This is a genomic window from Pseudomonas sp. LBUM1670, from assembly GCF_059695695.1.
Window position 1 is genome coordinate 2,447,093 of sequence record NZ_CP166783.1, and the last position, 57,671, is coordinate 2,504,763.

Annotated in this window: 45 protein-coding genes and 3 pseudogenes (2 of these 48 running past the window's edge); 27 read left to right on the forward strand and 21 right to left on the reverse strand. The window is 59.4% G+C overall.

Translation table 11 applies throughout. From position 1 onward, the window contains the following. The 6 genes and pseudogenes from dapF to ACA073_RS11190 form a co-directional block, all read left to right on the forward strand. A protein-coding gene (gene dapF / locus ACA073_RS11165) for a diaminopimelate epimerase (RefSeq protein WP_497403417.1) crosses the window boundary here: on the forward strand, positions 1–758 show its 3' portion. Its footprint begins 49 nt before the window's first position; the window shows 758 of its 807 coding nt (coding positions 50–807); its start codon lies off the left edge, out of view; the stop codon is at positions 756–758. Positions 759–839: 81 nt separating this feature from the next. Further along, positions 840–1,066, forward strand: a pseudogene (locus ACA073_RS11170) (IS66 family transposase); the annotation flags it as partial. 100 nt (positions 1,067–1,166) lie between these two features. Then, positions 1,167–2,843, forward strand: a complete 1,677-nt coding sequence (locus ACA073_RS11175) for a methyl-accepting chemotaxis protein (protein ID WP_497403418.1) — start codon at positions 1,167–1,169, stop codon at positions 2,841–2,843. Between the two features lie 215 nt (positions 2,844–3,058). Next, positions 3,059–4,186 (forward strand): GGDEF domain-containing protein, encoded by a 1,128-nt coding sequence (locus ACA073_RS11180; RefSeq protein WP_497404055.1) that lies wholly within the window; start codon positions 3,059–3,061, stop codon positions 4,184–4,186. Between the two features lie 127 nt (positions 4,187–4,313). Next, entirely contained in the window at positions 4,314–6,380 is a 2,067-nt protein-coding gene (gene treS, locus ACA073_RS11185) for a maltose alpha-D-glucosyltransferase (protein WP_497403420.1), read from the forward strand. A 29-nt stretch (positions 6,381–6,409) separates the two neighbouring features. Beyond that, a complete protein-coding gene (locus tag ACA073_RS11190; RefSeq protein WP_497403422.1) occupies positions 6,410–7,582 on the forward strand; it encodes a carboxylate-amine ligase in 1,173 nt (390 codons plus the stop codon). A gap of 283 nt (positions 7,583–7,865) precedes the next feature. On the opposite strand, the gene katG is transcribed toward ACA073_RS11190, so the two are convergent. Further along, complete coding sequence (katG, locus tag ACA073_RS11195; protein WP_497403424.1) at positions 7,866–10,121, reverse strand: catalase/peroxidase HPI; 2,256 nt, start codon at positions 10,119–10,121, stop codon at positions 7,866–7,868. A 480-nt stretch (positions 10,122–10,601) separates the two neighbouring features. Between katG and mdeB the strand changes: the two genes are divergently transcribed. The 7 genes and pseudogenes from mdeB to ACA073_RS11230 all read left to right on the forward strand — a co-directional run bounded on the left by mdeB (position 10,602) and on the right by ACA073_RS11230 (position 20,647). Next, entirely contained in the window at positions 10,602–13,301 is a 2,700-nt protein-coding gene (mdeB, locus tag ACA073_RS11200; protein WP_497403425.1) for an alpha-ketoglutarate dehydrogenase, read from the forward strand. A gap of 316 nt (positions 13,302–13,617) precedes the next feature. Then, the gene (locus ACA073_RS11205) at positions 13,618–14,838 is read left to right on the forward strand and encodes a helix-turn-helix domain-containing protein (protein ID WP_497403427.1); all 1,221 of its coding nucleotides are present in this window, start codon (positions 13,618–13,620) and stop codon (positions 14,836–14,838) included. Positions 14,839–14,873: 35 nt separating this feature from the next. Next, positions 14,874–15,506 carry a Vgb family protein gene (locus ACA073_RS11210; protein ID WP_497403429.1) on the forward strand — a complete coding sequence of 211 codons (633 nt, stop codon included), beginning with the start codon at positions 14,874–14,876 and terminating at the stop codon, positions 15,504–15,506. A gap of 124 nt (positions 15,507–15,630) precedes the next feature. Beyond that, complete coding sequence (locus ACA073_RS11215; protein ID WP_497403430.1) at positions 15,631–18,522, forward strand: endonuclease/exonuclease/phosphatase family protein; 2,892 nt, start codon at positions 15,631–15,633, stop codon at positions 18,520–18,522. 24 nt (positions 18,523–18,546) lie between these two features. Further along, a pseudogene (locus tag ACA073_RS11220) lies at positions 18,547–18,998 on the forward strand (substrate-binding domain-containing protein); the annotation flags it as partial. A gap of 122 nt (positions 18,999–19,120) precedes the next feature. Next, positions 19,121–20,161, forward strand: coding sequence for a GGDEF domain-containing protein (locus tag ACA073_RS11225; RefSeq protein ID WP_497403432.1), 1,041 nt, complete (start codon positions 19,121–19,123; stop codon positions 20,159–20,161). A gap of 156 nt (positions 20,162–20,317) precedes the next feature. Further along, a complete protein-coding gene (locus ACA073_RS11230; RefSeq protein WP_497403434.1) occupies positions 20,318–20,647 on the forward strand; it encodes a hypothetical protein in 330 nt (109 codons plus the stop codon). Positions 20,648–20,656: 9 nt separating this feature from the next. On the opposite strand, the gene ACA073_RS11235 is transcribed toward ACA073_RS11230, so the two are convergent. Then, a complete protein-coding gene (locus tag ACA073_RS11235) occupies positions 20,657–21,445 on the reverse strand; it encodes an alpha/beta hydrolase (RefSeq protein WP_497403436.1) in 789 nt (262 codons plus the stop codon). 746 nt (positions 21,446–22,191) lie between these two features. On the opposite strand from ACA073_RS11235, the gene ACA073_RS11240 reads away from it, so the two are divergent. Then, on the forward strand, positions 22,192–23,136 hold the full coding sequence (locus tag ACA073_RS11240; RefSeq protein ID WP_497403438.1) for an aldo/keto reductase: 945 nt from the start codon (positions 22,192–22,194) through the stop codon (positions 23,134–23,136). An 11-nt stretch (positions 23,137–23,147) separates the two neighbouring features. Here ACA073_RS11240 and ACA073_RS11245 read toward each other — a convergent pair whose 3' ends face one another. The 3 genes from ACA073_RS11245 to yghX form a co-directional block, all read right to left on the reverse strand. Then, on the reverse strand, positions 23,148–23,951 hold the full coding sequence (locus ACA073_RS11245; RefSeq protein ID WP_497403440.1) for a 2OG-Fe(II) oxygenase: 804 nt from the start codon (positions 23,949–23,951) through the stop codon (positions 23,148–23,150). Between the two features lie 60 nt (positions 23,952–24,011). Beyond that, complete coding sequence (locus ACA073_RS11250) at positions 24,012–24,839, reverse strand: glycosyltransferase (protein WP_497403442.1); 828 nt, start codon at positions 24,837–24,839, stop codon at positions 24,012–24,014. Between the two features lie 64 nt (positions 24,840–24,903). Next, positions 24,904–25,791: a YghX family hydrolase gene (yghX, locus tag ACA073_RS11255; protein WP_497403443.1), complete on the reverse strand. Its 888-nt coding sequence runs from the start codon at positions 25,789–25,791 to the stop codon at positions 24,904–24,906. A 186-nt stretch (positions 25,792–25,977) separates the two neighbouring features. Between yghX and ACA073_RS11260 the strand changes: the two genes are divergently transcribed. The 4 genes and pseudogenes from ACA073_RS11260 (at position 25,978) to ACA073_RS11275 (ending at position 30,572) form a co-directional block, all read left to right on the forward strand. Next, a complete protein-coding gene (locus ACA073_RS11260; RefSeq protein WP_497403445.1) occupies positions 25,978–28,530 on the forward strand; it encodes a pyocin-S2/colicin E7-DNase domain-containing protein in 2,553 nt (850 codons plus the stop codon). Continuing rightward, the gene (locus ACA073_RS11265) at positions 28,530–29,006 is read left to right on the forward strand and encodes a DUF6392 family protein (RefSeq protein ID WP_497403447.1); all 477 of its coding nucleotides are present in this window, start codon (positions 28,530–28,532) and stop codon (positions 29,004–29,006) included. Before ACA073_RS11260 ends, ACA073_RS11265 begins: the two co-directional genes overlap by 1 nt. Before the next feature lie 81 nt (positions 29,007–29,087). Continuing rightward, positions 29,088–29,255, forward strand: a pseudogene (locus ACA073_RS11270) (bacteriocin immunity protein); the annotation flags it as partial. Positions 29,256–29,789: 534 nt separating this feature from the next. After that, positions 29,790–30,572 carry an S-type pyocin domain-containing protein gene (locus ACA073_RS11275; RefSeq protein WP_497404056.1) on the forward strand — a complete coding sequence of 261 codons (783 nt, stop codon included), beginning with the start codon at positions 29,790–29,792 and terminating at the stop codon, positions 30,570–30,572. A 43-nt stretch (positions 30,573–30,615) separates the two neighbouring features. Here ACA073_RS11275 and ACA073_RS11280 read toward each other — a convergent pair whose 3' ends face one another. The 5 genes from ACA073_RS11280 to ACA073_RS11300 form a co-directional block, all read right to left on the reverse strand. Continuing rightward, a complete protein-coding gene (locus tag ACA073_RS11280) occupies positions 30,616–31,017 on the reverse strand; it encodes a heme-binding protein (RefSeq protein WP_497403449.1) in 402 nt (133 codons plus the stop codon). Beyond that, a complete protein-coding gene (gene glcF / locus ACA073_RS11285; RefSeq protein WP_497403450.1) occupies positions 31,014–32,255 on the reverse strand; it encodes a glycolate oxidase subunit GlcF in 1,242 nt (413 codons plus the stop codon). Before glcF ends, ACA073_RS11280 begins: the two co-directional genes overlap by 4 nt. A 3-nt stretch (positions 32,256–32,258) precedes the next feature. Beyond that, on the reverse strand, positions 32,259–33,323 hold the full coding sequence (gene glcE / locus ACA073_RS11290; protein WP_497403452.1) for a glycolate oxidase subunit GlcE: 1,065 nt from the start codon (positions 33,321–33,323) through the stop codon (positions 32,259–32,261). After that, positions 33,323–34,822: a glycolate oxidase subunit GlcD gene (gene glcD, locus ACA073_RS11295; RefSeq protein ID WP_497403454.1), complete on the reverse strand. Its 1,500-nt coding sequence runs from the start codon at positions 34,820–34,822 to the stop codon at positions 33,323–33,325. Before glcD ends, glcE begins: the two co-directional genes overlap by 1 nt. Before the next feature lie 843 nt (positions 34,823–35,665). Beyond that, positions 35,666–37,429, reverse strand: a complete 1,764-nt coding sequence (locus ACA073_RS11300; RefSeq protein WP_497403455.1) for an L-lactate permease — start codon at positions 37,427–37,429, stop codon at positions 35,666–35,668. Positions 37,430–37,610: 181 nt separating this feature from the next. Between ACA073_RS11300 and ACA073_RS11305 the strand changes: the two genes are divergently transcribed. Continuing rightward, complete coding sequence (locus ACA073_RS11305) at positions 37,611–37,847, forward strand: hypothetical protein (protein WP_214384270.1); 237 nt, start codon at positions 37,611–37,613, stop codon at positions 37,845–37,847. A gap of 183 nt (positions 37,848–38,030) precedes the next feature. Here the strand turns inward: ACA073_RS11305 and ACA073_RS11310 are convergent, their stop codons facing one another. After that, positions 38,031–38,459, reverse strand: a complete 429-nt coding sequence (locus ACA073_RS11310; protein WP_497403457.1) for a nuclear transport factor 2 family protein — start codon at positions 38,457–38,459, stop codon at positions 38,031–38,033. A gap of 1,504 nt (positions 38,460–39,963) precedes the next feature. Here ACA073_RS11310 and ACA073_RS11315 point away from each other — a divergent pair. After that, entirely contained in the window at positions 39,964–41,064 is a 1,101-nt protein-coding gene (locus ACA073_RS11315) for a polyamine ABC transporter substrate-binding protein (RefSeq protein WP_497403458.1), read from the forward strand. A gap of 120 nt (positions 41,065–41,184) precedes the next feature. Here the strand turns inward: ACA073_RS11315 and ACA073_RS11320 are convergent, their stop codons facing one another. Then, positions 41,185–42,363 carry a cystathionine gamma-synthase gene (locus tag ACA073_RS11320; RefSeq protein ID WP_497403460.1) on the reverse strand — a complete coding sequence of 393 codons (1,179 nt, stop codon included), beginning with the start codon at positions 42,361–42,363 and terminating at the stop codon, positions 41,185–41,187. Next, positions 42,360–43,736 (reverse strand): pyridoxal-phosphate dependent enzyme, encoded by a 1,377-nt coding sequence (locus ACA073_RS11325; protein ID WP_497403462.1) that lies wholly within the window; start codon positions 43,734–43,736, stop codon positions 42,360–42,362. The genes ACA073_RS11320 and ACA073_RS11325 overlap by 4 nt, the downstream gene beginning before the upstream one ends. Positions 43,737–43,942: 206 nt before the next feature. Here ACA073_RS11325 and ACA073_RS11330 point away from each other — a divergent pair, with 206 nt between their 5' ends. Both ACA073_RS11330 and ACA073_RS11335 read left to right on the forward strand, forming a co-directional pair. Then, positions 43,943–44,332, forward strand: coding sequence for a DUF1801 domain-containing protein (locus ACA073_RS11330; protein ID WP_497403464.1), 390 nt, complete (start codon positions 43,943–43,945; stop codon positions 44,330–44,332). A gap of 336 nt (positions 44,333–44,668) precedes the next feature. After that, positions 44,669–45,118 (forward strand): cupin domain-containing protein, encoded by a 450-nt coding sequence (locus tag ACA073_RS11335; protein ID WP_497403465.1) that lies wholly within the window; start codon positions 44,669–44,671, stop codon positions 45,116–45,118. Between the two features lie 133 nt (positions 45,119–45,251). On the opposite strand, the gene ACA073_RS11340 is transcribed toward ACA073_RS11335, so the two are convergent. Next, positions 45,252–46,697: an MFS transporter gene (locus ACA073_RS11340; protein ID WP_497403467.1), complete on the reverse strand. Its 1,446-nt coding sequence runs from the start codon at positions 46,695–46,697 to the stop codon at positions 45,252–45,254. A 137-nt stretch (positions 46,698–46,834) separates the two neighbouring features. Here ACA073_RS11340 and ACA073_RS11345 point away from each other — a divergent pair, with 137 nt between their 5' ends. Beyond that, positions 46,835–47,737, forward strand: coding sequence for a LysR family transcriptional regulator (locus ACA073_RS11345; protein ID WP_497403469.1), 903 nt, complete (start codon positions 46,835–46,837; stop codon positions 47,735–47,737). Here the strand turns inward: ACA073_RS11345 and ACA073_RS11350 are convergent. Continuing rightward, the gene (locus ACA073_RS11350; RefSeq protein ID WP_497403471.1) at positions 47,734–47,994 is read right to left on the reverse strand and encodes a hypothetical protein; all 261 of its coding nucleotides are present in this window, start codon (positions 47,992–47,994) and stop codon (positions 47,734–47,736) included. The genes ACA073_RS11345 and ACA073_RS11350 overlap by 4 nt on opposite strands. A gap of 412 nt (positions 47,995–48,406) precedes the next feature. On the opposite strand from ACA073_RS11350, the gene ACA073_RS11355 reads away from it, so the two are divergent. Together ACA073_RS11355 and ACA073_RS11360 are read left to right on the forward strand one after the other, a co-directional pair. Then, positions 48,407–49,492, forward strand: coding sequence for a hypothetical protein (locus ACA073_RS11355; RefSeq protein ID WP_497403472.1), 1,086 nt, complete (start codon positions 48,407–48,409; stop codon positions 49,490–49,492). A gap of 2 nt (positions 49,493–49,494) precedes the next feature. Then, positions 49,495–49,848: a DUF1428 domain-containing protein gene (locus ACA073_RS11360; protein WP_497403474.1), complete on the forward strand. Its 354-nt coding sequence runs from the start codon at positions 49,495–49,497 to the stop codon at positions 49,846–49,848. Between the two features lie 13 nt (positions 49,849–49,861). Here the strand turns inward: ACA073_RS11360 and ACA073_RS11365 are convergent, their stop codons facing one another. Next, positions 49,862–50,056: a hypothetical protein gene (locus ACA073_RS11365; RefSeq protein ID WP_497403476.1), complete on the reverse strand. Its 195-nt coding sequence runs from the start codon at positions 50,054–50,056 to the stop codon at positions 49,862–49,864. A 60-nt stretch (positions 50,057–50,116) separates the two neighbouring features. Between ACA073_RS11365 and thpR the strand changes: the two genes are divergently transcribed. Then, complete coding sequence (thpR, locus tag ACA073_RS11370) at positions 50,117–50,656, forward strand: RNA 2',3'-cyclic phosphodiesterase (protein WP_497403477.1); 540 nt, start codon at positions 50,117–50,119, stop codon at positions 50,654–50,656. Between the two features lie 246 nt (positions 50,657–50,902). On the opposite strand, the gene ACA073_RS11375 is transcribed toward thpR, so the two are convergent. From ACA073_RS11375 to ACA073_RS11395, 5 genes are all read right to left on the reverse strand, one after another. Beyond that, positions 50,903–52,000: a polyamine ABC transporter substrate-binding protein gene (locus ACA073_RS11375; protein ID WP_497403479.1), complete on the reverse strand. Its 1,098-nt coding sequence runs from the start codon at positions 51,998–52,000 to the stop codon at positions 50,903–50,905. Positions 52,001–52,181: 181 nt separating this feature from the next. After that, positions 52,182–53,066: an ABC transporter permease subunit gene (locus tag ACA073_RS11380; protein ID WP_497403481.1), complete on the reverse strand. Its 885-nt coding sequence runs from the start codon at positions 53,064–53,066 to the stop codon at positions 52,182–52,184. Then, the gene (locus tag ACA073_RS11385) at positions 53,063–53,944 is read right to left on the reverse strand and encodes an ABC transporter permease subunit (protein WP_497404057.1); all 882 of its coding nucleotides are present in this window, start codon (positions 53,942–53,944) and stop codon (positions 53,063–53,065) included. The genes ACA073_RS11380 and ACA073_RS11385 overlap by 4 nt, the downstream gene beginning before the upstream one ends. Before the next feature lie 29 nt (positions 53,945–53,973). Next, entirely contained in the window at positions 53,974–55,116 is a 1,143-nt protein-coding gene (locus ACA073_RS11390; protein ID WP_497403483.1) for an ABC transporter ATP-binding protein, read from the reverse strand. A 348-nt stretch (positions 55,117–55,464) separates the two neighbouring features. Then, entirely contained in the window at positions 55,465–56,226 is a 762-nt protein-coding gene (locus ACA073_RS11395; RefSeq protein WP_497403485.1) for a gamma-glutamyl-gamma-aminobutyrate hydrolase family protein, read from the reverse strand. 279 nt (positions 56,227–56,505) lie between these two features. On the opposite strand from ACA073_RS11395, the gene ACA073_RS11400 reads away from it, so the two are divergent. Then, on the forward strand, positions 56,506–57,671 hold the 5' portion of the coding sequence (locus tag ACA073_RS11400; RefSeq protein WP_497403486.1) for a glutamine synthetase family protein. The gene runs 211 nt beyond the window's last position; the window shows 1,166 of its 1,377 coding nt (coding positions 1–1,166); its start codon is at positions 56,506–56,508; its stop codon lies beyond the right edge, outside the window.

A 57,671-nucleotide genomic window follows, 5' to 3' on the forward strand; every position in this document is an offset into this window, starting at 1 on the left:
TCGTGGACGCGAGAAACACCGTCAATCCAGTGACCAGTGCCATCGCTCGGCGAATGGGTGATCGCAACCGTGGCGTCGGATTCAATCAACTCGCGGTGCTGCTCGATTGCGATGACGCAGCAGCGCGCTTGATGTTCTGGAACGCTGATGGCTCCCCGCTGGACGCTTGTGGGAGCGCAACACGCGGTGCGGCGGACAGGCTGATGCGCGAATCAAACACGACTTCTGTCGCACTACGGACCAACCGTGGTCTGCTGACGTGCGAACGAACTTCCACCGGTACCATCTCGGTCAGCATGGGAGCGCCGCTTTTCGGCTGGTCGGATATTCCTCTGGCACAGGAACTGGATACGGCTGTCCTGCCTCTGGACGGCGGGCCAGCAGCGTGCAGCATGGGCAATCCGCACTGCACCTATTTTGTGGATGACCTGACGGCGATTGATATCGCGACAATCGGTCAAACCATTGAAACCAACCCCTTGTTTCCCCTCAAAACGAACGTCCATTTCGTCCAGATCATTGACCGCAAGCATATTCGGTTGCGCATTTGGGAGCGTGGGGGCGGTATTCCGCTGGGTTCGGGTTCCTGCTCTTGTGGCGCTGCTGTTAACGGGATTCGTCGTGGTTTGTTGGACGATACCGTTGAGGTTGAATGTGATGGCGGGACCGTAACCGTTCAATGGGATGGTGTGGGGCCGGTGTTTCTCATTGGGCCGGTAGAGGCGAGTTTTTCGGGACAATTGCGGATAGCTTATTAAAAGTTTGATTGTAACCGGACGGCGGACACACCTTCCGCCCTGGGCAATAAGGACGATTGTGGCCACGTATTTTTAAGCGGACCCATTCTCGAAGCACTGCATTTCCGGATGCTGGCCCAACAAGACCTGTGCCCGAAGGATCGGCTATCACCAAAGCTCTCGATTCCAGCCTCAAGCGCTGGATGCCATTGACTCGATTTCTCGAGGACGGTGCTGTACCCATAGATGATAAGGCGGTCGAAAACCAGATCCGGTCGTGGGCGCTTGAACGCTCGAACGGGTTGTTTGCAGGCTCGTTACGCAGCGGCGGTTGCCTTGTCGAATAGCCTCAAAGTAGGACTAAACAATCGTCTGACGGTGCCGATAAATGTAAGCAAATATATCTGCAGTTCTTGATCAGAGATTTTTATGAAATGGAAGATTCGCAACAAGGTTCTGATGTTATCGGTTGCTCCGGCGCTTGTACTCGCATTAATCATTCAGTTGCTGGCCTTATCTGAGCAGCAGTCCCTTGGAGAAAGAAGCCTGGAAGAAACCCGACAGGCTTTGATCAAGACCCGTAAGGACGAGCTGGTTCACTACCTTGATATAGCCTATAGCACCATCCAGCCGTTGTACGAAGGCTCTGACGCGATGAACCCGGCAACACAGGAGGAAGCCAGGCTCAGGCTGCGCAATTTGCGTTATGGACAAGACGGTTATTTCTTTGGCTACGGCGACACCGGCGATCGGATATTCCTTGCTGGCAAGGACGAAGGGAAAAACTTCTGGGACCTCAAAGACAGCAACGGTACTTACCTCGTTCGTGAGCTGACCGCCGCCGCCAGGCGTGGCGGTGATTTTGTGACGTACTACTTTCCCAAGCCGGGCGCAGATACCAAGCCTTACCCGAAGCTTTCATACAATCGCTACCTGGATAAGTGGCACTGGACTATCGGCACCGGTTTTTATATTGATGGCCTCGATGCACTTATTACCGAGCAAACCCGCAGTCAGCAGCAGACTATGGACGCACTGCGGTGGAAGCAGTGGGGAATTATGGTTGCTTTGTTGTTGCTGCTAAGTCTCATCGTCGCCTATGTCACGCGTAGCATAGTCAGACCTCTGAACCTTCTGACGGGTAACTTGAAGGCCTTGGCCTCCGGAGACGGGGACCTGACTATCCAACTACCAGTGGACGGAAACGAGGAAACTGCGCAACTGGCCATCGCCTTCAATCGGTTTGTCAGCAATATCCGTGACATGGTGCTCGACCTTGCACGCTGCGCTCGATTGCTGCAGGAACGCAACGAACAGCTCAAGCAAAGTGCCCAGCATGCTGCTGACGCCCTTGACCAGCAGACCCAGGATGCAGATCAGGTCGCTCATGCCATGGAGCAGATGGCCCTGGCTACGGAAAACGTGGCGCAGTCGGCACAAAGCGCAGCTCAGGTAACACGCGATACAGACAACCAGGCTCAAGCCATGCACAACAATGTGGACGACACAATGAGTGCAATCGGTGGCCTGGCAAACGACATCGGCAAGGCCGCGGAGGATATCCAGATATTGGGCAGAGATGTTGAGTCCATAGGTTCGATTCTCGATGTGATCCGGGGCATTGCCGACCAAACCAATCTACTGGCCCTCAACGCCGCTATAGAAGCTGCACGTGCTGGCGAGCAGGGGCGCGGGTTCGCCGTGGTGGCCGATGAAGTACGCTCGCTAGCGCAGCGAACTCAGAAAAGTACCGCTGAAATACAGGACAAGATCAGCCAACTGCAACAAGGTGCGCGTGCCGCAGTGAGCACCATGCAGGACAGTCTTAGTGGTAGCGAGCGTGCAGTTAACAAAATTAATAGCACCGGTCAGATCCTTGTCGAGGTCAGCAATGCTGTGTCGGAGATCAACGGGATGAACAACCAGATCGCTACGGCAGCTGAAGAGCAGTCCAGCATCGGTGCCGAGGTGAACCAGAGCCTGTCAAAGATAAGCCGTCATATCAGCGAGACCCAAGCTATCACCACCCGCAACAACGAAATGTGTGTCGACCTGGATCAGCTATCCAGAGAACTTACCTTGCTGGTTAATCGCTTCCGGGTCTAAATCGATCGTAAGTATAAAGATTGGTATTTCGTCCACCGACGCGGTAGCCGTTCGGTAATCTCACTCGCCCGCTGTGTCGGCAGGCGCGTGAGAACTCTTTCAGGTACGCATACGGCCGTTGCTCGAACAATCGGGCAGCAAGGATTGAAGTGCGAATGCCCATAAGCAATGTGCCACAATCGCCATCGTCACAGCATGATGATCAGGCGGATGAAATGGATGGCGTTGGATTGCGGTACGAAACGGAAGAGTTGATCGTCAGGCAGGTGCACACAGACCGATTGCACCAGCTGTTCCGCCAGTCGGTTTCAGCGGTATTCGGCAGCTTTCTCGCGGTGTTGATGCTGTGCTGGCTGTGCTGGGAACGTTTTGATCATACGGTCATTGCGTGGTGGATAGCGCTGCTGGCGGCGGCGTCGTTGTTGCGGATTTCGATGTTCATCGCCTATTTCCGCAGTCCCGTCAGTGAGCGTACCCCTCAGCGCTGGGAGCGCACGTATTGGGCCACGCTCGTGTTGTCCGCCGGTATCTGGGGCGGCGGCGCGCTGGCGGTCATGCCGGCCGATGACCTGTTGGCCCAGGCCCTGGTCATGCTCTTTTGCGTCGGAATGTCTGTCAGTGCGGTGTCCTGTTACTCGGCCTATCGCTACATGACGGTCGTGTCCATTTCCCTGGTGCTGTTGCCTTGTACGATCTGGCTGATGCTTCAATCCACATCCCTGCAGGTCGGCATGGGGGTGGCGGTTCTGGTGTTCGCCTCCTTTGTGTTCAGCGCGACGCGCAACCTGTCCGACGCACTGGAAACCGCCTTTCGTCTAACCCGTGAAATGGAGCAGGCGCACAGTGTTTCCACCCGTGCCGCCCAGACGGATGAGCTCACAGGCCTGATGAACCGCCGGGCTTTTTTCGAACACGCCCAGCAACTGTATGGCCACTGCAAGGACAACCACTTGCCGCTGTGTGCCGTGATGCTGGACATGGATCATTTCAAGCACATCAATGACACCTACGGGCATCAGGTCGGGGATCAGGTGCTGCGGCAAATGGGCTCGGTCATCAGCTGTTCGTTTCGCGAAACCGACGTTTACGGCCGGTTGGGCGGGGAGGAGTTTGCTGTTTTGCTGCCGGACACATCGATTGAGGTCGCGCAGAACATTGCCGAGGAACTCATCCAGTCGATCGCCGGACTGATGACCGGGCCGGTCCATCGCATCTCGGCCAGCGGCGGTGTCGCGTCAATGAATGCCGAGGATAACGATCTGCACAGTTTGATGAACAACGCGGACAAGGCGCTGTATCGAGCCAAGGCGCGCGGGCGTAATCAAGTCGCGGTTTCCGAGTAGCCTGCAAGACCGTCATAAAACAGCACGATGCAACGAATGCCACGTCAGGGCCTCATATAAAAACGAGCGGCGCCTTTAGTGCAGAAGGGCGGATGCCATTTTTTCATGACGAGAGGTGATTGTTTCCATGACGGCGGCTGAGAAAAACCATGTGGACTGGCTGGTCGAACAATCGATGCTGCATGCCGCAAGACAACGGGCCAGGCTCTACTCGGGGCAAGGCCGTTTGTGGCAACAGCCCTACGCGCATACCCGGCCCCGTGACGCCTCGGCCCTGGCTTCCGTGTGGTTCACCGCGTACCCGGCGTCCATAGTCACCCGTGAAAATGGCACCGTGCTCGAAGCCCTGGGGGACGAAACCTTATGGCACGCCTTGTCGAGAATCGGTATCCAGGGGATTCACAACGGCCCGCTGAAAAGGTCTGGCGGCCTGTCGGGCAGCAAGCACACGCCCACCATTGACGGCAACTTCGACCGCATCAGTTTCGACATCGATCCGCAGTTGGGCACCGAGGCCCAGCTTCAGGCGCTGACGCGCATGGCCGCCGCGCACAATGCGGTCATAATCGACGATGTCATCCCGTCGCATACCGGCAAAGGCGCGGATTTTCGCTTGGCCGAGATGGCTTATGAAGACTATCCGGGGCTCTACCACATGGTGGAAATCCGCGAGGAGGACTGGCCGCTGCTGCCCGATGTCATCGAGGGCCGTGACGCGCAGAATCTCAGTCCGCAGCAGGTCGATGTGCTGCGCGACAAGCATTACATCGTTGGCCAGTTGCAACGGGTGATCTTCTTCGAGCCCGGGGTCAAGGAAACCGACTGGAGTGCGACTCCGATTGTGATCGGGGTCGACGGCAAGCCGCGACGCTGGGTTTACCTGCATTATTTCAAGGAAGGGCAACCGTCGCTGAACTGGCTGGACCCGACCTTCGCCGCACAGCAAATGATCATCGGCGACGCGCTGCACGCCATCGACGTCATGGGCGCGAAAATCCTGCGGCTGGACGCCAACGGTTTTCTCGGCGTTGAACGCAAGCTCGATGGCACCGCCTGGTCGGAAAGCCATCCCTTGTCGATCACCGGTAACCAGTTACTGGCCGGGGCGATTCGCAAGGCTGGCGGTTTCAGTTTTCAGGAACTGAACCTGACCGTTGACGATATCGCCGCCATGTCCCACGGCGGCGCCGATCTTTCATATGACTTCATCACCCGACCCGCTTACCAGCACGCGTTGCTGATGGGCGATACCGAATTCCTGCGCTTGATGCTGCGTCAGATGCATACCCTCGGCATCGATCCGGGCTCGCTGATCCATGCGTTGCAGAACCATGACGAACTGACCCTCGAACTGGTGCATTTCTGGACCCTGCACGCCCATGACACCTTTCTCTATCAAGGGCAGACGTTCCCCGGCAACATTTTGCGTGAGCACATTCGCGAGCAGATGTACGAACGCCTGGCCGGCGAGCACGCGCCGTATAACCTGAAATTCGTCACCAACGGCGTGTCCTGTACCACCGCCAGCATCATCACGGCAGCACTGGGGATTCGCGACCTCGACACCATTACCCCGACGGATATTCAGCAGATACGCCAGATTCATGTGCTGCTGGTGATGTACAACGCAATGCAGCCGGGCGTGTTCGCGTTGTCGGGTTGGGATCTTGTCGGCGCACTGCCGCTGCCGGCAGAGCAGGTCGCGCATCTGATGCTCGATGGCGATACCCGCTGGATTCATCGCGGCGCCTACGACCTGGTTGACCTCAATCCGGAAGCGGAGCTGTCGGACGGGCAGATGCCGCGCCCAAAAACGCTGTATGGCAGCCTGACCAGTCAATTGAAAGACCATGACTCGTTTGCCTCGCAGCTGAAGCGGATCCTGGCGGCGCGCCGTTCCTACGATATCGCCGCCAGTCGCCAGATTCTGGTCCCGGATGTCGAACATCCTGGGTTGCTGATCATGGTCCACGAACTTCCGGCCGGCAAAGGCACCCAAATCACCGCGCTGAACTTCGGCTCGACAGCGATCACCGAAACCCTGCACCTGCCCAATATTGCCCCGGGGCCGGTGGTCGACATCATCAATGAACGGGTCGAAGGCGATCTCACGCCTGAGGGCGAATTCACTATCACGCTGGATGCCTATGAGGGACTGGCACTGCGTGTGGTCAGTAGTTCGCCGATGATCTAGCCCGTTTTGCGGACGCCGGGAGGGCTTCGATGAATTCAGATCTGACGTTCGGCATTGAAGAGGAATACTTCATCACTGACCTGCGCACTCGGCGCATGTCGGAGGGGCCGCCCGGCGCAGCCATTGAAGCCTGCAAGACTGAATTGGGCCCGTGCTTTGCCTATGAAATGTTTAAAGGGCAGGTCGAGGTCGCTTCTCCCGTTTTTACCGACGTTGCGCATGCTGCGAAGTATCTGGGCACAGTTCGCAAAAACTTGCGACAAACGCTTGATCCTTATGGCCTGGGACTGCTCAGTGTCGGCAGCCATCCGCTGGCGGACTGGCGTCTGCAACAGGCCACAGAGCAGGACCATTTTCTTCAACTGTTCGAAGACTACCAGCGCGTAGCCCGCCGTAGCCTGCTGTCCGGTCTGCATGTGCATGTTGAAATTCCGGGTCACCTGGACCGTATCCACGTGATGAACGAGGTCTTGCCGTGGACGCCGTTTTTGCTGGCCTTGAGCAGCTCTTCACCGTTTTGGGAGGGCGCCGACAGCGGTTTTGCGAGCTACCGGCAAACGGCCTGTGATGAATGGCCGCGGATGGGCATTCCGGAGTTTCTTGAAGATCAATCCGCCTATGACGCTTACGTTGCACTGCTGATCCGTACCGGGACTGTTCGGCAGGCTGGCGATATCTGGTGGGGTTTGCGGCCTGCGGCGAAATATCCAACCCTGGAATTGCGCATGACGGATGCCTGTCCACGCCTGGATGATGCCTTGTGCATTGCCGCTTTTTTTCGTCTGGTAGTGGCGTATGCCATCGACCAACCGCGTCCCGGATCTGCCTATTCACAAACATCCCAATGGATTCTCAAGGAAAACCGCTGGCGGGCGAAACGCTACGGAACTCAGGCGTCGTTCATTATTGAAGGTTACGACCGGCCGTTCTCAATGGAGCAGTGGCTTTTCATGGTTGAACAGATATTGAGCGATACGGCGCGAACACTGAGCGCAGAGTCCGTTTTTGCTCACATCCGGCAAATGCTCCGTGAAGGCACCAGTGCGCAACGACAACTTGGCGTCTACCGGCGAGCCTTGCGCAGTGGGGAAGATGTTCACGCTGCACTTTCGCAAGTGGTGGATCAGTTGCTGATGGAAACGTCGCAAGCGCCGTGGTTTCAAACCTTATCCCCGACAGCGGCAATCCCGGCAGGGCGTTGACAGGACAGGTGCTCTGATCCGTATTTTTCTGCGAGATCTGCATCTGTTACGCATCGGGGCTGCGCCTCACAATGACAGCACGGTCCGCATTCGCTGTAGCGCTTGCACCGCACTCTCATTCCGTAGGAGGCTCCATGGCCAAGATGTCCCTTTTCCTGGGTGGTTTTCTGGTGTTAACCCTTTTGATCGGTGCCTTGGCGACGATCTCTCCCGTTTAGTCCGTTTCTCCAGTCCGCAAAAAGCACAACGCCTCCACTTGGGAGGCGTTGCAGTTTTTACGATGTCACTTCAAATCAAACCGATCCAGATTCATCACCTTGGTCCACGCCGCCACGAAGTCATTCACAAACTTCTCCTTCGAATCGCTGCAGGCATAGACCTCAGCCAGCGCGCGCAATTGCGCATGCGAGCCAAAGACCAGATCCACCCGCGTGCCGGTCCATTTCACCTCGCCGGTTTTGCGATCGCGCCCTTCGAACTCCTCGTTAGCCTCCGAGACCGGTTTCCATTCCACGCCCATGTCGAGCAGGTTCTTGAAAAAGTCGTTGGTCAACGCCTCCTTCTGCTGGGTGAAAACGCCATGCTTCGTTTGTCCGACATTGGTGTTCAATACACGCAGGCCGCCAATCAGCGCGGTCAACTCTGGCGCACTGAGGGTCAGTTGTTGTGCCTTGTCGATCAACAGATGCTCGGCGGGTACGCTGTAGCGGGATTTGGTGTAGTTGCGGAAGCCATCGGCGATGGGCTCAAGGAAACCGAAGGATTCCACGTCGGTCTGTTCCTGCGAGGCATCCGCCCGCCCCGGTGTGAATGGCACCGTTACGCTGTGACCCGCATTTTTTGCGGCTTGTTCGACACCGGCACCGCCGGCCAGCACGATCAGGTCCGCCAGCGAGATTTTCTTGCCGCTGTTGTTGAACTCGCTCTGAATGCTTTCGAGTTTCGCCAGCACGTTGGCCAGTTGCTCAGGCTGGTTGGCCTGCCAGAATTTCTGTGGCGCCAGACGCAGGCGACCGCCGTTGGCGCCGCCACGTTTGTCGGAGCCACGGAAGGTCGAAGCCGCCGCCCAGGCCGTTGATACCAGCTGCGAGACACTCAGGCCCGAGGCGAGGATTTTGCTCTTGAGCGCTGCCACGTCGCTGTCGTTAACCAGTTCGTGGTCGACCTCCGGAATCGGGTCTTGCCATAACAGTTCTTCGCTGGGCATTTCCGGGCCGAGGTAGCGGGAGAGGGGACCCATGTCGCGGTGGATCAGCTTGAACCAGGCGCGGGCGAAGGCATCGGCCAACTGGTCTGGATTGGCCAGGAAGCGTCGTGAAATCGGTTCATAGATCGGATCGAAGCGCAGGGCCAGGTCCGAGGTCAACATCGTTGGGTTGCGCCGCTTGGACGGATCGTGTGCATCCGGAATGGTCCCGGCACCAGCGCCGTTTTTGGCGATCCACTGGTTTGCACCGGCCGGGCTTTTGCTCAGTTCCCACTCGAAACCGAACAGGTTTTCCAGATAGTTATTGCTCCACCGGGTGGGCGTGGTGGTCCAGGTCACCTCCAGGCCGCTGGTGATGGTGTCCGGGCCTTTGCCACTACCGAAACTGTTTTTCCAACCAAACCCCTGGGCTTCGAGGCCGGCCGCTTCAGGCTCGGCGCCGACGTTGTCGGCAGGCCCGGCGCCGTGGGTTTTACCGAAGGCATGGCCGCCGGCGATCAGGGCCACGGTTTCTTCATCGTTCATCGCCATGCGGCCGAAGGTTTCGCGGATATCCTTGGCTGATGCGACCGGATCCGGGTTGCCTTCAGGGCCTTCCGGATTGACGTAAATCAGGCCCATCTGCACCGCGGCGAGAGGGTTTTCCAGGTTGCGTCCCTGGTCGGTACGGCTGTCCTCATTTCTTCCGGGCTCGGCCACGAGTGGAACATCACCGGGTGCTTGCACGGGTTTTTGCGCTTTGTCATAGCGGGTGTCGCCCCCCAGCCATTTGTTTTCCGAACCCCAGTAAACGTCCTCATCCGGTTCCCAGACGTCGGCACGGCCACCGGAAAAGCCAAAGGTCTTGAAGCCCATGGATTCCAGCGCGACGTTGCCGGTCAGGACGATCAGGTCAGCCCAGGAAATGTTGCGGCCATACTTTTGCTTGATCGGCCACAGCAGTCGGCGCGCCTTGTCGAGGCTGACGTTGTCCGGCCAGCTGTTGAGCGGGGCGAAGCGCTGTTGACCGGAACCGGCACCGCCACGCCCGTCGCCGGTGCGGTACGTGCCGGCGGCGTGCCAGGCCATGCGAATGAACAGCGGCCCGTAGTGACCGAAGTCTGCCGGCCACCAGTCTTGCGAGTCGGTCATCAGTGCAGTCAGGTCTTGCTTGACCGCCGCAAAGTCGAGTGTTTTGAATGCTTCGGCATAGTTGAAGCCCTCGTCCATGGGGTCAGACAGGGACGAATGCTGGTGCAGGATCTTCAGATTCAGTTGGTTCGGCCACCAGTCGCGGTTGGTCGTACCTCCGCCAGCGGCGTGATTGAACGGGCATTTCGATTCATTTGCCATGTGCGAGCTACCTTTGGTCGTGTTCATCCGGCTATCGGGCCCGGAGCGGGCGTTAAATAGCGACGAGCGAGATCAAGACACAGGCTGCAGGGCCAGCAGTTGGATCAACTGATCGTGGTAACCACACGGGAGTTCTGAACAGAGGCAATCAGGTTGCCTGCGCGGTGGTCCACGGGGGCCTAGTCAAGCTTCGGGCTCATTCCTGTCTCCTTTCCAGCGCTAATCCGGCCGGCTTGTGACGCCAGCGCAGACTAAGGTTAGACCCGAGTCGGGAAGTCAGCTAATAGGTGGAGTGTTGCGCCTCGATAGGCAGAATCTTTCAGCGAAACCCTTGAGATGAAGTGCTTTTCGCGTCGAGCTTCGATGTGGCGGCAATGGTGTCAACTATAAAGACCTGCCAGATATTGAGGACGTCAGCCTCGCCCGAGTGAGCCATTCGCACCACCTTGAAGTGTTACCCGACACCTGCAGGAGTTGCCCATGAACCCGTCCGATATTCACGCCCAATTGCCGGGCCAGACAGCTGAAGAAGCACAGGAAATCGCTGAATGGCGTGATGCCTTGCTCTCGGTCATCGCCCATGGCGGTGCCGGGCAGGCCGGGCAGATCATGGACATGCTGGTGACGCTGGCCAGCACCTGCGGGTTGGGCTGGCGGCCGCACCACGGCACGCCTTACATCAATACCATCAGCGTTGAGCAGCAGCCGGTGTTTCCGGGTGATCTGGCGATGGAAGAACGCCTGGCCTCGATCATGCGCTGGAATGCGCTGGTCATGGTCGCCCGAGCCAATCAGGCCTATGGGGAGCTGGGCGGCCACATCGCCAGTTATGCGAGCGCTGCCGATTTGTTTGAAGTGGGCTTCAACCACTTCTTCAAGGCGCGCACCGAAACCAGCGGCGGAGATCTGGTGTTCTATCAGCCGCACTCGGCGCCTGGCATCTATGCACGGGCTTTTCTGGAAGGTCGCCTCAAGGAAAAGGATCTGCAGCACTATCGGCAAGAAATCGGCGCGCGCGCCCAAGGCGCCCGGGGCCTGTCGAGTTATCCGCACCCGTGGTTGATGCCGGACTTCTGGCAGTTCCCGACCGGCTCGATGGGCATCGGCCCGATCAGCTCGATCTACCAGGCGCGCTTCATGCGTTATCTGCAACATCGCGGCCTGCAACACACCGCCGGCCGCACCGTTTGGGGTGTGTTTGGCGACGGTGAAATGGATGAGCCGGAAAGCATGTCCGCCCTGACGCTGGCGGCGCGAGAAGGGCTGGATAATCTGGTGTGGGTGGTCAACTGCAACCTTCAGCGGCTGGACGGACCGGTGCGGGGCAACGGTCGCATCATCGATGAGCTGGAGGCACTGTTCGGTGGTGCTGGCTGGAACGTCATCAAACTGGTCTGGGGCTCCGACTGGGATGGCCTGTTCGCCCAGGATCACGACGGCGCGCTGGTCAAGGCCTTGTCCGCCACGGTCGACGGCCAGTTCCAGACCTTTGCCACAAAAGACGGGCGCTTCAACCGCGATCAGTTCTTCGGCCAGAACGAAGCACTGGCACGTCTGGCGCAGGGCCTGACCGATGAACAGATCGACCGCCTCAAGCGCGGTGGTCACGACGTGGAGAAGATTTTTGCTGCCTATCACAGCGCGATGCGCGAGGGCAGAAAACCCACGGTGATTCTGGCGCAGACCAAAAAAGGCTTCGGCATGGGCGACGCCGGGCAGGGAAAAATGACCGTGCACCAGCAGAAGAAACTCGACAAGGACGCCTTGATCGCCTTCCGCAACCGCTTCAATTTGTCCCTGACCGATGAACAGGCGACCTCGCTGAGCTTCTTCAAACCTGCCGATGACAGCGCCGAAATGCGCTACCTGCATGAACGTCGCCGGGCATTGGGCGGCTACATGCCGTCGCGACCTGCAACCTCGGCGTCACTGGCCGTGCCCGACGTCCACAGCTACGCCGGGTTTGCCATGGCCGCCGAAGGCAAGGAAATGTCCACCACCATGGCGTTCGTGCGGATGCTCAGCGGTTTGCTCCGGGACAAGCAACTGGGCCCGCGCATCGTGCCCATCGTGGCCGATGAAGCACGCACGTTCGGCATGGCCAGCCTGTTCAAACAGATCGGTATCTACTCCAGCGTGGGCCAGCGTTATGAACCGGAGGACATCGGTTCGATCCTGAGTTATCGAGAGGCGCTCGACGGCCAGATTCTCGAAGAGGGCATCAGCGAGGCCGGCGCGATCAGTTCCTGGGTGGCCGCGGCGACCAGCTATTCGGTGCATGGCCTGCCGATGCTGCCGTTCTACATCTACTACTCGATGTTCGGCTTCCAGCGCATCGGCGACCTGATCTGGGCGGCGGCAGACCAGCGGGCGCGCGGGTTCCTGCTCGGCGCCACGGCGGGTCGCACGACGTTGGGCGGCGAAGGTCTGCAGCATCAGGACGGCAACAGCCACCTGATGGCGGCGATGGTGCCGAACTGCCGAGCCTACGATCCGGCGTTCGCTGGTGAGTTTGCGGTGATCCTCGATCACGGCATGCGCCAGATGCTGGAGCGTCAGGTCGACGAGTTTTATTACGTCACGCTGATGAACGAAAGCTACCCGCAGCCCAACCTTCCCGACGGTGTCGAACAGGCCATTATCAAAGGCATGTACCTGTTCGCCCGGCATGAAGTCGAGGACACCCGTGGCCGTGTCCAGTTGCTGGGTTCCGGCACGATCCTGCTTGAAGTAATCGCGGCGGCCGAGATGCTGGCCAGCGACTGGAACATCGACAGCGAGGTGTGGAGCGTGACCAGCTTCACCGAACTGGCCCGCGATGCCCGTGAGGTGGAGCGCTGGAATCGCCTGCATCCCGGACAGCCGGCGCGACGCAGCCACGTACGGGAATCGCTCAACGACTCGGCGCCGATCATTGCCTGCACCGATTACGTCCGCGCCTTGCCCCAGTTAATCGCGAGTTACCTGGCGGCGCGCTACACCGTGCTCGGCACCGACGGTTTCGGCCGAAGTGATACCCGCGGCCGGCTGCGCGCGTTTTTCGAAGTGGACCGCCATCAGATCGTCTTGAGTGCCCTGACGTCTCTGGTTCAGGAGGGGCGCCTCGATGCCGGTGTGTGTGCCGAGGCGATTGCGCGCTACGCCATTGATGTTGATGCCATCGCGCCTTGGGACGCTTGAAGCCGTGCTTCAGGTCGAGTCGAATGTTCAGGAAACGCTTATGAAAAATGTGCATGGAGCCCGCAATCAGGACGAGGGGCTTTATGTCTGGCTGTGCAGCTGCGGGGTTATAGATGAATCGTTGGCGCCCATAGGGCCTAATCGCAGGCAAGCCAGCTCCCACAGGTTTACGCGTTCCCCTGTGGGAGCTGGCTTGCCTGCGAAGGCGTCAGAACAAACGCCCGGTTTCCCGATCAACCCCGGTCCTGGTGGAAAGTCGTGAACTAGACTGACTCCCACATTGAGCGGTGGGAGTGACCAGTGTGGGGCAACTCAGATGGACTCGTTGATCACCGCGGCAGCGCGGGCACTGGCGGCGGGTGATCCGCTGGGCGCGCTGGACCGGATTGCGTTGCGCGACGATGCGCCAGCGCTCGCCTTGCGCGGCATCGCGATGGCGCAGCTCGGCGATCTGGTTCGGGCGAAGGCGCTGATCAAGAGTGCGGCGCGTGGCTTCGGGCCAAAGGAGACGTTGGCGCGGGCGCGGTGCGTGGTCGCCGAGGCGGAAATCGCGCTGGCATCGCGAGACCTGGGCTGGCCGGTGAAGGCGCTCGAGATGGCGCGGGTGACGCTTGAGGCGCACGGTGATCGGGTCAACGCGGCTCATGCGCGGTATCTGCAGATTCGGCGATTGTTGCTGATCGGCCGGCTCGACGAGGCCGACGTTCTGCTGGCCGCGCTTGATCCTGCGCCGATGCCACCGGCACTGCGCGCTGCCCATGAGCTGGTGGTGGCGGGGATTGCCATCCGGCGTCTGCAATCGCAAGCAGCCCGGCATGCCCTGACGAGGGCTGAGCATGCTGCGCACGAGGTCGGTATCCCGGCGCTCACGGCTGAAGTCGAAAACGCCTTGCTTGTCCTGAACACTCCGGCAGCGCGCCTGATTGTCCATGGCGAAGAGCGACCTTTACTGCTGGAAGAAGTGGAAGCCGTGCTCGGTTCAACCTCGCTGGTGGTCGATGCTTGCCGTTATGCCGTGCGCGGCGCCGGCATGTCGGTGTCCCTCGCCACGCGTCCCGTGTTGTTTACCCTCGCTCGCGCGTTGGCCGAAGCCTGGCCGGGCGACGTGTCGAGGGAAACACTTATTCGCCAGGCGTTCCGCCTTAAGCTCTCGGACGAGTCTCACCGAGCACGGTTGCGCGTCGAAGTCGGACGGTTGCGCGCGGCGCTGAAACCCTTGGCCGGCGTCATCGCCACCCGACACGGGTTTGCCCTGGTGGCACTGGTTTCATCCGACGTCGTGGTGCTGGCGCAACCGGTCGAAGAGAAGTACGCGGCGCTGTTTGCCTTCCTTGCCGACGGTGAGTCGTGGTCGAGTTCGGCCCTGGCGCTGGCGCTCGGCACCAGTCAGCGCACCGTGCAACGCATGCTCGACGTGCTGGCGGCGGCCGGCAAAGTGCAGTCATTCGGGCATGGACGCGCACGGCGCTGGATGACTCCGCCGGTGCCGGGTTTCGCGACGACCTTGTTACTCCCGGCGCCCCTGCCGAGTGACTAGGATGAACGCCACGAACCCCTGATGAGGAAATCGAGATGAAACATTCAACCGCAGAAATCCTCCGTGAATACGGCCCGTTCACCGGTGTCGACAGCGTGCATGGCGTGACCTGGGACGGTGAGCGCGTCTGGTTTGCCAGTGGCGAAAAACTCATCGCCCTCGACCCGCAAAGTGGCAAGACCTTGCGTTCAATCGATGTCACCGCGGATGCGGGTACGGCGTTCGATGGCCAGCACCTGTTCCAGATCGCCGCCGACCGTATCCAGAAAATCGACCCGCAGACCGGCAAGGTGCTCAACACCATCCCGGCACCGGGTGGCGGCAATGATTCCGGGCTGACGTGGGCTGAAGGTACGTTGTGGGTCGGTCGGTATCGCGATCGGAAAATTCACCAGATCGATCCTGAAACCGGAGCGATTTTGCGCACGATCGAGTCCAACCGCTTCGTCACCGGAGTGACCTGGGTTGAGGGGCAGCTTTGGCATGGGACGTGGGAAGGGGATGAGAGCGAATTACGTCACGTTGATTCGGAAACCGGGGAAGTGCTGCACAGCGTAAAAATGCCGGCCGGTGTCGGCGTGTCGGGACTTGAATCCGATGGCGGTGATCAGTTCTTTTGCGGCGGCGGTGGCAGCGGGAAGGTGAGGGCGATTCGCCGGCCTTCATGAAGGATCATGCAACGGCTACAGCGAGCTATGCTCTTGGCAAAGATCGGCGTTCCTCGGCGGGTTTGCCGTGAAAAATGCTGGCTTGACGTTTTACGCACTCGATCAATCGGACGAGGGGTGAGCCATGCGCAGCGGGACGTACCTGGGGAAGAGCGAGGATCTTTCTGTCGAGATCCGGCTGGAATCAGAGGATGACGGGATGCCATTGGCGTTGAGCGGCGACGTGTTCGTCGGTGGCAAATTCCTGGCCAGTTTTTTTTGCCATGACCCGATCGTTGACGGAACGCGGGTCTTCGGCCCGATCAGTTTTCGGGGCAATTCGCGATTGTTCACCGGTACAGTCTCGGTCCAGGCGGATGCCCGGGGTTTGGGTTCGTTCCAGATCACGGTCGACCTTGAGGGCGGACACCAGGACCATGTGCTTGGCCGACTGGAGTGGCAAGGGAGTCCGTATCGCAGGATCTCCATCGAAGTCGATGGCGTGGCGGGCCAGCCTTACTTCGATTCTTACCTTTCCCGTCGCGGGGTGCGTATTTCGCTGGAGACGGCGTTTAGCGATGCAGGAATAGACGCCCAGGTGCGGGTGGACTCATTCAGTGGCATGCCACACGACGAGGAGTTGCGCGGCTACACCTATGCCGAGATTCACCGCGCCATGCAGGAGCGTCGCGATGTTCAAATCGACCCGGGCCGGCTGCACACGCATGTCTTCGTCTGTTCATACCTCGCCGAACGGAACGGGCGCAACGTGCTGGGCGTGATGTATGACTTCGGGGCGAACGACATCAACCGCAGAGCCAGAGAAGGCGTGGCAATCTTTGGCCAGCATCCCATGTTTTCCGACCCCCGCGTACCCGACGACGTGCGTCGCCGGGAGTTCGTCTACACCGTCATCCACGAAGTCGGGCATGCGTTGAACCTGACGCACAGTTTCGACAAAGGACGACCCGCAGCGTTGTCCTGGATGAATTATCCGCAGCTCTATCCATTGGGAGGTCAGGCGGGGCCGCACCATGATGGGTCGAACGAATTCTGGCGGGGGTTCTCGGAAGGTTTCGATGAACACGAGTTGCGTCACCTGCGCCACGGAACCTCCCGAGAAGTAGCCGCCGGTGGATTTCCTTTCGGCGTTTACGAAGAGGGGCCCAGCTCGATCTACGAGGGGGGTGTCGCGCAGCCGCGTCGCACCAGCCTAATGTCGAATCCGCTCCGTCAGTCGGTGGGTGTCGAGTTGTCGGCAGCGACCACCAGGCGCAGTTACCAGTTGGGTGAGCTGGTCTTCCTGGAGCTGAGCGTTCGCACGGCCATTGGTACATCGGCGCGCATTCCCGATGCGCTTGATCCGAGTGAGGGGTTTGTGCGTATCGTCATTGAAACGCCGAACGGGCAGCAGACCCGATACGTGCCTCCCCTGCGGTTGTGTGCCCGATCACAGCAGCTGGCATTGGGCAGTGGCGCAGAAAAGCGCTCCCATGCCATTCCACTTTTTCTGGGGGCAAATGGCCCGGTGTTCACGGAACCCGGGGTGTACCGAATCTGGGCGGAACTGGGAGGGATCGACGGTGACAAGGTTGCCTTTGCCGATCCCGTGACGGTACGCATTGCGATGCCTGACCAACAGACCGCCGGGTTTGCCGAAATGCTGTGGGACACACCGGATCTCCTGGTGCCCCTGTACTTGCAGCATCCGCTGAGTAACGAAGGCGCCTGGCAGCAGCTCGAAGATGTTGTCCATCGCAACAAAATGGACACGCGTGCGGACCATGGCGCCTGGTCGTACTTGAACTACATTGGCGCACTGGGCTGGTTGAGGGACTTCAACGTACCCGGTCGCCGCAGCGCACCGATGAACGAGAAAAAAGCGCTGAAGCGCATTGAATCGATCGATCGCCGTTTGCTCCCGCCATCAGCCCAGCGTCGCGTCAGCGCCGTGGCCAACGGCGAGGCCCCGAAAACCCGTCAGAGGTACGCCACCCGACCCTCCGAGCAATTCAGAGTCGAAGTACCGCCTAATGGCCTGTTCGGACAAAGTGGCCTGGATGAACCCGGCAGTCAGAACGAGGTGGTAAATCCCTTCGCGATCGTGGTGCGCTCGCTTGAAGACTCACCTGCCTTTGCGGACATCGTCACTTGGAACATCCAGCACCTGCACGGAAAAAAGAAGGAAGGGCGCATCGAGAAAATTGCGGAGTACATGCTGGCCTTTCGTTGCGACTTCTGGGCGCTCCAGGAAGTGGGTGCCGACGGCGTCGAGGCGCTGGTGAATACCATGAACGTCAATGGCGATCTGGTGTACGCCTATCTCGTCACACAGGGGGCTGATGGTGAGGGTCTTGCCGGACAGCAGAGCGCCTGCATCTATCGCACTGACACTGTCCGCGTCAGGCGCCTGGACCCGACGGGTTATTTCGAGAATGTCATCGAGGTCGCGGATACCAAAGGCGTGAAAAAGACACGCGAGGTTTTTCCGCGTCCACCGCTACTGTGCGATGTTCGGGTGAAGCAAAGTAGCAGCAAGGTGTTCGACTTTTGTTGCGCGATAACCCACTTGAAGTCCACGGACTCGAAGCTCAAGGACACAGGCTCAGGTATGCGCGCCGCCGCCGCTGCGGAACTGACTAGATGGGTCGCCGATCAACGCAACAACGGTGCGGAGCAAGACTTTTTCGTAATGGGTGACTTCAATGCGGAAGAGGCACAGCAAGGGCTCGCTCCGTTTGCCGAGGCGCAGGACCTGCGGCTGCTTTCGATAGGCATGAAGAAAAAATACGGCACTGGCGAGGACGGCGCCATCACGCGGTTCGCGAGTGCCCGGTTGCTCGATCACATCGTCGTCACACAGGACACCTTGGCACTCATGCCCAAGGATGACCTGAAAGAGCAGATCATCATTCGATCAGACATTGAAGTCAGTGGCTTCACGAAGAAGCTGACCAGTGGCGGGTTTGGACAGTACGAGTTCTCGGATCACCTGCCGGTCGCCGCACGTTTTATCCTGGGCAAGGACAGGGACTGAGCATGCGCAGGCTAGCCATTTACGGCCCACCCGGATGCGACGGCGGCGCTGATTGCCGGGGGGTCTGAAATCAACTCGCACTTTTCCAGCCCGCCGTTCCAGTACCAGGAACTGCAGAATCCCAACGTGCACAAGGTGCTGAGTTCCTACGACGTGTTGTGTACACCACGGAAAAATTCCACGACGAAAACCCGAAGACCTACAAGGCGTTTTACGACGCACTCGCCGAAGTGGAAAAAATCATCAAGGCCGACAAGTCCGCAGCCGCCCAGACTTACATCCGCGTGGAGCAATCGAAGTTGTTCCTTCCACTGATTGAGCAAATCGTCAACGACCCCGAAATCAACTTCACGGTTGTGCCGCAGCGCACGGCGATCTACGCCGAGAAACTGCAGGAGTTGGGTGTACTGAAAAACAGGGCGGGTAGCTGGAAGGATTGCTTCTTCGAAGAAGCGCACGGTGGTGCGGGTAGCTGAGTAACCTCTGCAGGAGCAAGGTCGCTCCTACAAGTCCACACATAGGGATGGTCGTTTGCTACGCGTCTGGTTATGCTCGTATCGTTTTGCATTCGCCAATCAATAACGACCACGGTGATGTCATGAGCCCAATAGAGACGCGCGCGACTGCCCTGGCGCTGTATCCGGAAGATTCCCGCGAGGCCGCGGCGCTGCTCAAGCAAGCCATCCCGCTGATGGTTCGTCACAACATCCCGCCCAATCCTGTGCACTACGCGCTCTGGTACACCTACAGCAAAGGCCTGGACCCCGAGCTCAACCGGCACCTGGACCGGGTGGTCAAAGACTTCGATTGCTTCCCGCCGGAATCCGCCGCCCGATTGTTTCGCGACTACATCATTCGCGACGAGCTGGCGGAGGCCCGCGCCGGGCAGCAGCAGGCAATCAATCTGGTGGATGACATGCAGCGCGACGTTTCACGCAGCGTCGAGGGCAATCTCGACTTTCAAAGCAGTCTGGGACGATGCCTGGAGATGCTTGAGTCGCCCGCCAGCGAGCGTTTGCCGGATATTTTGAGTGAGCTGCAACAGAGCACGCAGCTCATGCAGAACCAGCAGGAACGCTTCCTCTCCCAACTGCACTCGGCCCAGAGCGAGATCAAAAGCCTGCGCAGCAAACTTGAGCGTGCACAACTGGCGGCGACACTCGATGGCCTGACCGAACTGCTCAACCGCAGCGCCTTGACCCGTTTGCTCGAGCAGGCGCTGAGCCATACCGATCGGGGCGTGGCGCTGCTCATGCTGGATATCGATCACTTCAAGCAATTCAATGATCAGTACGGTCACCCGTTGGGCGACCGGGTCCTGCAACATGTCGGGCAGGTACTGCGCAGCTCGCTGCCACCCCACGCCACGGCGGCGCGTTACGGCGGAGAGGAGTTCTGTGTGGTTCTGGAACATTGCGCCGACCTGGCGAGTGCCGGGGTGTTTGCTGAGCAACTGCGGGTGAAGATCCAGTCGTTGCGGATCAAGGCGCGTGTCGACGGCAAAGTGCTCGATACGATCACGGCGTCCTTCGGTGTGGCTTTCGCGCAACCCGGTGAGCGTCTGGACAGCCTGGTGACCCGCGCCGATGACGCGCTTTACCAGGCCAAGCGCAATGGGCGTAACCGGGTGCATAGCTAGTCGTTGAAATGCATTTTCACATTTTGGGCGGCGTTATCGAACTCAAGCTGGTCACGGGAAACTGAGACGTTTTTCAGTAAGGCATTTTGCTGGCCCCGAAGCCCGAAAGTTACAGACAGAATCACTTTACTTTCAGGTGGTTAGGGCTGGCTTTAAATGCGCAATGTATGGATCGCACTGATTTCGTTTAGCCTGGCTGGCATCGCCGTCTCGGCCCAGGCCAAGGAACTTCAAACCAATGACCGGTATATGTGCAGTTGGGGCGCGGGCACCGCAGCACGAGCCCAGGAACTCAAACTGGCGGGCGTTTCGCTGTACGCCGCCCGCCAGAAATTACAGACCTTCAAGTTCAGCAAGCCGTGGATGCGCATGACGGCGATGGGCATTACCGAGCAAACCTACGACAGCCCGTCGCGGATCAAACCCGCGGCTCTGCGGCAGAGTTTCTACGAAGATTGCGTGCGCTTTAAGCTGGCGCGCAAATGATCGAGTGACCTACAACCCGTCCTCCATCAGCTTCAGGTATTCGGGGCTGTCGGAGATCGAATTGTGCCCCACACCCGGAAGGACCTTCAGGGTCGCCACACCTTTGGCGAAATGTTCGTAGAGTTTTTCCGTGCTCGAACGCGGAATGACTTCGTCCTGCCCGGCCGCCAGCAGCAGCGTCGGTATCGAGATATGCGCAGCGTATTTCCACGATTCGAACTTGTCCTGCAGCAGCCACTTCACCGGGAAAATCGGGTATTGGCGGACGGCGAGGTCTTCAAGGCTGTTGTAGGGTGTGATGAGGATCAGCCGCGCGGCCGGGCGTTGGCTGGCAAGGCGCACGGCGACGCCCGAACCGAGGCTGCGGCCGACCACGGCGATATGAGGATGGGCGTCGTAGACCTTGTCGAACAAGGTCATGGCATCGCGGGAAATCGCCTCCTCTGATGGCGACCCGGTGCTGCCGCCGAAACCCCGGTAGTGCAGCAAATAGAGCGCGTGGTCGGGGAACGCCTGGGAGAATTCCGGCAGGTTTCGCGAAACGTCCTCGGCATTGCCACCAAAATAAATCAATGCATTCGGCCCGTCGTGCGGTCTGACGGTGACTTGCACCTGTGCGTCCGCCACCGATAGCGTGAGCAGCGTTTCGGGCGCCCCGATCGCGGCGGGTTGCGGGAAGTAGATCAGGGCGCGCTGGAACACGAACAGCGCGACACACAGCGCCAGGTACAACGCGGCAATGATGAGGACGAGATACATCAGGGTGCGCGACATTCGGCTAATGCTGGTGGGTGGCATTGACTGCTCTGGGCCTGACGACCGCGACGGCTTGATCGCTGTCAGAGTGTAGTTGAACGACAGCGGTGCGCCTGGCTTTGCGGATGGTCTTGTATTTTTGTGGAAGCGGGCTTACTTGCTGGCTTTAACGCAGCGCGGATCAACATTGATAGAGGCGCCGATGGAGGTATCTACGGGTTGACGGAGAGGCTCAGGGCGTGAGGGGGCGACTACCGCAACAGCACCGCGAGCCGGCCTGCCAGTCGACCTATCACTTCAAGCGTACGCATTTCTCCTGTGGGAGCGGGCTTGCTCGCGAAGGACGTCAACGATAACGCGCGCTGTCTGAATGAACGCGGTGTCCAGACGTTTTTCGCGAGCAAGCCCGCTCCCACAATGAATCGGCGTACGCTTTGGCTTCTTACCACTCATCAGGTCGAGCGTTAGCTCGCCTGCAGCTTGATTTCAGGTGTGCGCGTTCCCCTGTGGGGGCTGGCTTGCCTGCGATGGACGCCAACGATAACGCGTGCCGTCTGAATGTACATAAGGGCGGAACCGCCAGCCGCCATCATCAAAATAATGGATATACACCCAAGCGATTGCCGCTGCCCACCAGCACCTGCGACCTTGTTGTATTTCGAGCCGGGACGAATTGTCGCCGGCAGCTATTCTGTTGTAGCGAGCAGAAGTCTGGCGTTGCTGCTGATCGTGCCGTTTGCCAAGCAGAAGTGCAAAAGGCCAACAGCCAGCAATGGAAGGACAAATCCATGAGCCACACTGATGGATACACGCGTCGACAAATACTCACGCTGGCTGCCGGTGCTTCGGCGGTGCTCACTTTAGATCCGGCCTTTGCAGCCACCGCGCCGTCGAAGGAAACAGGAGGCAAGAACATGCTGACCCGCGCCATTCCTTCCAGCAACGAGCCATTGCCCATTGTCGGCGTGGGCACCTATCGCGGCTTTGATGTCGCGCCTGCCGATCCGACCTACAAAAACCTGCCCGCCGTCCTCAGTGCATTGTTCGAAAAGGGCGGGACGGTGATCGACAGCTCGCCGATGTATGGTCGCGCCGAGCAGACCACTGGCGAACTGCTGTCGATCCACAAGCCGCGCTCACCGGCGTTTCTGGCCACCAAGGTGTGGACCCGTGGCCGTGAAGAAGGCATCGCGCAGATGGAGCAGTCCTTCAAACTGCTGCAGACCGACCGGATCGACCTGATGCAGATTCACAACCTGCTGGACTGGAAAACCCATTTGCCGACCCTGCGAAAATGGAAGGAAGAAGGGCGCATTCGCTACATCGGCATCACCCATTACACAGCGTCGGCTTATGACGAAGTGGAAGCGGTGCTGAAAGCCGAACCGCTGGATTTCTTGCAGATCAACTATGCACTGGACGATCGCGGCGTAGAGAAACGCATCCTGCCGCTGTGTCGCGAACGCGGCGTGGCGGTGATCTGCAACCGGCCGTTTGGCGGCGGTGATTTGCTCGCCCGGTTGAAGGGCGAGCCCCTGCCGGGTTGGGCCTCGCAGGTGGGTGTCATCAGTTGGCCGCAACTGGCGCTCAAGTTCTTGCTGGCGCATTCGGCCGTGACCTGCGTCATCCCCGGCACCGGCAACCCGCGCTATATGGCGGAAAATGCCGGTGCGGGGTTCGGTCCGATGCTGACGGGCGCGCAGCGTGAGCAGTTGATAGACAGGGTGGGGTAGAGCCGCGACTGTCAGTTCTTTTTCCTGATGAGTTTGTTGAGGTAGTACTTGAGGCTCAAACGATCCTTGGGCCTTGGCTTGTAATGGGTCTTGTTCCTTTGCGTAGGATCAGCCGCCACGGTAGCGGCGGTGTAGTAATAAAGCGCGATGGACCGGCGCGTGATGTGGTCCGGGGTCGTTAAAGGCTCCGGGTGGCCGTGGTTGCTGTCTTTGTCGGTGTTGAAAATGACACAGCGGTTGTAAATCGGCAGGACTTTTTTAAGGCAGGTTTTCATCTCGACATCCCATAGTTCCAGGTTGCCGCCATACGCCTCCTGCCAATCCTTGTTCAAGTAAATAATGGCATTCAGTCTGCGCTCGATATTCAGCTTCTTGTTGAGTCTGAAATCCGAATGCACCCCCAGAAAGCCGCCTTTTTTCGTCTCATGCAGTCCGCCGCCGGTAAAGTAGGGGTCGGGTATCAAGCCGTCGATGCCGGTGAGTTTTTCAAGAAACTGCAACATGGGCGCCGAGTTGAAGGCGTTGAAAATCGTCTTCAAATAGGGATCACATTCGTTGGGGCTGATTTGCCGTTTGTGCTGCCCCTTGTAGCCTCGTTCGTAGAGCATTTCGTTGCTGGTCGGCTCGACGGGAAAGTGCGAGCAGATACTGGCAACCAGGTCTTGCGGCAAGAAGTCGTCGATGACGATGTGCGGGAAGGGGGTGGCTTTATTGTAATTATCCGCCAGTGACTGTCCCAACGAGGTGGCGGCCTGTTGGTCGAAATCAAGCTCCGGGGTAACGGTGATGGGCAGTGTCTGCGTGATAGGTGTCATTAACGCTCCAATAAATTATTCATAACGACCTGGTGAAACCTTCCGGTAGCGTCGTGTGCATTACTTGCGTTGTGATGACGAGACGTGGCCGCCGTCGTTGTTCAATCGCTTGAGAATGTCGTTGTACATCTTCGTACGTCTATGCGTTGTTGCGTAGCCGCCAGCGGCCGCGACGGTGCCGGCCTGAATATGGTCGAGGTAGCTGAATATCTGCCGCGCCGACAGCAATTCAACAACGTAGCCTAATTCGGTCATGCGGTCCTGAAGGGTATAACCGGGTACGCGATCATCCATCAGGAAGTGCATGCCGTGCTGTTTCATCAGCTTGCAGTTCCATAAGGTACAGAAGCTTTTCAAATACACTTCCCTGTAGGGCTTTGGCTCTCTTGAACGTAATCCAAGGGACAGTTTCAGGCGTCTGACATGGTGTTTTACCAGTCGTGAGCTAAAGCGCCAGAGAGTTCTCGCTGTGCCGCGGTTAAGCTGCTCTACACAGCCGACGGCGACGACCTTCGGGTTTTTAATGCATTTGTTCAACATCATCGAAAATACATTTTTGTCGAAAATAAACGTATCCGTGTGCAGTAAAAATAAATAGTCGGTTTCAACTCGTTCCAGCGCCATGTCGAGTGCTTTGCCATGCGCTATATGACCGTGCTCTGGTCCGGGAGCGGTTCGCTCGATCAGATTGATCCAGTCCAGGGTCCGCAGATACTCGGTGCTTTCATCGGCGGAATCGTTGTCTACCACCCAGATCGGGATGTTGCTGCCGCCCAGGTCCTGACGCAACAAGTCCAGGCAAATTCTGGTGATTTCGATGGTTTTGTAATTGACCAGGACAATGCTGAAGGGTGGAGACTTTGCCGACAAAAAATCAGTGTCGCTCATGGGATTCAACTCTTATAAGTTTGGGAGTAGCTAAAAAAATTAATGACCACTTATCGCGCCCACGCTATACAAGATAACGCCGAAACCACCCCAGCGTGCGGTCCCAGGCCAGTCTGGCAGCGGCGTCATCGTATCGAGGCGTGGAGTCGTTATGGAAACCGTGGTTGGCACCGGGATAGATATAGGCTTCATAGGTTTTGCCCGCCGCTTTCAAAGCCTGCTCATAGGCGGGCCACCCTTCGTTGATGCGTGTGTCCAGTTCACCGTAATGAAGCATCAGAGGCGCCTTGATTCGAGGGACATCCTTGGCCTCTGCCTGCCGACCATAAAAGGACACGGCGGCACCCAGCTCCGGATAGGCCACCGCCGCAGCGTTGACCACGCCACCGCCGTAGCAGAAACCGGTGATGCCGACTTTTCCGCTGCTCGCGTCGTGTTTCATCAACCACTCGATAGCGGCGAAAAAATCGTTCATGAGTTTTTCCGGGTCCACGGTCGCCTGCAGCTCCCGACCTTTGTCATCGTTGCCGGGATAGCCGCCCACCGAGGTCAGTCCATCGGGAGCGAGCGCGATGAAACCGGCCTTGGCCAACCGCCGTGCAACATCCTCGATGTACGGGTTGAGCCCGCGGTTTTCATGCGCGACCACCACGGCCGCCAACTTGCCAGTGACTTTGGCCGGGCGCACCAGATAACCGCGGACCGGCCCGTTGCCTTTGGGGGAGGGGTAGGTGACGTACTCGGCGACGATGTCCGGGTCGGTGAATTCCACCTGTTCGGCGAGTGCGTAATTCGGACTCAGGGCAGCGAGTAGCGTGCTGGCCGTCAAACCACCCAAGGTGAACAACGCCGCACGGTCCAGGAATTCGCGCCGGGTGATCTTGCCGTGGGCGTAGTAGTCGTAGAGTTCGAGCAGCTCCGGGGCAAAGTCTTTCGCGGTGAGACGGGTCATCGGTGCGCTTCCTCTTTGACGTTGACGAACCCTTGTCAGTCAAGCGCAGGAACAGGGTTTTGTAGGCCCGCGACTCAACCGTTCAGAAAGCGCCAATCTGCGAAATAAATCCCGCGCGATACATATGTACCGCACCTGGCCATTCCCCCATCGACAAGCTGTGCCCTACAGACAAGGAGAGACTGTATGGCACAACGATTCAACGATGGAACGTCAGGAGATGTCAACATCAGGTCCGGCCCGCCTGCTTCGGGCGGCGGCTGGGGTGGCGGTGGCGGTGGCGGTGGCGGTGGCGGAGGAAATCGCGTCGGGGCTTCCGGTAATTTTGGTGGACCCAGCTCAAAGACCATAGCGCTCAGGAAAGCCGCCAACAAGGCACGCGAAGAAAAGGCAGCGAAAGACAAGGCCGATGCCGCTGCACGAGCGCAGGAGCAAGCCCGCATCCAATCGCGGCAGCAACTGCTCGGTGTACTGACCCAGCGTCATGGCACCTTCAGAACCGAACTGGACCGAAGCTTTACAGCCAGGGCCGAACAACTCACGCAATCACTTGAGCACGAAATCACTGCCGCCAAACGCCACCATGACGGGCAGTACAGCGAACGCTGGCAGCTCTATCTCATCACCAAAGACAAGAACGAAGTCGATGGGCTGATCGCCCAGAAAACCGCAGCGTTCAACGACAAAAACGCAATTGCCGCTGCATTCGACGGGCACGATCCACTCACGCGCACCGCGGACGATTACCTGACCCGACTCGAGCAGTTCGGTGATGCGCTCCTCATGAGTGGCCATCAGCTTTGGGAGGCCGCTTACGACGCGGCTCATGAAGCCCGATTGCTGTCGACGCAACTCGATGCGCTCAACGAAAAATCCAACGCGTTGGCCACTCATCATGCCGAACAGACCATCATCTGGCGCGAGCGTGAGGCACTTTGGGAGCGTCATCGACAGCACGCCGAGCAGCGAGACGCGCGCGTTCGGTTCAAGCAACAGGTTGATGAGGATGCTCGCCTCGAACGGGTCAGGCAGGCCAACACCTTTCATTTGCCTGGTACATCGTCAGCGCTTTCTGCCGGGGTATTGCCCGGCCACGGCGGGGAATGGATTGATGCCGACAAACTGGTAATAGCCGTTTCGCGTGCAGTCACCGCATTGGGCTCCGTCGCCGCGACGCTCACGGTAGGGCAAACCGCAATCTTCATGGCGGGGATCGCCTCCCCCAGCGAATTGGGCAACGGCGAGTTGACCCCTGAACAACGACATCGATTGTCCGAGGCCGTCGCCATTCCGGCTCAAGCCCTGGAACTTCATAGCCCTCAAGAGCTGCAGGCCGCTGCCGACGCAGGCGGTTCGGTGGAGGTGGAATACCGGCTCAAACCTGTAGCGACACCGGAAGGAACCGCGATCGTTGTCGCCGCGACGGGTGGCGATATCGATTCTCGCGTCCCGGTCGTGAATGCAGTGCTCGACCCGCAGACAGGCATCTACACCGCCGAAGTTCCTGGATCACCGGCCAGGCATGTGCAGTTCACACCAGACGCCACGCCTCAAGCGCCCCTGGCCAGCGAGACTCGCCTGACCGTCACGGAACCACAGATTCAGGACATCCCGACGGGTGTTGATTGGCGCATTCAGGATTGCATTGTCTGCGTGCCTGGTCTGCCACCGACCTACCTGTCCTTCAACGTTCCGGCCATGGGCACCGGCATTGTTACCGGAACCGGTCAACCGCCGACGGTTGATTGGTGGAAAGGCGCCAGTCAAACAGCCGGCGCAGCGATCCCGAGTCAGATTGGCGATCAGTTCCGGGGCAGGGAATTCAAGTCGTTCGGGGCGTTTGATGAGGCGTTGTGGCGAACGCTCGGCGAGCACGCAACGCTCACCAGTCAACTCGATGAGGTGAACAAAAAACGTGTTGCACAAGGTTTCGCCCCGTACGCGCCGAAAAGCACCTGGGTAGGTGAAAACCGCGAGTTCGAACTGCGATATCAGGAGCGGCCGGAGTTCTGGGCCGACCCTTTCAATCTCGACAAAATCAGCATCAAAACGCCGCAAAGTGCCGAAGGGTGGTTGGGCATCGTTCCAGCGGTTGTGCCTTGGCCAATTCCGCCTGTTGGCACCTGGACACCGTTGGTGCCACCGGGTAGCGAACATCTGGGTTCGACGACATCGCCAATCGCACCCAACGTCCCAGTGGTTTATCCCGGCAGCCCGGCCATCCCGGTCCTACCGCAAAACGAGACGTTTCCGGCGGTTGACGAAGGGGAGATTGGTGCGAGTATTCCCGGGTTTCCGGGGGATATGGAACTGCCTTCGCCGGGACTGGTTTTCGTTGGTCCGCCCGTTGAGCCGTTGGAGGTGGGCCCGTATAACGAACTCAGTGGTCGGAGCAGGGGAGATGGGCTGGATATTGACCATATTCCTTCGCGGAAAGCCCTGGAGGCGCACTTAGAGGTGAATTTTCCGGATTTGACGCGAGAGGAAATTAACAGAATGCTGAATCGTGCTCCGAGTGTTGCCATACCGACTAAAGTTCATCAAAAATTTAGCGAGACTTATGGTGGTCGTAACTCCAAGGAGAAACGCGCTGAAGATTCCTCAGATATGTTTAATGCAATAGAAAGTAACTTTAAAAAAATAAAGGAAGGATTGGAAAAGGAAGGCTTTTCAGAGGTTGAACTTGAAAAGGCACTCGAGCAGCTACATTCTTTAAGCAAAGAGCAGGGGTGGTACTAATGGATGCTATTACCATAGATCGCTGGATTAAGGGGTTAGGCCAGTCATACAGGACGTTAGTTGAAAACTCGGTGATTCCTAATATGCCCTTGCAGGAGCTCTATTCAGGCCGAGATTGGCTCGATATTTCTCCGGTTCCAGGCGTGGAACTCAGCTTTTGGGCAGAGACGAGCAGGTTGGAGAAGGTTTTTATAACTTGCATGGAAACAATGCCTGGTATCACCGTATATGCAGGAGGTATGCCAGAACCCTATGAGAAAGTAATCACTCAATCTGATGTTCATGCACTCTTCGGCGAACCAATGGAATCAAGAGGCCCCATCAAAATGCCCCAACCGATGGGTCAAACAGGCGGATGGGAATCCTATCCCCTTGATCCGGCCGTTCATCCCGGCAAGAAAGTTGTATTTCAATACACCGCAGCGATGGAAGTGAAAACGTTGGTCTTCACCTTGATTGAAAAAGGTCACGAGTAAATTCCAACAGGCACTTGCTCATAAGGAACGAGCAGGTGCCTTCGCATTCCGCGACTCGATAGAAACAAGGAAAAATTCAAGATGGAACTTAAAACCACACTCAAGGATTACACCGCGGCGGAATTCCAGGCACTGGTCCACAGAATCTGGGCCGTTGATCTGCCAAAACCGGAACATGACCAACTGATCAATCATTTCGACCGGATCGCCGGTCATCCCCAAGGGGCGGATCTGCTGTTCTACCCGTCGGACAAATACAACTCCAACAGCCCGGAAGCCGTTGTACACCACGTCAGGACATGGCATCACCAGCAAGGAATTCCGGCTTTCAAAGACGAGAATATTCCTGTCGCGAAGATACCTGTTGCGCCCCTGACCCCTTTGGCCAGGAGCCTGGCCGAGGTCGAAAAACTGGGTGAGGATGTGACCGTCTCGGGACAGGTAGTTGAAGAGGCTTTCAGCCATTTCGAGCAGCAGATCAACAACCTTCAAAGTCAACAGAACACCCATCGGGACATCCCCAAACAGGAAGCAGGCATCCGCACCCTGGAACATGCCCAGCATGAAACACTGATGGCCGTCAGAAAGTATGAGTTCTGGAAAATGCGAGTGGAGTTTGTCCAAAGCGGCGCTCAGCGCAACCTGACTCATGCGCAGTCCGGGCATGCGCAATGGCAGAGCCTTGTGCAGCAGATCAACGCCACCCGCGATCGCTACATCACCCGACTGGCAAGCATGACTCAACGCCATCGCACTCTGCATGATGAAGCGGAACCATTGCTGATGGCGGCGCATGAACACTTGATCCATTCGCGTAGCTCCACACGAACAATGCACGCGATCAGCACCTCGCTCGCTTTTGCCGATAAACGCCCCGACCTTCTGCTGGCTGGCGGTTCGCCCGTGCTGCTGGCGTCTCAACAGGCTGATCTGCTGAAAGCGATGCGCTCGGCTGTTGCCGAGTTTTCCTGGCAGAACGCCTCAGGCGAACCGGACACTGGAAACCAGCGGGCTGCTGTTTTGAGCTTCGCTTTTTCCAGTCGGGCAGACACTCGGTTTTTCGGTGTCAGCGTCCCGTTGTCCGAGCTTCTGCCCATCGAGGGCCAGGATTGGCAACACCTGGCCGCGAACCGGGCTGAGGTCGATGCACCTTTTCGCATGAGCACTGCGGCAGTCCCCGCCACACCCGGCAAAATGTTCCAGGGTTTGCGCGAGATCAACACGTTGTCGCAGGTTTACGTCACGGCTTGCAGCGGCTGTCGTTCCATCTCCGGCGTCAGGGTCAGAGCGGTGAAGCAGGATCAGCACCTGAACAGTTTCAGTTTTTCTCCTGAGGGTTCTTCAGCCGTCGCGGTCCACTGGACTGCGCCGATTTCCCTTGAAGCCGGTCCGGTTGCAACACCGACCCAACAGCGTCGTGTGGGGTTTGTTCAATCCGCGCGAGTGCCGACAATTGAGGCCAATCCAGAACAGGCGCATGACCGGTTTGACGACTACATCCTGGTCTTCCCCGTCGAGTCAGGGCTAGACCCGCTTTACATCGTTTTCAACCGACCTGCGCAGTAGACTTTTACCGGGCATCAGTGACGCGGAGCGTGAGAACGATCCATCAGTGCAAACTTTGCGCCCCAACCCTGGCCACTTGCGCATCCTGCTCGGCCTTGACGCCGGACACCCCGACCGCGCCGACCACCTGGTCGTCGACGATGATCGGCACGCCACCTTCCAGGGATGTCAGCAACGGTGCCGACAAAAACGCAAAGCGACCACCGTTGACCATCTCTTCATAACCTTTGGACTCACGCCGACCCAGCGCCGAGGTGCGGGCCTTTTCAGTGGCGATGTAGGCGCTGATGGGCGCGCAACCGTCGAGGCGTTCGAGGGCGAGGGGATGGCCGCCGTCGTCGACGATCACGATGGTTACGGCCCATTGGTTGTTCTGTGCTTCGGTGCGTGCGGCCGTGAGGATCTGGCTGACTTCGGCCTGGCTCAGGACGGCTTTGCTTTTCATGGTGAATCTCCGGTGATCGGTGAGGGCAGCGCGGCTTCGACCAGTTCGATCCAGTGCCGGACCGGGGTTCGACCGGCACCGTCGAGGTGGGACTGACAGCCGATATTGGCCGTGACAATGACGTCGGGATGTCCGCTTTCCAACGCGTTCAGTTTGTTGTCGCGCAGTTGTCGGGACAATTCGGGTTGGGTGATCGAATAGGTGCCCGCCGAACCGCAACACAGGTGGCTGTCGGGCACGGTCGTGAGGTTGAAACCGAGGCGAGTCAGCAGCGCTTCCACCGCGCCGCCGAGCTTTTGCGCGTGCTGCAAGGTGCACGGGCAATGGAAGGCCAGGCGCTGGTCGCCGTGAACGCCGAGGGTTTCCAGCGGTTCGTCGCGCAACACTTCCACCAGATCCCTGGCCAGCGCGCTGACCCTTTTCGCCTTCTCGGCATAGGCCGGATCGCGTTCAAGTAAATGGCCATAGTCCTTGATGAAGGCGCCACAACCACTGGCGGTTTGCACGATGGCTTCGGCGCCGTTCTCGATACTGGGCCACCACGCATCGATGTTGCGCCGGGCGCGGTCGAGTCCGGCGGCCTGTGCGTCGAGGTGATAATCCACGGCGCCACAGCAGCCCGCCTCACTGGACGAGGTGACACTGATTCCGAGTCGATCCAGCACCCGCGCAGCCGCTGCATTGGTGTTGGGCGACAGGCTCGGCTGCACGCAGCCTTCGAGCATCAGCACCTGGCGGGCGTGGCGGGTGACGGGGCGTGGCCGAGAGAGATAAACATGGCGAGGCAACTTTGCCTGCAAGCTGTTGGGCAGCAGCGCCCGAAAAACCTGACCACTGCTGACCAGCACCTTGAACAGCCCCGGATTGGGCACGACGCTGCGCAATCCTTCACGCAACAGGCGTTGGTCGATGGAGCGCGGCACCGCCGCATCGACCACCGCACGGCCAATGTCGAGCAAGTTGTGATAATCGACGCCGGAGGGGCAGGTGGTTTCACAATTGCGGCAAGACAGGCATCGGTCCAGATGCTGCTGGGTTTTCTGCGTGACCTCGTTACCTTCCAGTACCTGTTTGATCAGGTAGATGCGGCCCCGTGGCCCATCGAGTTCATCGCCGAGCAATTGATAGGTCGGGCAGGTGGCATTGCAGAATCCGCAGTGCACGCAGGTGCGCAGGATGCTTTCGGCTTCTTCGGCGCGGGGCAGGTGCCGGGCGGTTTCGCTCAGGGTCGTCTGCATGGTTCAAAGCTCCGCGTACAGGCGTGCGGGGTTGAAGATGCCCCGTGGATCGAGTTGTTGCTTCAGGCTGCGGTGGTAGCGCATCAACGCAGCAGGTAACGGCTGGAACGGGCTGTCGATCAGGCCATGGCTGTAGCAGGTCACGTGGCCGCCAAGCTCTTCGACAACCTTGCGAATGAACGTCGCTTCAGCGTCAGACTTGAGCCAGCGCTGGGCACCGCCCCAATCGATCAATTGCCGGCCGGGCAGGGACAACCGGGCGGTGTTGTGTGGCACGGACAAGCGCCAAAGCGGCTGATCCTCATCGAAGAAACTCAGCCGATGTTCGTTGAGATCCGTCCAGTAAGCACTGTCCAACAACTCGCCACCCAACCGCTCATGGGCCGCCGCCACCGAACCTTCGCCACCTTCCAACCGCAGGTGCAGGCGTTCGCCGTCGTGGCACGCGGCGCTGATCGGCAGCGGTTGCTGGCCCCATTCCGCGAGGCGCAGCAAGGCGCGTTCGCTGTTCATTTCCAGACTGATGCTCAGGCACTGTCGTGGTTTTGGCAGCACCTTGAGCGAGACTTCGGTGATCACCCCAAGGGAACCGAAGCTGCCAGCCATCAGACGCGAAAGGTCGTAGCCGGCGACGTTCTTCATCACTTCGCCACCGAAGCGCAAGTGCTTGCCATGCCCGGTGATGACCCGTGTGCCGAGGACGAAGTCGCGCACCGAGCCTGACCAGGGACGACGCGGTCCTGACAGGCCACTGGCGATCATTCCGCCGACGGTGGCGTCGTCACCGAAAGAGGGAGGTTCGCAGGGCAGCATTTGCTGCGCATCGTCCAGCACTTCCGTCAGATCTGACAACGGCGTACCGCAACGGGCTGTGATCACCAGTTCGGTCGGGTCGTAGCTGACGATGCCACGGTGCGCGCGCGTGTCGAGGACTTCACCCGCAACGATACGGCCCAGAAACGCCTTGCTGTTGGACCCCTGAATGCGCAGCGGTGTGGCGTTTTCCAGCGCCTGGTTGACCTGCTCCAGCAGCACGGCGCTGTCATCGATATCCCGTTCACTGCGCATCAGAAACGCTCCAGCTCAGGGAAGGGCAGCTGACCCATGTGCACGTGCATGGCGCCAAACTCGGCACAGCGGTGCAAGGTCGGAATGTTCTTGCCCGGATTGAGCAAACCACTCGGATCGAACGCGGCTTTGACGGCATGGAACAACGTCAGCTCATCGCTGTTGAACTGCGCACACATCTGATTGATTTTCTCGCGGCCCACGCCGTGTTCGCCGGTGATGCTGCCGCCGACCTTCACGCACAATTCGAGGATCTTGCCGCCCAGGGCTTCGGCGCGGTCGAGCTCGCCCGGTTGATTGGCGTCGAACAGAATAAGCGGGTGCATGTTGCCGTCACCGGCGTGGAAAACGTTGGCGACGCGCAGGTCATATTCGGCGGACAACGCTGCAATCGCGCGCAGTACGCCGGGCAACTCGCGGCGCGGGATCGTGCCATCCATGCAGTAATAATCCGGCGAAAGGCGACCCACTGCCGGGAAGGCATTCTTGCGCCCGGCCCAGAAACGCACGCGCTCCGCTTCATCTTTGGCCTGACGCACTTCGGTGGCGCCCGCGTTTTCCAGCACCTGGCGCACGCGGTCGCAGTCGTCCTGCACATCAGCTTCGACGCCGTCGAGTTCGCACAGCAGAATGGCTTCGGCATCCACCGGATAACCGGCGTGAATAAAGTCTTCGGCGGCGCGAATCGCCAGGTTGTCCATCATTTCCAGGCCACCGGGAATGATGCCGGCGGCGATGATGTCACCCACCGCGCGACCGGCCTTTTCTACGGAATCGAACGCCGCCAGCAGCACCTTTGCGGTCTGCGGTTTGGGCAGCAGTTTGACCGTGACTTCGGTGATTACCCCGAGCATGCCTTCGGAACCGGTGAACAGCGCCAGCAGGTCGAAGCCGGGCGAGTCGAGGGCATCGGAGCCTAACGTCAGGTGTTCGCCGTCGACGGTCAGAATGTCGATCTTGAGCAGGTTGTGCACGGTCAGGCCGTATTTCAGGCAATGCACGCCGCCAGCGTTTTCAGCGACATTGCCGCCGATGGAACAGGCGATTTGCGAAGACGGGTCCGGCGCGTAGTACAGGCCGAATGGCGCTGCCGCTTGGGAAATCGCCAGGTTGCGCACGCCCGGCTGGACTCGTGCAGTGCGGGCGGCGGGGTCGATGTGCAAAATGTTGTTGAAGCGCGCCATCACCAGCAGCACGCCTTTTTCCAGCGGCAATGCGCCGCCGGACAAACCGGTGCCGGCACCACGGGCGACCACCGGGACCTGCAACTTATGACAGAGGCGCAGCACGCCTTGCACCTCGTCGAGATGGCGGGGCAGCACCACCAGCAGGGGCGTGGTGCGATAAGCCGAGAGTCCGTCGCATTCGTACGGCTTGAGCTCTTCCTGCTGATGCAGCACTTCCAGGCCTGGCAGGCGGGTTTTCAGGGCCTGGAGCAGTGCGGCTTTGTCTACGTCGGGCAGCACACCGTCAACGCTTTCATCGTAGAGAATGTTCATAGTCGTTTTACGATACTCCGTTCATGAAAGCCCGGGCAGCGGTCTGTGATGCTGTTCACTAGGTTTGGTGTTTGAGCGCTTGGGTGTATATCCATTTCTGCGGTAACGGCTACTTATGGTTCCGCTCTTACAGCGGGTCACTTGGAAAAGCGCCAAGTAACCAAGCGCTTTTGCCCCTTTCGTTCGGTGCCTCGCTAGTGCTCGGCATGCCCTCGCTCCGGTCCTGCTCCGTGGGCCCGCCGCGATCGGCCATCCCTGGCCGTGCGCGGCTAACCCGGCATCCATGCCGGGTTGCCCACTGCGCAGAACCTCCACTCGGCCTCTCGAGGGGGCAAGAAGATCAAAAGCCAGATCAAAAGCTGAAGGCGAGCTAACGCTCGACCTGATGAGTGGTGAAAAGCGAAAGCCGTACGCCGATCCACTGTGGGAGCGAGCCTGCTCGCGAAAAGCGTCTGGACAACGCGCTCATTCAGACAGCACGCGTTATCGTTGACGTCCATCGCAGGCAAGCCAGCTCCTACAGGGGAACGCGTACACCTGAAATCAGGTCGGCTGGCAGGCCGCCTCGCGTGCTGTTGCGGTAGTCGCCCCCTCGAGAGGCCGAGCGCAGGTTCTGCGCAGTGGGCAACCCGGCATGGATGCCGGGTTAGCCGCCCCCGGCCATGGATGGCCGATGGCGGCGGGCCCACGGAGCAGGACCGGAGCGAGGGCATGCCGAGCACTAGCGAGGCACCGAACGAAAGGGGCAAGAGCGCTTGGTTACTTGGCGCTTCTCCAAGTGACTCGCCGTAAGGGCGAAACCAATAGCCGCCATCACCGAAGAAACGGATATGCCCACTGAGCTCAATGCCCACCGACAACCATCTGCGTGAACGGCGCCACATACGCCTGCAACGTCACCAACCCACCCACCAGAATCGCCAGAATGATGGAGTGGAAGAACACATAACGCAGAATTTCCCCTTCATGCCCATACCAGCGCGTAGCAGTAGAAGCCACTACGATCGACTGGGCGTCAACCATCTTGCCCATCACCCCACCGGAACTGTTGGCAGCTGCCATGAGCACCGGGCTGATCCCCAACTGCTCGGCAGTCACCCGTTGCAGACCACCAAACAGCACGTTGGACGCCGTGTCCGAGCCGGTCAGCGCCACGCCGAGCCAGCCGAGCAAGGTGCCGAACATGGGATAGAAAATCCCCGTCGCGGCAAAGGCCAGCCCCATGGTCGCGTCCAGTCCCGAGTAACGGGTGAGGAAACCGAGGGCAAGCATCGCGACGATGGTAATCAGCGAGTAACGCACCACCCAAATCGTGCGCAGGTACTGCTTGATCAGTTGCGGAATGGAATAGCCCATCAACAGCCCGCCAAGGATCGCCGCCAGCAAGATGCCGCTGCCGGTGCTGGTGAGCCAGGTGAACTTGTAGACCGCGTCCTCGGTTTTAGGCGCAGGCACCACCGGCGGGACCTTTTCGATTTGCTGGTGGATCGTGCCGAAGGTGACGACCGGGGCAAAAATCGGGTTCGCTTCGCGCAGCGGTTTGCCCTGGGGGTCGAGTTTGGCCGAGTGGGTGACGGGATCAATCGCCGGGCGGGTATCGAACATGTTTTTGAAGCCTTGGGTGCCCCAGGCGAAAACGAACACCGTGAGGATGATCCACGGCATCCACGCACGCATCACAGCCGGTTTGGCATCGCTGGCAAAAGTCGCGCTGGCGACGGGTTTTTCGTCATGCTCTTCGGCTATTTTCGAGTTGTCGACGCGCCCGGACAGGGCGGCGGAGGTGTGCACAGTCGCGGGTTTCCACACCCTGAGGAAACCGGTCAGGCAGGCCATGGAAATCAGCGCGGCGATCACGTCCACCAGCATCGGCCCGTGGTAGTTGGACACCAGGAATTGCGGCACGGCAAAACTGACGCCTGCGACCAGGATGGCCGGCCAGATCTCCAGCATCTTGCGCCAGCCGGCGAAGGCCCAGATCAACCAGAACGGCACGATCACCGAGAAAAACGGCAACTGCCGACCGACCATCATCGACAGCTCCATTTCATCCAGTCCGGTGACCTTGGCCAGCGTAATGATTGGCGTACCCAGGGCGCCAAACGCCACGGGTGCGGTGTTGGCGATCAATGCCAGGCCGGACGCGGCCAGCGGCGAGAAGCCCAGACCGATCAGAATCGCCCCGGTCACTGCCACCGGCGTACCGAAACCCGCCGCCCCTTCGAAAAAGGCGCCGAAGCAGAAGGCAATCAGCAACAATTGCAGGCGACGGTCATCGGTAATGCGCGCCAGTGAGTCTTGCAGCACTTTGAACGAGCCGTTCTCGGTAGTCAGTCGGTGCAGGAAGATGATGTTGAGCACAATCCAGCCAATCGGCAGCAAGCCATTGGCGGCGCCATAAAGGGCAGCCGAGCCTGCCATGTTCGCCGGCATGCCGAAAGCGAAGATCGCGATGACCAGCGCCGAAGCGAGGGCGAGCAACGCCGCCAGATGTGCTTTGATGTGAAAGAACGCCAGCGCTGCCAGCATCACCACGACCGGCACTGCTGCCATGATGGTTGAAATGACCGGGTTGCCGAACGGATCGTAGATTTGCTGCCAGACCATGTTCCACCTCTGCTTTTTATTGTTGAAAGTGCAGACCCCGAGGGGGCGGTGGCTTGTAGTATAGGTGGCATTGCGCCGCTGTCTTGCGCCCCGTAAACCGTGCTTTTCGGCGGTTTTGTTGAACTAAAAACAAGGGCTGCGGTACGCGTTAACCGACTTCACTACCCGGAGGAACGCAACGATGACTGAACGCCATTTGCTCCACACGGAAACGCTGTCGAACGGATGCAGCATCAAGGTCAAGGCCGAAATTCTGCGGGACGGTTCGTTGGGAATGTTCATAGGTGTCTACCGACCTGATGGCACGGCCATTGAGGAAAACGACCATCCAGCGCTGCATTTTCTCGACATGGAGGCGGCGATGGAGTGGGGGATCGAGAAGGCCAAGGACATCGGCAACGGGCAGAGGACGTTGTAGGGCCTGGCGTTGGATTTGCGGTGAGGCCTTCGTCGGAACGCCGCCCGGAGCAAGCCCGCTCCCACAGGGGGAATGCATTTCAAAGTGGGAGCGGGCTTGCTCGCGAATGCGGTGCAACATTCAACATTGATACCGGCTGGCACACCGCTTTCGCGAGCAGTCAGGTCGGTGACCCAATCGTTGTCAGGCCTTGCTGGCCGCCAGATAAGCGCCGAGGCGGCGGCCCATTTCTTCGCCCAGGGCCTGCAAGCCACTCAACGGACGAACCATCACCTCGAACTCAACGATTTTGCCTTGCTCGTCAAAGCGGATCATGTCGATGCCCTTGAGCTCTTTTCCGCCGACCTTGGCGCTGAACTCCAGGACGACATTCAAGCCGTCCGCAGTCGACAATTCGCGGTGGTAGGTAAAATCTTCAAAGACGTCGAACACAGTGGTCAGAATCATCGTGACCACCTTTGCGCCTGGGTATGGCGTGTGCGCCATCGGCGAGCGGAACACCGCTTGGGGAGCCAGCAACTCGGGCAGGGCTTGCAAGTCACCCTGGCGGATCATGTCGTGCCATTGGGTCAAGGAGGCAGCGGCGTTGGGGTGCAGTTTCAGTTCCGACATGTTGAACTCCTGTTTTGTTGTTGTTCTGAAATCGTTGCCCACGACTTTATCTCAATGGCTCTGAAGGTCTGCTTATGACGATGCATTCAAGCGGTCAATGGCTGATGCGCATTTGTGGCCAGATGACGTCTGAGAGCCGGCACTTGGTGCGCGCACTGCCGTAGTAACACTTTGAGGAATTCAACCTGTTTGCGATCTACCCGTCGGACAAACACTGTTGCCAGTCCGTGCAGGTATGCAGGGAGGGTCGGTTATTGTCTTTGTTTCCTGCCGGGCTTCGATGCGGACCAAATCGATCTAAAAATCCCGAGCCGCACCGGCGACGATGTACTACGCTTGAAAATGTAGGTGAAGACGCAGACTGATGCGCAAGCGGATGGCAAGGACACGTGGGGCGCGTTCCGAAGGGTACACGGTTAGAAAGATCTCCGCGCTGAGATCCAGCCCTTATGCCGTGTGAAGCAGAAGAGCACAAAACTGTTCTGTGAGAGTCCTGATAAACCTTGTAAGCCGGAGACCAGCGCCGGCCACCTACTCAAACACCAAAGCCCGCCTTGTGCGGGCTTTGTCGTTTCTGCCGTCATCTCGCGTAAAACACCACAAACCCCTGTGGGAGCGCGAGCCTGCTCGCGAAAGCGGTGTGTCAGGCGGCGAGTTTTTTGATGGTGTACATATCCGTTTCTGCGGTAACGGCCGCCTACGGTTCCGCCCTACGGCGGGTCACATTGGCGCGCCTGTACGGACCGGGGACATCGTTTACGCGTGTGCGGGGACATGGCTAACACTTTCTGGCGAGCCCACTACGCAGAACCTCCACTCGGCCTCCCGACGGGGCAGATCAAGATCAAAAGCCAAAGCAAAGCAAAGCAAAAGCAGGATCAACCGGCCAGAGCCCCTGGAAACTGTAGGAGCGAGCTTGCTCGCGAAAAGCACCTGGACAACACGTGCATTCAGACAGCACGCGTTATCGTTCTCGTCCATCGCAGGCAAGCCAGCTCCCACAGGGGAATGCGTACGTCTGAAGAGCCAGGCCGGCTGGCAGGCCGCCTCGTGGTGCTGTTGCGGTAGTCGCCTCCTCGAGAGGCCGAGTGGAGGTTCTGCGCAGTGGGCAACCCGGCATGGATGGCGGCGGGCCCACGGAGCAGGATCGGAGCGAGCCACCCAACGAAAGGGGCAAAAGCGCTTGGTTACTTGGCGCTTTTCCAAGTGACCCGCTGTAAGAGCGGACTCCTAGGTGGTCGTTACCGCAGAAACGGATATACACCCTAGCGCCATCAACAACCGGACCTACCGGGACACCGATATTGGCCATTTCGATCTCCTTTTGGCCGACCTCGCACTATGAACTGTCCAGTTCGTCAGCAAGAATCGGAGCAGCACTGTTGTTCCAGCACGCTCGCGACACCACAACAAGCATCCCGTTTTCCTTGCCCTTGGCAATTTTCAAGTCCTGCCGTGTACAGAACATAAAAACCAACGAGCGACACACTTGGGGAATTCATTCATGGTCACGATGAAACGCATACTGGGCGCCACCGTGTGTGGGCTGACGCTGCTGGCCAGCGCCGTGCACGCCGAACAGCGGGAACTGCGGGTGTACAACTGGGCGGATTACATCCTGCCGTCCGTGCCCAAGGACTTCGCTGAGAAAAGCGACATCAAAGTGACCTGGGACACCTTCGATACCAACGAGTCGCTGGAAGCCAAGTTGCTCACCGGCAACTCGGGATATGACCTGGTGGTGCCCTCGAATCAATTCATCGAAACCCAGATCAAGGCCGGTGTGTTCCAGAAGCTCGACAAGTCCAGGCTACCGAACTGGAAGCATCAAGACCCGGCACTGCTCGCGTTGCTGGACAAGAACGACCCCGGCAATCAGTACGGCGTGCCCTACATGTACGGCACCGTGCTGATCGGCTTCAACCCGGCCAAGGTCAAGTCCGCGCTGGGTGAGAATGCGCCGGTGGACAGTTGGGATCTGGTGTTCAAACCGGAGAACATGGAGAAGCTCAAATCCTGCGGCGTGGCCATGCTCGACTCACCATCGGAAATCCTGCCGCTGGCGTTGCACTACCTGGGATTGGACCCTAACAGCCAGAACCCGGACGACTACGAAAAAGCCAAAGCGTTGATGCTGAAGATTCGCCCTTACGTCACCTACTTCAACTCCGCCAAGTACATGACCGACATCGCCAACGGCGATATCTGCGTCGCCATCGGCTATTCCGGCAGCTTCTACCAGTTCGGCAATCGCGCCAAAGAGGCGGGCAACGGCGTGGTGGTCGATTGGCGCCTGCCGAAGGAAGGCGCGCCGATCTGGTTTGACACTTTTGCGATTCCCAAAAGTGCGAAAAACGTCGCGGAGGCCCACGAGTTTCTCAACACCTTGCTGGACCCGACCGTCATCGCCCCGATCAGTGACTTCCTCGGCTATCCCAACGCCAACAAGGACTCGCTTGCGCTGATCAACAAAGAGATCACCGGCAACCCGAACCTGACGCCGACCAGCGAAGCGTTGAAAACGCTTTATGTGGTGCAGCCGTTACCGCAAAAGCTTGAGCGGGTTCGTACTCGGGTCTGGACCAGCATCAAGTCCGGCGCGTAACACTTTGTAGGAGCGAGCTTGCTCGCGATGGACGTTAACGATAACGCGTGCCTGAATGAACGCGTTGTCCGGACGTTTTTCGCGAGCAAGCTCGCTCCTACAAGGGCAACCCTGCGTTGCTTAGATCCGCGTCAGCGCCTGAGCCAGGTCAGCGCGCAAATCCTCGACATCCTCGACCCCCACCGACAAACGCACCAAGCCATCGCCGATGCCGAGCTGCGCGCGGGTGTCGGCGGGGATGGTGGCGTGGGTCATGATCGCCGGATGCTCGATCAGGCTTTCCACGCCGCCCAGGCTCTCGGCGAGGGCGAAGATGCTCACACTCTCAAGGAAACGCTTGGCGCCCGCGAGGTCACTCTTCAGATCGACAGAAATCATCCCGCCGAAACCGCGCATCTGCCGTTGCGCCAGCTCATGCTGCGGGTGTGACGGCAGGCCCGGATAGTAGACGCGTGCTACTTGCGGTTGGCGCTCCAGCCACTGCGCCAGTTCCAGCGCGTTGCTGCAGTGACGTTCCATGCGCAGTGCCAGTGTCTTCACGCCGCGCAGGGTCAGAAACGCGTCGAACGGCCCGGCGATCGCGCCCACCGAGTTCTGCAAAAAGCCCAGGCGTTCTGCCAGTTCAGGGTTCTGACCGACCACGGCGATGCCGCCGATCACGTCGGAGTGGCCGTTGAGGTACTTGGTGGTCGAGTGCAGCACGATGTCGAAACCCAGCTCCAGCGGACGCTGGATCCACGGGCTGGCAAAGGTGTTGTCGGCGACGCAAATGATGCCGCGCGCGCGGCAGATGCGTGCGACGGCGGTGAGGTCCGTCAGGCTCAGCAACGGATTGCTGGGCGTCTCGACCCAGACCATTTTCGTGTCGTCCTGCAACGACGCTTCGAATCCCGCCAGGTCCGTCAGGTCGACGAAACTGAAGCGATGGCCGGCGCTGCGTTTGCGCACCTTGTCGAACAGTCGGAAGGTGCCGCCGTACAGGTCATTGCCGGAGACGATGTGCGAGCCGGCGTCGAGCAGTTCGAGCACGGTGGAGATCGCCGCCAGCCCGGAGGCGAACGCGAAGGCCTGGGTGCCGCTTTCCAGGTCGGCGACGCAGCGCTCCAGGGCAAAGCGCGTCGGGTTATGCGAACGACCGTAGTCGAAGCCTTTGTGCACGCCAGGGCTCTGTTGCAGGTAAGTGGAGTTGGCATAAATCGGCGGCATCAACGCCCCGGTGGTCGGGTCCGGCGCCTGCCCGGCGTGGATCACGCGGGTGGCGAAGGCGCGTGACGCGGCGTTTTCATCGTGTTGACTCATGCAAAAGATCTCCGCAAATGATTGAGCAGGTCGACGCGGGTAATCAGGCCATGGAAGCCCGAGGCGTCGGCGATGATCGCCACCAGCCCGCGATCGAGTTCTGCCTGCAGCGTGGCCATGCTCGCGCTGGCTGGCAGGGTTTCCACTTTGTCGGTCATGGCGCTGGCCACGGTCAAACGGAAGTGTGAAGGGTCTTCCTGCATGCCCAGCAGAATGTCGGATTCGTCGATCACACCGACCAGTTGCTGGCCGTCCACCAGCACCGGCAATTGCGACACATCCGCCAGGCGCATGCGCTGGAACGCTGTCAGCAGGGTGTCGTTCGGGCCGACGCTGATTACCCGGCCATCCTCGAAACGCCGCGCGATCACGTCGCGCAGATCGCCATAGGGTTTGCGTGCCAACAACCCCTGATCGTTCATCCACTGGTCGTTGTAGACCTTCGACAGGTAGCGGGTGCCAGTGTCGCAGACGAAGCTGACCACGCGTTTCGGCTCGGTCTGTTCGCGGCAGTAACGCAGCGCCGCCGCCAGCAAGGTGCCGGTCGAAGACCCGCCGAGAATGCCTTCGGCGCGCAGCAGCTGGCGGGCGTGGTCGAAGCTTTCCTCGTCGCTGATCGAATAGGCATGGCCCACGCTGGACAGGTCGGCAATCGACGGAATGAAGTCTTCGCCGATGCCTTCCACCGCCCACGAACCTGGGGTGGTCATGGTGCCGCTGCGGCTGTATTCGGCCATCACCGAACCGATTGGATCGGCCAGCACCATGGTCAGGTTCGGCTGTACGCGCTTGAAGAAACGGGTCAGCCCGGTCAGCGTGCCCGCCGAACCGACACCGACGACGATGGCATCCACGTCATGCTGGGTCTGCGCCCAGATCTCCGGCGCGGTGCTGCACTCATGGGCGAGCGGGTTGGCCGGGTTGTTGAACTGGTCTGCGAAGAACGCGTCGGGAATCTCCTGCGCCAACCGCGCCGCGACATCCTGGTAATAATCGGGATGGCCCTTGCCGACGTCGGAGCGGGTGATGTGCACCTCGGCGCCCATGGCCTTGAGGTGCAGGACTTTCTCGGTGGACATCTTGTCCGGCACCACCAACACCACTCGATAACCCTTGGCGCGGCCGACCAGGGCCAGGCCCAGTCCGGTGTTGCCGGCGGTGGCTTCGACGATGGTGCCACCGGGTTTCAGCCGGCCGTCGCGCTCGGCGGCGTCGATCATCGCCAGGCCGATGCGGTCCTTGATCGAGCCACCGGGGTTCTGCGATTCGAGCTTGAGAAACAGCGTACACGGGCCGGTATCAAAACGGCTGACGCGCACCAGTGGCGTATTGCCGATCAGTTCAAGTACGGCAGGGCGGGAATCGTTCGGCATGTGTCACCTCTTTGGGAAACTTGGCACGGGAAGGACGGCAACCGGCGGCGATCCACGCGCGTCAGTCGCCGACAATGCATCGCTTGGACCATAGGCCGCGATTGCGTCGCCCGCAACCTTGCGCGGCCAGCCGGTCACGTTACGGCTGGAGAGAATCCGCAAGTCGGCAATACTGATGCGACGATTATTCCGAAGGGGCGAGCGCCATGAAGAAGGAACGCAGCGGGGGAGAATCTGCCTCTGCGCTGATCGACGCACGAATCAATGAATTGAGTGATTGGCGGGGTGAAACGCTCGCTCGCATCCGGTCGATCATCAAGCAGGCAGACCCTGACGTGGTCGAGGAGTGGAAGTGGAGGGGCGTGCCGGTGTGGTCGCACGCCGGAATCATCTGCACCGGCGAGACGTACAAGACCGCCGTGAAGATGACCTTCGCCAAAGGGGCCTCGCTGGACGATCCTTCGGGCCTCTTCAATGCCAGCCTTGAGGGCAACACTCGACGGGCGATAGATGTTCATGAGGGCGATGCGATTGATGAGAAGGCACTGCAGGTGCTGATCCGTGCGGCGGTGGTGCTCAACACACAGGCGCCGTAACGCAACCTGTAGCAGCTGCCGAGCCTGCGAGGTGGCGAGGGGATTTAGCGAAACGTCGCACCGCCCCGTTCGGCTGCGCAGCAGTCGCAGTCTTTGTCGATGCGGTTCGACTGGATAATTGCAGGGGGCCGCTTCGCGACCCAACGGGGATAAATCCCCTCGCCACCTCGACAGGTGCTACAGATCGCGTTTCGCCTGGGCGATCTGTTTGTATCCCTGCGTATCCGCCGCGCCCGCCGCTACCTTCGCTTACAAATCCATGGCATCCGCGACATGTACGGGATACACGGCGGCTGCCTAATGAGGGCACCACAACGGTATAGCCGGAGAAACGCCATGTTCCGTATCAACGCTCGTCACACCGCCAGAATGCTCGGCGTCGCTGTTGCCACCACTGCCGCGCTCGCTGCATTCTCGGGCGTGTCTCAGGCCGAGGAAGTGAAGGCCCCTGCAAAAAACTGGCAGGCAGGGATTCATCGCACCGATCTCTTGAAAAAAGATCTCGACGTCGACGGCCGCGAAGTGATCCAGGTACGGGTTGATATCGATCCGGGCGTCTCATCCCCCAACCACTCCCATCCAGGCGTTGAAGTGGCATACGTCATCGATGGCACGTTCGAATATCAACTCGAAGGGCAGCCTCCGGTAACCCTGAAAACCGGTGATTCTTTGTACATCCCGGCCGGCGTCGCGCATATCGCGAAGAACATCGGGACAAAAACCGGCTCGGAGCTGGCGACCTATATCGTGAAGAAAGGCGAACCGCTGGTGGTCATCAAACAGTAAGGCCCGCTGAATTCGCAAGAACCAACACGTCCCCCGTAGGAGCTGCCGCAGGCTGCGATCTTTTGATCTTGATTCTTGGCTGACCAGAAACCACCGAAGATCAAGATCAAAAGATCGCAGCCTGCGGCAGCTCCTACAGGGGGTTCGTGGTGGGTTGAGGAGGGCGGTCAATTGCTGGTGGTCGAGTCGGCGCAACACAAAGTGCAACAACGATCAGCCCCAGCGCTACCGCGAAGGTGACCCGCATCCCGTGGGCCACGGCTTCGGGCTGCGCGGTCGTGATGTCGAGTGCCTGCGAGGCGAGGGCGAACACGGCGCCCAGCGCGGAGGCACCGGTGATCAGTCCGAGATTTCGCGAAAGGTTGAGCATGCCCGAGACAACACCGCGCTGGTCTGGCGCAACATCGGTCATCACCTTGGTGTTGTTGGCCGTCTGGAAGACCGCATAGCCGAGCGTGATCACCACCATCGGCGCCACGTAGCCGCCGATGCCGAATGCCTGTGGCAGCACCGAAAGCGTGAAGCAACCGACAGCCATCGCGATCAGCCCGGCGATCGTCATCCGTTGTGCGCCGAAACGGTCGGCGATCCGGCCGGCGGGCACACCCGTCAATGCCGCGACACACGGCCCGACCGCCAGCACCAGTCCCACCACAACCGCTTCCAGTCCAAGCCCATGGGCGAGGTAAAACGGCCCGACCACGAGCGTCGCCATCATCACCGTCGCCACCAGCGTGCTCATCGCCAGGCTACCGCTCAACACCGGATTGCGAAACATCGCCAGCCGTATCAGCGGGGAGGCGACGCGCGTCTCGACGAACACGAAGAGCCCCACGCCGAACCCCGCCGCCAACAGCAAACCCATGTTAAACAGCCCGAAATGACCACGGCCGAGGGTCATGGCCAGCGCATACGCCGCCAACGTCAGCGCCAGCACCAAGGTGCCCCACGCGTCGAAACGGGTGCTCCCGGTGGTTGGCTGCTGGCGATCGGCGGGCAGATAGCGATGCGCGAGTAGCAATGTCATCAGGCCCAACGGCACGGTGACCAGGAAAATCGCCCGCCAGCCAAACCCGGCAATCAAGAGGCCGCCAAGCGACGGCCCCATCGCGGTGCCAATCGCCGACATCGTCCCGAGCAAACCCATGGCGCTGCCGGTTTTGGCCTTCGCCACCGTCTCGCCGACGAAGGCCATGGTCAGCGCCATCATGATCGCCGCGCCGAGCCCTTGCAGTGCCCGGGCGCCAATCAACATCCCCAGCGTCGGTGCCCAAGCACACAGCGCTGAGGCAAGGGTGAACACGCCGATGCCGCCGAGCAGCAGCCGTCGACGCCCGATAAGGTCACCGAGACGACCCACGCTGACGATCAGGGTGGTGATCGCCAGCAGATAAGCAATGACGATCCACTGCACGTCCTGAAACGTCGCGTTGAACACCTGCGCCAGCGTCGGCAAACCGACGTTGGCGATGCTGGTGCCGAGCGAAGACAGCAGCATCGACAGCGACAGGCTGATCAGCGCCCACCTTACGGCGGGTGTCTGTGGTGCGCTGTCAACGAGGGCAATAGTCGGCTTCATTCTGTCCCTCTCTTGATCTGGCCACTCCCGAAGCGGAGCTGTCGGAAATGTACGCCGGCGCCTAACATGGCGGAAGGCGCACGATTAGCACTTTATTCGTGCGCTCAACGCCATCTCACTTTGCCGCGGGGCGATTCATGTCTACTCCCGATTTCAATCTGCTGGTCACCCTTGATGTGCTGCTTGCCGAGGGCAGCGTGGCACGTGCTGCAAAACGCTTGCGACTGAGCCCGTCGGCGATGAGTCGGGCGTTGGCGCGGTTACGTGAAACCACGGGCGACCCGCTGCTGGTCCGGGCCGGGCGTGGGCTCGTCGCCACGCCTCGGGCACTGGAACTGCGCGAGCGGGTCAGTCAGTTGGTGCAGGATGCAGAGGCGGTGCTGCGACCGGCCGAACAGCCTGACCTGAAGCAATTGGTCCGCAGTTTCACGTTGCGCACCAGCGAAGGTTTTGTGGAGAACTTTGGCGCGCCGCTCATCGCTCGGATTGCCGAGCAAGCGCCCGGCGTGCGCCTGCGCTTCATGCACAAACCTGACAAGGACAGCACGTCGCTTCGTGACGGGACCGTTGATCTGGAAACCGGTGTGGTGGGGAAGGCCGCCGGACCCGAGTTGCGCACGCAAGGTTTGTTTCGCGACCGCTTCGTCGGCGTGGTGCGCATTGGGCACCCGCTGAGCCAGGGTGAGATCACACCGGAACGTTTTGCGGCAGGGGGCCACATCAGTGTCTCGCGGCGCGGGCTCGACAAGGGGCCTGTCGATGAAGCGCTGGCGGCGCTGCAACTGGAACGGCAGGTCGTGACCATCGTTGCCGGTTTCTCGACCGCGTTGGCGCTTGCCCGCGCCAGCGACTTGATCGCTACCGTTCCTGAACGCCATACCGAAAACCTGCGGGCGGGCATGCACAGCTTTACGCTGCCGTTTTCCCTGTCGGCGTTCACCGTCGCAATGCTGTGGCATCCACGGCTGGAAGCCGATCCGGTGCATCGCTGGTTACGTGGCTGCGTACGAGAGGTGTGTGCGCGAAACAACGAACCTTAAAAGGTGAACGAGTGGGAGGAGTGCCGGGCCAGTTCGGCATCCAGCAGATGCTCGGCCAGCACATCATTTAAAAAGCGGAACTGATCGTTGAACCCGACCACTTCGTTGCTGAAGTGGTTGGCGGCGGCCGGCATCAGCAGCGCCTCGAAGTTCTTGTCGAACGCCAGCGACAGCACTTTGCGCGAGACACCTTGCTGCGAGTAGTAGTTGTTGCCGAACACCGGGAAGCTCACGGCGAGAGTGACTGAGTGGATCATGATGTGCGCTCCTCGGTCAGGACGTACCACGAAAAAACGGTCAGCGTGAAGGCTGTCAGGGACAGGCAGGTCAGCAGATGGATCAACATGATTTGCCCCTCCGGTTCGAGGTTTTGTGTCGGGTTGAGGTTGATCCTACGCTGACGGTTTATGAGCGGAAGGCATTCGCGGCGATGGTGAATATCGACAGAAGTGATGGTGGGGTTTTTGCGGTGTTCATTCGGGCCTCTTCGCGAGCAAGCCCGCTCCCACAGGGGATTGCATTCCAAATGTGGGAGCGGGCTTGCTCGCGAAGAGGCCCGAACGAACATCATCAACCCCAGAGCAAGCCCCCATCGCCGCCTATACTCAATTCAGGGTGCTTTAACCCCCGAATATCCTGTTCGGGGGAAGACTGTAGGACACCACGATCTTGAACCTGCGTTCGCTGATCGTCGCCGTGCTGCTGGTGTTGGCGGGATGCGCCATGCCTGCGCGTGCCCCGGTGCCAGCGCCGCCGGTGATCATTTCCCAGATCACCTGGCAGCAGGTGGATCGAGACATCGTTGCAGCGTCCCAGTCCGCCACCGAACAGGCCAAAATCTACTCGCGCGGCGCCATGGATTACTGGCGAACCCGGGTCTATCAATTGACCGAAGAAAAGTTCATTCCCTGGTTCAGCAGTTACTGGACCCAGGAATGGCTGTCGATGAAGGTCAGCTGGTACACCCTCAGTGCCAAGGGCGAGCAGGATGCTTCGGAGAAACGCCTGGCGGCCTATCTGCTGGAGCAATACCAGAAGCGCGTGCTGGCCCCGGTCGCGGTAGAGATTGATCCCGACCAGATCCTCGGCCTGGCAATGGCGTTCTACGTGGACATTCTTCAGGAAGAGCTGCAGAAAATCTCCCAGCGCCACGGCGTGCCGATGGCGCAACTCAACGGCCGTATCCAGAAAATACCGGCCATCGCCTTGGGACCGCCGCCCGCGCGGGACGCTACGCTGTACCAGGTCGTGCACACTCAACCGCTGAACACGCTGCCGGCTTACGCGGCGCTGATCGAAAAGATCCACAAGGCCGGCGGTGACAAGGGCGTTGATTCCACCGACACCGCCATGGCGCCCGTGGCCAAACGCGCCAGCAAGCGCATAGAAGCCGAAATGGCCCCACGCGGTGCCGCCAGTGCGGTGTCCGCAGTGGCGGGAAAATTCGCCGGAGGCTTGATTACCTTGGGTGTGGCGGGGATTCGCGCGCTGATTCAGGCCAGCGACCGGCCTGACAGCGAAGCACTGATTCGCAGCAGTCTGGGCAACACGTTCGACAAGGCCTGGATAAAACTGGTGCAGAACCCGACCACCGGTGTGATGGCGGGGACGTTGTACATGGCAGGGCAAATCGAGGGCAATCTGGCGGGGAGTGTCGAAGTACCGTCGGTCAGTTCAAGCAGCGGCGCTGTCGATTGGAGTCCGCCCGAACCGACTAACTCGCAGATCGACCCTCTACCCCCGGCAGGAGAATGACCATGTCTTACGTTGATGGCTGTGTTTTTGCGGTGCCCACCGCCAACCGCGACAAATTCAAAAAGCACGCGGAAATCGCCGCGGTGATTTTCAAAGAGAACGGCGCCCAAAGCATTGTCGAATGCTGGGGCGACGACGTGCCCGACGGCAAAGTGACCTCGTTTCCGCTGGCGGTGAAACTCAAGGACGACGAAACCGTGGTGTTTTCCTGGATCGTCTGGCCGGACAAACCCACCCGCGATGCCGGCATGCAGAAAATGATGGCTGACCCGCGTATGCAGCAGGACGTCAACCCGATACCGTTCGATGGTCAGCGGATGATCTTCGGCGGCTTCAACATCCTCTTGCAGGCGTGAACGCGTGACAGGATCACTCCGATGCCGGGGTGATCCTGCAACTCTTGCGATTACGGATCTCGCTGTCCGTAGGTCGCTCCCTGACGAACTCGAAACGCGGCTCACCTTCGCTATAGTGAACCAGCCAGCCCCAATCCAGCTCTGACTCATCCTGACCCGGTTGCGGTGGCATGGCCCACCATGGCTCTTTGCTGATGATCTCTCGCATGGCCCCGTCCCGTTCATTCGGTTGGTTCAACTATAACGTGCATGTCAGGAGGTGCCAGGCGTGAGCGACGAAACCCCGGAGCCGGTCAAACGGCTGTTTTTCGCGTTGGGCTGTCCGCCCGAGCAACGCAAGGCCATTGCCCAGTGGCGCAGCGCGCTGCAATTGCGCACGGGCCGGCCGGTGCCGGCGGAAAACTTTCACCTGACGTTGCTGTTTCTGGGCGCTGTGGGCGTGGCGCAGATTGCCGAGATCTGCACGGCGGCGGCAAAGGTTCGTGTGCCGGGTGTGGCGTTGCGGGTGGCGCTGGATCGACTGGATGTCTGGCGCAGGGCAGGGGCGCTGGTCCTCGCGCCGGAGCAAGCGCCGCCGGAGTTGTTGCGGCTGGTGTATGCGCTGGAACAGGCGATGTTGCCGTTCGGGTTTGAGGAGGCACCGAAGGAGTTTCGGCCGCACCTGACGTTGATGCGTGACTATCGGGCGCCGGTGCCTGAGTCGGCGACGCCGCCGGAGTTTTTTCTGCGGGCCGATCGATTTGTGCTGTTTGAATCCCACAAGGGTCGCTATCGAGCGCTGGCCGAATGGCCGCTCGTTCCAGCATAAAAAAAGCGCCCGAGGAGGGCGCCAAATTCACCTTAACCGAGGAAGCCAGGTGAGGCCGTTCGTCAGAGAGGAGTGCAGCGGTGGTAAGGCGCTGCGTGAACGGAAAACGAAGAGAGCACCGCGGATCAAAGGTGGGAGCGGGCTTGTTCGCGAAGGGGCCATCACATTCAACATCAATGGCGACTGATCCATCGCTTTCGCGAGCAAGCCCGCTCCCACATTAGCCCGCAGTGTTCATCAATATTTTTACTTACCGAGCTTCACCCGCGTCCAGCCCCGCGTCATCACCCGCTGAACACCAATCGGCATATCCGGAATCGCATACAACGTCGCCATCACGGCCAAAGGCGGATACGACCCCGGATCATTGCGAATCGCCTCATCCACCAACGGCGTCGCCGCCGCGTTGGCGTTGCTGTAGCCGATGTTGTTGGTGATCTCGGCGATGATGTCCGCACGCATCAGGAAGTTCATGAACAGGTAAGCGTTCTCGACGTTCGCTGCGTCCCGTGGGATCGCGACCATGTCATAAAAACTGCCGGCGCCTTCTTTCGGAATGCTGTAATCGATCTTCACCTTGTCGCCCGCTTCCTGCGCGCGGGCCTTGGCTTGCAGCACGTCGCCGGAGTAACCGACCGCCACGCAGATGTTGCCGTTGGCCAGGTCGGAGATGTATTTCGACGAATGGAAGTACGCCACCGACGGCCGAATCTTCATGAACAGCGCTTCAGCTTCGGCGATCTGCGCCTTGTCTTGCGAGTTCACCGGGTAGCCCAGATAGTGCAGGGCAGCGGGCAGCATCTCGGTCGGCGAATCGAGGAAGCTGATGCCGCAGGCTTTCAGTTTTTCCGCGTTTTCCGGTTTGAACAGCAAGTCCCAGGAGTTGGTCGGGGCGTTGGCGCCGAGCACTTCCTTGACCTTCTGCGGGTTGAAACCAATGCCGATCGAGCCCCACATGTACGGGAAAGCGTGACCGTTGTCCGGGTCGCTGGTCGAAGCGTTTTTCAGCAGCACCGGGTTGAGGTTTTTCCAGTTCGGCAGCTTCGACTTGTCCAGTTCCTGATAGACGCCAGCCTTGATCTGCTTGGCCAGGAAACTGTTGGACGGCACGACGATGTCGTAGCCGGATTTGCCCGCGAGCAGGCGTGCCTCAAGGGTTTCATTGCTGTCGAACACATCGTAGGTCACGCGAATGCCGGTCTCGTCTTCGAACTTCTTGACCGTGTCCGGGGCGATGTAATCCGACCAGTTGTAGACGCGCAGTACCTTGTCATTGGCCTGGGCAACCGTGGCGATTGCGCCCAATAAGGACAGTGTCAGCAGAGTCCTGCCAAACATTTTCATCGGTACAACTCCAATTCTCTTTTTTCAAAATCACACGGCAAACATGTGTGGCGAGATCGCTTGCGTTCCTTTGTAGGAGCGAGCTTGCTCGCGAAAAACTCAAGGACGCCAATTTAATTCAAGTAGCCCGCGTCATCGTTAACGTCCATCGCGAGCAAGCTCGCTCCTACAGGGGACGGTATTAAGCCGTCGCTTCTACCATTTGCTTTTTCGGCTGTTGCCAGGATTCGCTGGCGGTTTGGTCCATCGCTTCCTGGATCGCACGTTTGCGGGTGGCTTCGGCGCGGCGGCTGAAGTACCAGACCATGAAGGTCACGATCGAAACAGCGAGCAGAATCAGGCTGGCCACGGCGTTGATCTCGGGCTTCACACCCAGACGCACCGCCGAGAACACTTCCATCGGCAGGGTCGTCGAACCCGGCCCGGACACGAAGCTGGCCAGCACCAGGTCATCCAGCGACAGGGCAAACGACATCATGCCGCCGGCCGCCAGTGACGGCGCGATCATCGGAATGGTGATCAGGAAAAACACCTTGAACGGTTTCGCCCCGAGGTCCATGGCCGCTTCTTCGATGGACAGGTCCAGCTCACGAAGGCGGGCGGAAACCACCACCGCGACATAAGCGGCACAAAACGTGGTGTGGGCGATCCAGATGGTGACGATGCCACGCTCCATCGGCCAGCCGATCAGCTGCGCCATGGCCACGAACAGCAGCAACAGCGACAGACCGGTGATCACTTCCGGCATCACCAACGGCGCGGTGACCAGACCACCAAACAGCGTGCGGCCCTTGAAGCGCGTCACGCGGGTCAGCACAAACGCCGCCAGTGTCCCCAGCGCCACAGCGGCAATCGCGGTGTAGCAAGCGATTTCCAGCGAGCGCACCACCGAGCCCATCAGTTGCGTGTTATCGAGCAAACCGACATACCACTTCACCGACCAGCCGCCCCACACTGTCACCAGTTTCGAGGCGTTGAACGAGTAAATCACCAGAATCAGCATCGGCAGGTAGATAAACGACAGGCCGAAAATCAGCATGAACTTTGAAAATCCGAAGCGTTTCATCCCCGACCCTCCATCTCTTTGGCCTGACTACGGTTGAACAGCAGAATCGGCACAATCAGGATCAACAGCATCACCACCGCCAGGGCAGACGCCACCGGCCAGTCGCGGTTGTTGAAGAACTCTTGCCACAGCACACGGCCGATCATCAGGGTTTCCGGGCCGCCCAGCAGTTCCGGAATCACGAACTCACCGACCACCGGAATGAACACCAGCATGCAACCGGCGATGATGCCGTTCTTGGCCAACGGCACGGTGATTTTCCAGAAGTTGTTGAAGTTGCTCGAACCCAGATCCGAACCCGCTTCCAGCAAGCTTTGATCGTGCTTGACCAGGTTGGCGTACAGCGGCAACACCATGAACGGCAGGTAGGCGTAAACCACGCCGATATACACGGCCGTGTTGGTGTTGAGGATCTCGATCGGGTGATCGGTCAGCCCGGTCCACATCAGGAAGCCGTTGAGCAAACCGTTGTTGCTGAGGATGCCCATCCACGCGTAAACGCGGATCAGGATCGCGGTCCAGGTCGGCATCATGATCAGCAGCAGCAAGACGTTTTGCGTTTCCTTGCTTGCTTTTGTGATTGCGTAGGCCATCGGGAAACCGATCACCAGGCACATCAGCGTGCTGAAAAACGCGACCTTCAATGAGCCGAAGTAAGCCGAGATGTACAGCTCATCCTCGGTCAGCAACAGGTAGTTGCCGACGTTGAGGAACAGCTGGAATTTCTGTTCGGCGAAGGTGTAGATCTCGGAGTAAGGAGGAATGGCCAGCGCCGCTTCCGAGAAGCTGATCTTCATCACCAGGAAGAACGGCAACAGGAAAAACAGGCACAGCCACAGGAATGGAATCCCGATGACGAGCTTTCGACCACTCGGCATCAGCCGCATGAACTGCTGATTGAGTGTTTTCATGAGCGCAGTACCACGCCGCTGTCGTCTTCCCACCACACGTAGACTTTGTCGTCCCAGGTCGGACGCGCGCCACGGCGTTCGGCGTTGGCCATGAACGACTGCACGACTTTGCCGCCAGGCAATTCGACATAGAACACCGAGTGACCGCCGAGGTAGGCGATGTCATGCACTTTGCCCTGGGACCAGTTGTAGCGGGACTCGGGTTGGGTGGTGCTGACCAGCAGTTTTTCCGGGCGGATCGCGTAGGTGATCGACTTGTCCTGCACCGAGGTGCTGACGCCGTGGCCGACGTAGATCTTCTGTTCCAGATCCTTGCTGTGGATGATCGCGTGACCTTCAAGGTCTTCCACCACGGTGCCGTCGAAAGCGTTCACGTTGCCGATGAACTCGCAGACCATGCGGCTGACCGGAGCTTCGTAAATGTCGACCGGGCTGCCGATCTGGGCGATCCAGCCGAGGTGCATGATCGCGATGCGCTGGGCCATGGTCATGGCCTCTTCCTGATCGTGGGTCACCATCACACAGGTCACGCCAACGCGCTCGATGATCTCGACCAGTTCAAGCTGCATCTGCGAACGCAGTTTTTTATCCAGCGCGCCCATCGGTTCGTCGAGCAGCAACAGCTTCGGACGCTTGGCCAGGGAGCGGGCGAGGGCCACGCGCTGACGCTGACCGCCAGACAACTGATGGGGTTTGCGTTTGGCGTATTGGGTCATGTGCACCAGACGCAGCATTTCTTCAACGCGGGCGTCGATTTCACTGGCGGGCAAACGGTCCTGCTTGAGGCCGAAAGCGATGTTCTGCGCCACGGTCATGTGCGGGAACAGGGCGTACGACTGGAACATCATGTTGATCGGCCGTTCGTACGGCGGCATGTCGGTGATGTCCACGCCATCGAGCAGAATCCGCCCTTCGGTCGGGCGCTCGAAGCCGGCGAGCATGCGCAGCAGCGTCGATTTGCCGGAACCGGAACCGCCGAGCAGGGCGAAGATTTCCCCTTGATGAATCTCAAGCGAGACATCGTCCACTGCGGTGGTTTCGTCGAATTTCTTGGTGACGCGGTCGACTTTCACCAACACCTTTTTCGGTGCCTGGTGACCTTCAAGAGCCTTCCTGTAAATGCTGGAGGCGTTTGCCATGTGAAACTCCCAACAGGTTTCAGTCGTCGGGCCAACGCGGCCTGACTTAAGAGTGGATTGCAAGCCCTGGGCATGCAGTGATCCCCTGTGGGAGCGGGCTTGCTCGCGAAGGCGGTGTATCAGGTAACAATGATGTCGACTGACACTCCGTCTTCGCGAGCAAGCCCGCTCCCACAGGGATTTGCGTTTGGATCAATTGCTTCATCCATACCGCTCGGGCTTATTCGGCGCCGCCGTCCTGGCTGCCTGGGTCGTACTTGTTGTTATTGCAGAGTGTTATTTCGCGAGTCACGGACGCGCAAAGGCACGCCCGCCTGACTCGCGGGGGCAGTCATTCAGTGTTTTAGGTCAGCGGGTTTTACGCAGCGCAGCCCGTCGCCGGCATGCATCGCCGAACGCCTGGAAAATACTCAAATAGGGCGGATTCGAAAGCACCTGCCATTCCGGGTGCCATTGCACGCCGACGGCAAAGGTCGGGCTGTGGTCCACCGAAATCGCTTCGATCAAACCGTCCGGCGCAATCGCCTCGGCGCGCAGGCCGGGAGCGAGGCGGTCGATGCCCTGGCTGTGAATCGAATTGACCATGAACTCGGCCGGCAACTCCAGCGCTTCGAACACGCCACCCGGTTGCACCGTCACTGCATGCACCGGGGCGTATTGCACCGCCAGCTCGGGGCTGTCCGCTTCGCGGTGATCGAGCATGCCCGGCAGTTCATGCACCTTCTGGTGCAGGCTGCCGCCGAAGGCCACGTTCATTTCCTGAAAGCCACGGCAGATGCCGAGCACCGGAACGCCCGCCGCAATGGCTGCACGCAATAAAGGAAGGGTAGTGGCGTCCCGCGCCGGATCGTGATCCGTGCCTGGGGCGCTGGCCGGGCCTTTATAGTGGAAAGGTTCCACATTCGACGGCGAACCGGTCAGCAACAGACCGTCAAGGTGCGCGAGCACATCCTCGATTTCGTTCAGTTCGCCTAGGGAAGGAATGACCACAGGCAGCCCCAGAGCCGCGACGCTGACAGCACGCAAGTACTTGTCGCCGCTGATGTGGTAGGGGTGCAGGCCAATCTGTTTGACGCACGCTGTAACACCGATCAATGGCTTGAATGCCATTTTTATCACCTCGAAGTTTCACACTTGAACGAGCTTTTCCGGAGCTTAGCCTTGTTGATTTTAATTAACAACTCTCATGTAAAAAATTCTAAACGCCGCACGTCCGATCGCCAGGATTTACGCGGTGATCACGACTGATCTGGCACTCTCGTGCCCAAAAAAGGCAAGAAAATAAAGGATGAGAGCCAGGTGTTCGCTATTGACTTCACTTTGCCGTTCGGGTTGACTGGCTCTGCGAAACAGCAGTGAACATAATAATTAACAGCTAATAGGTGCATCATGTCGGTCCCTCTGCGTGCCGTTCAACTCAACGAAGCAAACGCATTCCTTAAGAAATATCCTGAGGTTTTGTACGTCGACCTTCTGATTGCGGATATGAACGGTGTGGTGCGCGGCAAGCGCATCGAGCGCACCAGTCTTCATAAGGTTTACGAAAAAGGCATCAACCTCCCGGCGTCTCTGTTTGCCCTGGACATTAACGGCTCCACGGTGGAAAGCACCGGCCTGGGTCTGGACATCGGCGACTCTGACCGGATCTGCTTCCCCATCCCTGGCACCCTGAGCATCGAGCCGTGGCAGAAGCGCCCCACCGCACAATTGCTGATGACCATGCACGAACTGGAAGGCCAGGCGTTCTTCGCTGACCCGCGTGAAGTGCTGGCCAACGTGGTGCGCAAATTTGACGAACTTGGCCTGACCATCTGCGCCGCGTTCGAACTGGAGTTCTATCTGATCGACCAGGACAACGTGAACGGTCGTCCGCAGTCGCCGCGTTCGCCGGTATCGGGCAAGCGTCCGGTGTCGACCCAGGTCTACCTGATTGACGACCTCGACGAATACGTCGATTGCCTGCAAGACATCCTCGAAGGCGCGAAAGAGCAGGGCATTCCGGCCGACGCCATCGTCAAGGAAAGCGCCCCGGCGCAATTCGAAGTGAACCTGCATCACGTCAACGACCCGATCAAGGCCTGCGACTACGCGGTGTTGCTCAAGCGTCTGGTGAAGAACATCGCCTACGACCACGAGATGGACACCACGTTTATGGCCAAGCCGTATCCGGGTCAGGCGGGCAACGGTTTGCACGTACACATTTCGATTCTCGACAAAGAAGGCAACAACATCTTTGCCAGCGAGGATCCCGAGCAGAACGCCGCGCTGCGACACGCGATCGGCGGTGTGCTCGAGACCCTGCCGGCGCAGATGGCGTTCCTCTGCCCGAACGTCAACTCGTACCGTCGTTTCGGTGCGCAGTTCTACGTGCCGAACTCGCCGAGCTGGGGCATTGATAACCGTACTGTTGCAGTACGAGTGCCGACCGGTTCGGCGGACGCTGTGCGCATCGAACACCGCGTCGCCGGTGCCGATGCCAACCCGTATTTGCTGATGGCGTCGGTGCTGGCCGGTATTCACCACGGCCTGACCAACCAGATCGAGCCGGGCGCCCC

Excerpts from the sequence above, each read along its gene's own strand:
- ACA073_RS11175 (WP_497403418.1), top strand. The coding sequence starts at position 1,167 with ATGAAATGGAAGATTCGCAACAAGGTTCTGATGTTATCGGTTGCTCCG.
- ACA073_RS11180 (WP_497404055.1), top strand. The coding sequence starts at position 3,059 with ATGGATGGCGTTGGATTGCGGTACGAAACGGAAGAGTTGATCGTCAGG.
- treS (WP_497403420.1), top strand. The coding sequence starts at position 4,314 with ATGACGGCGGCTGAGAAAAACCATGTGGACTGGCTGGTCGAACAATCG.
- ACA073_RS11190 (WP_497403422.1), top strand. The coding sequence starts at position 6,410 with ATGAATTCAGATCTGACGTTCGGCATTGAAGAGGAATACTTCATCACT.
- katG (WP_497403424.1), bottom strand. The coding sequence starts at position 10,121 with ATGGCAAATGAATCGAAATGCCCGTTCAATCACGCCGCTGGCGGAGGT.
- mdeB (WP_497403425.1), top strand. The coding sequence starts at position 10,602 with ATGAACCCGTCCGATATTCACGCCCAATTGCCGGGCCAGACAGCTGAA.
- ACA073_RS11205 (WP_497403427.1), top strand. The coding sequence starts at position 13,618 with ATGGACTCGTTGATCACCGCGGCAGCGCGGGCACTGGCGGCGGGTGAT.
- ACA073_RS11210 (WP_497403429.1), top strand. The coding sequence starts at position 14,874 with ATGAAACATTCAACCGCAGAAATCCTCCGTGAATACGGCCCGTTCACC.
- ACA073_RS11215 (WP_497403430.1), top strand. The coding sequence starts at position 15,631 with ATGCGCAGCGGGACGTACCTGGGGAAGAGCGAGGATCTTTCTGTCGAG.
- ACA073_RS11225 (WP_497403432.1), top strand. The coding sequence starts at position 19,121 with ATGAGCCCAATAGAGACGCGCGCGACTGCCCTGGCGCTGTATCCGGAA.
- ACA073_RS11230 (WP_497403434.1), top strand. The coding sequence starts at position 20,318 with ATGCGCAATGTATGGATCGCACTGATTTCGTTTAGCCTGGCTGGCATC.
- ACA073_RS11235 (WP_497403436.1), bottom strand. The coding sequence starts at position 21,445 with ATGCCACCCACCAGCATTAGCCGAATGTCGCGCACCCTGATGTATCTC.
- ACA073_RS11240 (WP_497403438.1), top strand. The coding sequence starts at position 22,192 with ATGAGCCACACTGATGGATACACGCGTCGACAAATACTCACGCTGGCT.
- ACA073_RS11245 (WP_497403440.1), bottom strand. The coding sequence starts at position 23,951 with ATGACACCTATCACGCAGACACTGCCCATCACCGTTACCCCGGAGCTT.
- ACA073_RS11250 (WP_497403442.1), bottom strand. The coding sequence starts at position 24,839 with ATGAGCGACACTGATTTTTTGTCGGCAAAGTCTCCACCCTTCAGCATT.
- yghX (WP_497403443.1), bottom strand. The coding sequence starts at position 25,791 with ATGACCCGTCTCACCGCGAAAGACTTTGCCCCGGAGCTGCTCGAACTC.
- ACA073_RS11260 (WP_497403445.1), top strand. The coding sequence starts at position 25,978 with ATGGCACAACGATTCAACGATGGAACGTCAGGAGATGTCAACATCAGG.
- ACA073_RS11265 (WP_497403447.1), top strand. The coding sequence starts at position 28,530 with ATGGATGCTATTACCATAGATCGCTGGATTAAGGGGTTAGGCCAGTCA.
- ACA073_RS11275 (WP_497404056.1), top strand. The coding sequence starts at position 29,790 with ATGGCGGCGCATGAACACTTGATCCATTCGCGTAGCTCCACACGAACA.
- ACA073_RS11280 (WP_497403449.1), bottom strand. The coding sequence starts at position 31,017 with ATGAAAAGCAAAGCCGTCCTGAGCCAGGCCGAAGTCAGCCAGATCCTC.
- glcF (WP_497403450.1), bottom strand. The coding sequence starts at position 32,255 with ATGCAGACGACCCTGAGCGAAACCGCCCGGCACCTGCCCCGCGCCGAA.
- glcE (WP_497403452.1), bottom strand. The coding sequence starts at position 33,323 with ATGCGCAGTGAACGGGATATCGATGACAGCGCCGTGCTGCTGGAGCAG.
- glcD (WP_497403454.1), bottom strand. The coding sequence starts at position 34,822 with ATGAACATTCTCTACGATGAAAGCGTTGACGGTGTGCTGCCCGACGTA.
- ACA073_RS11300 (WP_497403455.1), bottom strand. The coding sequence starts at position 37,429 with ATGGTCTGGCAGCAAATCTACGATCCGTTCGGCAACCCGGTCATTTCA.
- ACA073_RS11305 (WP_214384270.1), top strand. The coding sequence starts at position 37,611 with ATGACTGAACGCCATTTGCTCCACACGGAAACGCTGTCGAACGGATGC.
- ACA073_RS11310 (WP_497403457.1), bottom strand. The coding sequence starts at position 38,459 with ATGTCGGAACTGAAACTGCACCCCAACGCCGCTGCCTCCTTGACCCAA.
- ACA073_RS11315 (WP_497403458.1), top strand. The coding sequence starts at position 39,964 with ATGGTCACGATGAAACGCATACTGGGCGCCACCGTGTGTGGGCTGACG.
- ACA073_RS11320 (WP_497403460.1), bottom strand. The coding sequence starts at position 42,363 with ATGAGTCAACACGATGAAAACGCCGCGTCACGCGCCTTCGCCACCCGC.
- ACA073_RS11325 (WP_497403462.1), bottom strand. The coding sequence starts at position 43,736 with ATGCCGAACGATTCCCGCCCTGCCGTACTTGAACTGATCGGCAATACG.
- ACA073_RS11330 (WP_497403464.1), top strand. The coding sequence starts at position 43,943 with ATGAAGAAGGAACGCAGCGGGGGAGAATCTGCCTCTGCGCTGATCGAC.
- ACA073_RS11335 (WP_497403465.1), top strand. The coding sequence starts at position 44,669 with ATGTTCCGTATCAACGCTCGTCACACCGCCAGAATGCTCGGCGTCGCT.
- ACA073_RS11340 (WP_497403467.1), bottom strand. The coding sequence starts at position 46,697 with ATGAAGCCGACTATTGCCCTCGTTGACAGCGCACCACAGACACCCGCC.
- ACA073_RS11345 (WP_497403469.1), top strand. The coding sequence starts at position 46,835 with ATGTCTACTCCCGATTTCAATCTGCTGGTCACCCTTGATGTGCTGCTT.
- ACA073_RS11350 (WP_497403471.1), bottom strand. The coding sequence starts at position 47,994 with ATGATCCACTCAGTCACTCTCGCCGTGAGCTTCCCGGTGTTCGGCAAC.
- ACA073_RS11360 (WP_497403474.1), top strand. The coding sequence starts at position 49,495 with ATGTCTTACGTTGATGGCTGTGTTTTTGCGGTGCCCACCGCCAACCGC.
- ACA073_RS11365 (WP_497403476.1), bottom strand. The coding sequence starts at position 50,056 with ATGCGAGAGATCATCAGCAAAGAGCCATGGTGGGCCATGCCACCGCAA.
- ACA073_RS11375 (WP_497403479.1), bottom strand. The coding sequence starts at position 52,000 with ATGAAAATGTTTGGCAGGACTCTGCTGACACTGTCCTTATTGGGCGCA.
- ACA073_RS11380 (WP_497403481.1), bottom strand. The coding sequence starts at position 53,066 with ATGAAACGCTTCGGATTTTCAAAGTTCATGCTGATTTTCGGCCTGTCG.
- ACA073_RS11385 (WP_497404057.1), bottom strand. The coding sequence starts at position 53,944 with ATGCCGAGTGGTCGAAAGCTCGTCATCGGGATTCCATTCCTGTGGCTG.
- ACA073_RS11390 (WP_497403483.1), bottom strand. The coding sequence starts at position 55,116 with ATGGCAAACGCCTCCAGCATTTACAGGAAGGCTCTTGAAGGTCACCAG.
- ACA073_RS11395 (WP_497403485.1), bottom strand. The coding sequence starts at position 56,226 with ATGGCATTCAAGCCATTGATCGGTGTTACAGCGTGCGTCAAACAGATT.